The sequence below is a fragment of the Caulobacter sp. GW821-FHT10F06 genome (assembly GCF_058809215.1).
Genome location: NZ_JBXASK010000013.1, coordinates 57349 through 112836 on the forward strand (window position 1 = coordinate 57349; position 55488 = coordinate 112836).

Sequence of the window (55488 nt, forward strand, 5' to 3'; positions counted from 1 at the left end):
GTGGATTTGTTCCGCACGAAGACTAAACTGTCACAATAGAGCGCTAAGCGCGTGGCTTTGATCGGGAGACTCGCCGTGTCATCGCCCTGGTCCCGCCGAACCCTGATCCTCGCGGCCTCGGGCCTGGCCGCCAGTCGCGCGACGGCGGCGCTGGGCCTCGAAGCCGGCCGCGCGATCTCGGTCGATCCCTTCAGCCTGGGCGTGGCCAGCGGCGATCCCGGCCCGGACGGCTTCGTGCTGTGGACCCGCCTGTCGGCGGACGGCCAGCGCCTCGACGCGCCGGCCGTGCCGGTGACCTGGGAGATCGCGCTGGACGAGGCCTTCCGCCAGATCGTCCGCCGGGGCCGCGCTCCGGCCTCCCCCGCCCTCGCCCACGCCGTCCACATCGAGGTGTCGGGCCTGACGCCGGGCCGGCCGTACTGGTATCGCTTCCACGCCCTGGGCGCGACCAGCCCGATCGGTCGCGCGGTCACCGCCCCGCTCCGCGCGACCTCCGCCCGGCTAGCGGTCACCTCGTGCCAGCACTATGAGATCGGCTGGTTCTCGCCCTATCGCGACCTCGTCGCCGCCGAGCCGGATCTCGTCCTGCAGCTGGGCGACTACATCTACGAGAACAGCTACGCCAATCTGCCGAGGGTGCGGACCTTCGACGCGCCCGAGCCGACGGACCTGGATGCCTATCGCCGCCGCTACGCGCTCTACAAGTCCGATCCCGACCTGCGCGCCGCCCACCAGATCGCGCCGTGGGTGGTCACCTGGGACGACCACGAGGTCGAGAACGACTATGCCGATCTCGCCAATCTGAAGGCGCAGGACCCCGCCGTCTTCGCCCAGCGCCGCGCGGCCGCCTATCAGGCCTATTTCGAGCACATGCCATTGCGACCCAGCCTGTGGACCCGGCCGGACGGTCCGCGGCTCTATCGCCAGCTGGCTTGGGGCGATCTCTTCAGCCTGCCGGTGCTGGACGGACGGCAATACCGCTCGAACCAGGCCTGCAATCCGGCCCGCCAGAGCGGCAACAAGGACCGCGCCGCCTGCGCCGAGATCGACGCGCCCGACCGCACCATGCTGGGCGCGCCGCAGGAGGCTTGGCTGTCGTCGCAACTGGCCGCCGAGACCCGCCCCTGGACCATGCTGGCTCAGCAGACCGTGGTCGCGCGTCTGGAGACGTCAGAAGGCGTGATGACCGACCAGTGGGACGGTTATGGCCCGGCCCGCGACCGGCTGATCGCCGATCTACGCCTGCCGTCGGTGCGCAATCCGGTGGTGCTGAGCGGCGACATCCACTCGTTCTGGGTCAATGACCTGAAGAGTGACTTCAAGGACTCGGCCAGCGCCGTGGTCGGAACCGAGATCGTTACAGCGTGCCTTGCCGGCGTCCGCACGCCCAAGTCCCGGTTCGGCCAGACCCAGGCCCGCAGCGCCCATGTCCGCTATTCGGAACTGGACCACTCCGGCTACGCCCTGCTGGACGTGACGCCCGGCCAACTGCGCGTCGACCTGCGGGTCAGCGACGACCAGACGGTCAAGGACGCGCCGATCCGCTCGATGGCTCGCTTCGTGGTCGAGGCCGACCGGCCGGGCGCGAAAGAGGCTTGAAGCGGCTCGGGTTCGTCGCTCGCCTCAATCCTTCGGGCACAGCCCCTTGGGCGTCCAGTCCGAGGTCAGGGTCGTCGGCGGGCTGCCTTCGCCATGCAGGATCAAGGCGAAACCCTGCCGCGTTTCCGGGCCGATCGCCATGAGCAGCATCGGCGGGCCGCGTCGCACTATCAGCGAATGACCCTCGCCTCGCGCCACCTGAACGCCATCGGGCGTTTCCAGACAGCTCGCGCCGCTGATCGCGTAGAACGCTTCGGGTCCGGAATGAACATGCACGGGCGCGGTGGCGCCGGGCGCGAAGGTCGACTTCAGATATTCGACGCTGAAGTCGCCGGGCGACGCCTCGACGGGCAGCGGACCGACATCGGCCAGATGACGTCCGCCTGCAAGCTCGCGCCCCTTGCCGCCGACATCGAAGAGCCAGACGCGGCCAAACGCCTGGACGACGGCGCCATGCGGCGGCTTGGCGCGCTCGGCTGCCTGGGCGTCGGCGAAGGTGTAGATGTTCCAATAGAGCGGGCCTTGGGGCAACGCTCCGATATCCTGGTGGGCGACAAGGCAAGCCGGTCCGGGCGTCTCGCCAGCCTGCCCCGCGCAGGTCCGGGACGTCGCCTGGGCCCGCGCCGCCACCGGCGTCAGGGCCAGGAGCGCCAAGGAGCCGAGAAGGACCGTCAACGATCCCTGGGATGTGCTGGACACTGGCGGACCCTTTTCAAAGTGGCGCGCCAAGCCTGCACGAGGACAGGATCACATTCCACCCTCGCCCACCAAGTTTCGTGACTCGCGGACGGCGGCGCCGCGCTAATTCGCGAACGGGAACGGCGAGACGGCCTTGCTGGCCTCGTCGATCAGCAGGGTCTTGTTGATCGGCGCCGCGGCCCGCTGAGGACAGGCCGGACGCTCGCAGATCCGGCACGACGGACCGATCTCGACCGCCACGGGCGCGGCGATGTCCAGCCCCCGGGCGTAGGTCAGCTTGCTGGCGTACTTCAGCTCGCAGCCCAAGCCCACGACCAGTTCGTCCTCCTGGCCGGCCTGCAGGCCCGACACCCGGCGTACGGTGCGCGACAGGGTGAAGTAGCGCTCGCCGTCGGGGGTCTCGATCACCTGGGTGACGATCCGCCCCGGGGTCTTGAAGCTGTCGTGGACGTTCCAGCGCGGACAGGTGCCGCCGAAGCGCGAGAACGGGAAGGCCCCGGCCGCATAGCGCTTGGAGATGTTGCCCGCCGCGTCCAGGCGCATCATGAAGAACGGCACGCCCCGCGCGCCCGAGCGGCCCAGGGTGGTCAGGCGCTGGGCGGCTTGCTCATAGCTGATGCCGAAGCGCGAACGCACTCGCTCGATGTCGTATCCGCTGGCCTCCATCGCCGCCAGGAACGCGCCGTAGGGCATCATGATCGCCGCGGCCAGATAGCTGGCCAGGAACACCTTCAGCAACTGGCGGCTGGGGCGATCCGGGGCCTTGAACTTGTCGGCCAAGGCCGTCAGCTCGTCGCCGTATTCCAGAAGGCCCAGCTGGTAGCACATGGCGAAGATCCGGCTGGCCGGGGCCAGGGTCTCCGACACCATCAACCGCTTGCGGTGATGGTCGTAGCGGCGCAGCGAATGGGTCATCACCTCGGCCGGCATGACCCGGGTCTGAATGCCGTGCCTGGCCTGGAGCCGCTCGCGCACCGCCGGTCCCAGGTCCTGCGGGTCGGCCTTCAGCGCCGCGACCAGGGCCTCGGCGCAGGCCTCCAGCTCGGCGAAATAGTTGCGCTGCGAGCCGATCAGGTCGCGCACCCAGTCGGTGGGCTGAACGTTCATGCCCGACTCGCCGCCGCCCTCGCGATCGAAGGCGCCCAGGTCGATCAGCCGCCCGCGATCCAGATAGGCCCGATAGAGCCGCACCATCGCTTCGGTGACCGCCGGCGAGACCTCGGCGACCTCGGCGGCCTCGTGCCGGCCGATTCCCAGATCGGCGAACATCCGGTCGCCCAGCACCTCTTCCAGACCGGCGCCGCCGCCGGGATCGTCGGCGGCCAGGCTGCGGAAATCCAGGTCATAGGCGTCAGCCAGGCGCAGCAGCATCTGGGCCGTCACCGGCCGCTGGTTGCGCTCAAGCAGGTTCAGATAGCTGGCCGAGACCTCCAGGTCCTCGGCCATCCGCGTCTGGGTGATGCCCAGATCGCGCCGCAGCCGCTTCAGCCGGCCGCCCAGGAAGAGCTTTTTGTCAGACGTCGCCATGCGGTCAAGTTGTCATAGATTTACACATTTAACAAAGTCCGATTTTAACAAATCACCTTCAATAGGTTCGCCCTCGCCGCGTTCGGATGGCTAGCTCCCCTCAACAGACATCGGCCCCAGGGGACCTTCGACATGACACGCAAGACCTACGCCCAGCTCCGCGAAACCCTGCTGGCCCGCTATCCCCAGGGTGTGACCCCGGGCGGCGTCGCCGTCGACGACATCATCCAGCTGAAGCTGCAGAACACCTTCTCGACCCACTTGGACATCGCCCGCGAGATGGCCGGCGTCATGCGCGCCGACATGGCCGAGTACGACGCCGACAGCGCCAAGTTCACCCAGTCGCTGGGCTGCTGGTCGGGCTTCCACGCCCAGCAGATGATCAAGTCGGTCAAGCGCCTGCGCGGCACCACCAAGGGCGCCTATGTCTATCTGTCGGGTTGGATGGTCGCGGGCCTTCGCAACCGCTTCGGCCACCTGCCCGACCAGTCGATGCACGAGAAGACCTCGGTCGTCGACCTGATCGAGGAGATCTACGTCTCGCTGCGCCAGGCCGACGAAGTGGCGATCAACGACCTCTTCAAGACCCTGAAGACCGCCCGCGACGCCGGCGACCAGGTCGCTGAACAGGCCGCGATCAAGGCCATCGACGGCTTCGAGACCCACGTCGTTCCGATCATCGCCGACATCGACGCCGGCTTCGGCAACGAGAACGCCACCTACTTGCTGTCCAAGGAAATGATCAAGGCCGGAGCCTGCTGCCTGCAGATCGAGAACCAGGTCTCCGACGCCAAGCAGTGCGGCCACCAGGACGGCAAGGTCACCGTGCCGCGCGAGGACTTCATCGAGAAGCTGCGCGCCTGCCGCCTGGCCTTCGAGGAGCTGGGCGTCGACGAGGGCGTCATCGTCGCCCGCACCGACAGCCTGGGCGCAGGCCTGACCCAGAAGGTTCCCGTCAGCCAGGAGCCGGGCGACCTGGCTTCGGAATACATCAAGTGGCTGAAGACCGAGGCCATCACCCAGGACAACCCGATCCTGCCGGGCGAGCTGGCGCTGTATCGCGACGGCCAGTTCGAGAAGCCGGTGCGCATGCCCAACGGCCTGTTCGCCTTCCAGGACGGCACCGGCCGGGCCCGCGTCATCGAGGACTGCATCGCCTCGCTGACCAAGGGCGGCGCCGACCTGCTGTGGATCGAGACCGACACCCCCAATGTCGACGAAATCGCCGCCATGGTCTCGGAAATCCGCCAGGTCGTGCCGAACGCCAAGCTGACCTACAACAACTCGCCGTCGTTCAACTGGACCCTGAACCTGCGTCGCCAGGTGCGCGAACAGTGGATCGCCGAGGGCAAGATCCACGCGGACTCCTACCCCGACGGCGCCGCCCTGATGTCAGCCGAGTATGACGACGCCGACCTGGGTCGCGAGACCGACGCCCGCCTGGCCAACTTCCAGGCCGACATCGCCGCGCGCGCCGGGGTGTTCCACAACCTGATCACGCTGCCGACCTTCCACCTCACCGCCAAGAGCATGGACGAGCTGTCGCGCGGTTACTTCGGGCCCGAGCGGATGAAGGCTTACGTCAACACCGTCCAGCGCGAGGAAATCCGCCGCGGCGTCTCGGCCGTGAAGCACCAGCACGAGGTCGGCTCGGATCTGGGCGACACCTTCAAGGAAATGGTCGCCGGAGAGCGCGCCCTGAAGGCCGGCGGCCACGCCAACACCATGAACCAGTTCGCGGCCGAATAGGCCGCGACCAACCCCTCTCCCCGTCCCTTCCACCCGATCGAGGATTCAACCATGTCCGCCACGCAATTCGCTCCCGCCGCCATGCCGAACTCCACCGCCGAACAACGCGCGGTCGATCGGGTGGCCGAGGCCTCGCACCGCCTGAACGAAGCCGTCCGCCGCGCCATCGAGGCCGGCTATTCGGTGGAACTGGTGCGCACCTCGCGCCATCATGACGGCGCCGGCAACTGGGGCGACCAGATCGTCCCGACCGTCCGGGCCAACAGCGCCGACAAGAGCGCCTGAGACCGGCGTGGAAATCCTCGTCCTTCGACAAGCTCAGGATGAGGATTTCCAGAGAACCGCTACGATAGAGCCCTCATCCTGAGCTTGTCGAAGGACGAGGGCGAACAACACACCGACCTTGGCCACAAGACCACCTAGGATCCGTCATGCCCCTCGACATCGCCGCCCACGTCCAGATCACCGGCCCTGTCGAGGGTCGCGCCGTAGAGATCCTGACGCCTGAGGCCCTGGCTTTCGTGGCCGACCTGCACCGCCGATTCGACGCGCGTCGTCGTGAGCTGATGGCCGCCCGGGTCGCCCGCCAGGCCCGCTTCGACGCCGGCGAGGCGCCGGACTTCCTGGCGCAGACGGCCGATATCAGGGCCGGCGCATGGACCGTGGCCCCGATCCCGGCGGACCTGCAAGACCGCCGCGTTGAGATCACCGGCCCCGTCGATCGCAAGATGATCATCAACGCCCTCAACTGCGGGGCCAAGGTGTTCATGGCCGACTTCGAGGACGCCACCTCGCCGACCTGGGCCAACCTCATCGAGGGCCAGGTCAACCTGAAGGACCGCTGGGCCGGCGCGCTGACCCACACAGATCCCAAGTCCGGCAAGAGCTATGCGCTGGGAGCCAACCCGGCCGTCCTCGTCATCCGCCCGCGTGGCTGGCATCTGCCGGAACGCCACATGGAGGTCGATGGCCTGCCCGTCAGCGGGGCCTTGTTCGATTTCGGCTTGTACTTCTTCCACAACGCCAAGGCGTCGATCGCGCAAGGGTCAGGCCCCTATTTCTACCTGCCCAAGATGGAGAGCCATCTGGAGGCCCGCCTGTGGAACGAGGTCTTTGTCCACGCCCAGGCAGCGCTGGGCATCCCCAACGGCACGATCAAGGTCACGGCCCTGATCGAGACCATCCCGGCCGCCTTCGAGATGGACGAGATACTCTACGAACTGCGCGACCACATGGCCGGCCTCAACTGCGGCCGCTGGGACTACATCTTCTCGTTCATCAAGCGCCTGGGACGTCGTCCGGAATACCTGACGCCCAACCGCGCCACGATGGTGATGGGCCAGGCCTTCCTGGGCGCCTATTCGCTGAAGCTGATCCAGACCTGCCACCGTCGCGGCGCCTTCGCCATGGGTGGCATGGCGGCGCAAATCCCGATCAAGGGCGACGAGGCCGCCAACCAGGCCGCCTTCGCCAAGGTCCGGGCCGACAAGGAGCGCGAGGCCGGGGCCGGCCATGACGGCACATGGGTCGCCCACCCCGACCTGGTGCCGGTGGCCATGAAGGTCTTCGACCGCCTGATGCCCACGCCCAACCAGCTGGACCGCAAGCTGGCCGACCTGGAGATCACGCAAGGCCAGATGTTGGAACTGCACGAGGGCGTGCGCACCGAGGAAGGCCTGCGCGAGAACATCCGCGTCGGCGTGCGCTACACCCAGGCCTGGATCGAGGGCCGGGGCGCCGTGCCGCTCTACAATCTGATGGAAGACGCCGCGACGGCCGAGATCTGCCGCACCCAGCTGTGGCAATGGATCAAGCTGGGCGCCGAACTGGACGACGGCCGCGACATCACCACCCAGCTCTTCGTCAGCCTGCTGACCGACGAGATGGGCGGCCTGCGCCGCGATTTCCCATCGCCGCGCCTGGAGGAAGCCGCCCACCTGTTTTCGCGGATGGTGCTGGCCGACGACCTGGAAGAGTTCCTGACCCTGCCGGCCTATGAGCTGATCGACTGACCTTCAGGGCGGCGGCGCTTGGGCTTCCCCCCTCGCGCCGCCGGCTGGATCAGAAGAACGCCTGCAGACCGGTCTGGGCGCGACCCAGGATCAGGGCGTGGACGTCGTGGGTGCCCTCGTAGGTGTTGACGGTCTCCAAGTTGATCATGTGGCGCATGACCGGGAACTCGTCGGAAATGCCGTTGCCGCCGTGCATGTCGCGGGCCGCCCGGGCGATCTCCAGGGCTTTGCCGCAGTTGTTGCGCTTGACGATCGAGATCATCTCCGGCGCCAGCTTGCCCTCGTCCATCAGGCGGCCGACCCGCAAGCTGGCCTGTTGGGCCAGGGCGATCTCGGTCTGCATGTCGGCCAGCTTCTTCTGATAGAGCTGGGTCTGGGCCAGGGGGCGGCCGAACTGCTTGCGGTCCAGGCCGTAGCTGCGCGCGGCGTGCCAGCAGGCCTCGGCCGCGCCGGTGACGCCCCACGAGATGCCGTAGCGGGCGCGGTTGAGACAGCCGAACGGGCCCTTCAAGCCGCTGACATTGGGCAGCAGCGCGTCCTCGGAGACCTCGACACCGTCCATGACGATCTCGCCGGTGATCGAGGCGCGCAGGCTGAGCTTGCCGCCGATCTTGGGCGCGGTCAGGCCGGCCAGACCCTTGTCCAGCACGAAGCCGCGGATGGCGCCATCGTGGGCGTCGGACTTGGCCCAGATCACGAAGACGTCGGCGATCGGCGCGTTGGAGATCCAGATCTTCGAGCCGGTCAGCTTGTAGCCGCTGGCGGTCTCCTCCGCCCGGGTGCGCATGCCGCCAGGGTCGGAGCCGGCGTCCGGCTCGGTTAGACCGAAACAGCCGATCAGTTCGCCCGAGGCCAGGCCCGGCAGGTATTTGCGGCGCTGCTCTTCGCTGCCGTAGGCGTGGATCGGATGCATCACCAGCGACGACTGCACCGACATCATCGAGCGATAGCCCGAATCCACCCGCTCGATCTCGCGGGCGATCAGGCCGTAGGCAACGTAGGAGGCGTTCACACCGCCGTATTCCTCCGGCAGGGTCGGACCCAGCAGGCCCAGCGCGCCCATTTCGCGGAAGATCTCCGGATCGGTGCGTTCCTCGCGATAGGCGTCGCGGACGCGGGGCGCCAAGCGCTCCTGGGCGTAGCTCCGCGCCGTGTCGCGGATCATCCGCTCGTCTTCGGTCAGTTGATCTTCCAGTCGGAAGGGATCGGCCCAATCGAAGGGCGAAAGGTCAGCCATGGTCGGTCCTGTCGTGCAGCGTGTCGGCGATAGGACCATGCCGGCTTTGATGATATCCAATTCAGAGTTTTGACAATTTGATCGCGCAGCGAGATTAAACCTGATGCTCGACAGCCGGCAGCTCCGCTACTTCGCCGCCGTGGCCGAGGACCTGCACTTCGGCCGCGCCGCCGAGCGGCTGAACCTGGCCCAGTCGGCGCTCAGCCTGAGGATCAAGGCCCTGGAGGACCAGCTTGGCGTGCGCCTGCTCAGCCGCGGCAAGCGGATGGCCGTCAGCCTGACCGACGCCGGCCGCCTGTTTCTGCCTGAGGCCACGGCGGTGCTGCGCCAGCTGGAGCGCGCCGAGCGCGTAGGTCGGCTGGCCGCGCGCGGCGAGGCCGGCCAGATCGAGCTGGGCTATGTCGCCTCGGCCGTCACCAGCGGCCTGCTGCCCGCGTTGCTGAAGAGCTTCCGCCAGACCCACGCCCAGGTGCGGATGAACGTCTCGGCCATGGAGACGCCGCGCCAGCTTCAGGCCATCGCCGACGGCCTGCTCGACATCGGGCTGATCCGGCCCCGCTCGCGCTATCCCGACGGCGTCACCGCGCGGATCGTCCACAGCGAGCCCCTGATGATCGCCCTGGCGGCCGATCATCCGCTGGCCGCCCGCGCGTCGTTGGCAGTGGCCGACCTGGAGGCCCAGGCCTTCATCGTCCCGCAGTTCAACGAGGCCAGCGGTTTCGCCAACAACCTGGCCAAGCTGGGCGCCCTGGGCGGCTTCGAGATCGAGCCGGCCTATCGGGTCAACGACTTCATCACCGCCGTCAGCCTGGCGGCCGGCGGCTATGGCCTGGTGCTGGTTCCGCGCTCGGTCCAGACCCTGGCCAACGCCGGGGTGGCCTATCGCACCGTCGACGGCTTCGATGACGAGGTTCAACTGGCCCTCGCCTATCGTCGTCTCGAACACTCGTCCTGCGCCCGCGCCTTCGTCGAGACGGCGCAGGCCCTAAGCATCTAATGCGGCTCCTCGCCGCCCGAAACGTTCAGGCTCTCGGCGGTGATGTACTTGGCCTCGTCCGAGCACAGGAAGGCCACGGCGTCGGCGGTGTCGTCGGGCTGGCCGGGACGGCCCAGGGGGATGCGGGCGGCCATGGCGGCCAGATAGGCCTCGACCGAAGCCGCGCCGGTGACCTTGGCGAAATATTCGTTCTGCCAGGCGCCCAGGCCCGTGGTCACGTGGTTGGGACAGACATTGTTCAGCGTGATCTGGTGCGGGCCCAGCTCGATCGCCGCCGAGCGGGTCAGGCCCACCAGTCCGTGCTTGGACGCCGTATAGGCCTGGGCGTGCGGGAAGCCCGACTTGGCGGCCTGGCTGGCGATGTTGACGATCCGCCCGCCCCGCCCCTGGGCGATCATCACCTCGGCGGCCGCCTTGATGCCGAAGAACGCGCCCGTCAGGTTGACGTCGATGACCGCCGACCAGTCCTCGGGACGCACCTCCAGCATCGGCTTCATGATGTAGCCGATGCCGGCGTTGTTGATCCAGATGTCCAGAGAACCGTGGGTCTCGACCGCATGATCGGCCAGCCCCCGCACGTCCGCCCACTGGCGAACGTCGCAGATGCGGGTGCTGGCCGATCCGCCGATCTGGCGCAGGTCGGCGGCGATCGCCTCCATCTCGGCCGTGCCGCCGATCATCGCGTCGGGTGTCGACGCGTCGGCTGAACGGCCCAGATCGGAAACGACCACCGCCGCCCCCTCCCGCGCCAGGCGCCGGGCGATGGCCTCCCCGAGGCCTCCGCGCCGACCGGATCCGGTGACCACCGCCGTCTTGCCCGCGAAACGACCCGTCATGGTCAGCCGACCTTGTCGGTGACGATGAAGGTGGTGTCGGCCCAGGCCTGAAACTCGGCGGCGATCGCCTGCATCGTCTCGCTGGCCACGTCCGCCCCGAAGGCGTCCATGTCGGCGACGTCGATGATCTCGATATATTGATAAGGCAGCGCCGCCTCGGTCCCCAGCAGGGCTTCCGACCGGAACACCTCGAACTTGTCGATCGAGCCCAGGGCGTTGACCGTCGGCAGGTCCCGGGTCTTGGCCCAGGCCTCGTAGTCGGCGACCGACTTGCCGGGCTTGAGGTTGAACAGGGCGATAATCCGCGTGACGGCCATCGGGCGCTCCTCCGGTTGCGACCCCGGGGCCGCCGTGAAGATTGGGACGGACATGCTGGATCGGCGGCCCGCGCGGCGCGCGGTTCTCGCGCCGACTGTTCGCCTCATGGAGACTCTGATGACCGCTCCCGCCGATTTCCGCTGGCCGGACGGCTCGCGCCTGGCCCTGTCCATCGTCGTCAATGTCGAGGAGGGCGCCGAGCACAACATCCGCGACGGCGACAAGGGCCCCGAGCCGGTCGACGAGCTGGGCGCGGTTCCCAAGCGGCCGATGCGGATGCACGGCAGCGAGAGCAACTATCTGTACGGCATCAAGGAAGGCGCGCCGCGCGTGCTGCGCCTGCTGGACCAGTACGGCCTGGAAGCCACCTGGACCGCCGCCGCCCTGGCCCTGGAGCGCGCCCCGGACCTCGCCGCCGCGATCAAGGCGCGCGGCGACGAGGTGGCCGCCCACGGCTATCGCTGGACCCATCAGTTCTGGATGGACGAAGCCAAGGAGCGTGAGTTCATCGACAAGGCCCTGACCTCGATCGAGGCCTCGATCGGGCAAAGGCCCTCGGGCTGGCTGTCGCGCTACCTGCACACCGACAACACCCGCCGCCTGCTGGCCGAGGCCGGGATCGCCTATCACATGGATGACTATTCGGGCGACTTCCCGTTCTGGGAGCGGGTCGAGACCGCCGACGGAACCACTAAGCCGATGGTCATCCTGCCCTACGCCATGGACTCCAACGACATGAAGTTCTGGCTGGCCCCGGCCCTGACGGCCAAGGACTGGCTAGCCTACGCTATCGACACCTTCGAGGAACTGCACGCCGAGAGCCAGGAGATCGGCGCGCGGATGATGAGTCTGGGCGTCCACCTGAGGATCATCGGTCGCCCGGGACGCATCGGTGCGTTCCGCCAGTTCCTGGCCCACGTGGCGCAGAAGGACGGGGTTTGGATCGCCTGTCGGAGAAACATCGCCAAAGCCTTCGCCGAAGCGGTCCCTGCCCCGGTTGCCGATTGACGACTACAAAGTTGTCCGGACATTTAAGCGCATCATGATCTATCGCTCCCTGCTCTTCGTGCCCGGCTCGCGGCCGGACCGCTTCGCCAAGGCGCTGGACGCCGGCGCCGACGCCGTCTGCATCGACCTGGAAGACGCCGTGCCGCTGTCTGGCAAGGCCGAGGCGCGCGCCGCGACCCTGGCCTTCGTCGGCGCGGGACAACGCCCCATCGCCCTGGGCCTGCGCATCAACGCCGTGCGCTCGCTGGACGGCCTGCGCGACCTGGTGGCCCTGGCCGAAAGCGACGCGCGGCCCGACTTCCTGATGGTCCCCAAAGTCGCCGCCGCCGAGGACCTGGCGGTGATCGTCGAGGCCCTGGGCGCCGGCGCCCCGCCCTTGTGGCCCGTCGTGGAGTCGGCCGAGGGCCTGCGTCGCGCCTGGGACATCTGCGCCGCGCCGGGCGTGGCGGGCGCGCTGTTCGGCGGCGCCGACCTGTCGGCCGACCTCGGCAGCGACATGAGCTGGGACGCCCTGCTGCTGGCGCGCGGAACCCTGGTCGCCGCCGCCGGCCGCGCCGGGATCGCCACGCTGGACGTGCCGCACCTGGACCTGAAGGACCCTGTCGACCTGGCCGCCAGCACCGCCCGCGCCAAGACCCTGGGCTTCACCGGCCGTTCCTGCATCCACCCCGACCAGGTCGCCGCCGTCAATGCGGCCTTCTCGCCCACCCCCGCCCAGATCGAACGCGCACAGCGCGTGGTCGAGGCCTTCGACGCCGCCGGCGGGGCCGCCGCCCTGCTGGACGGCAAGCTGATCGAACTGCCGGTCATCCGCGCGGCCCGCCGCGTGCTGGCTCGCGCTTAGGAATTCAGGAGAACCCCTTGGTCCAGAACTGGAAAGAGGTCGGTCCGCAGCGCTATCGCGAGACCTTCGGCCGTTACTTCGAGGACTTTATCGTCGGCGACGTCTACGAGCATCGCCCCGGCAAGACGGTGACCGAATACGACAACCACCTCTTCACGCTGCTGACCCTGAACACCCATCCGATGCACTTCGACGCGGAGTTCGCGGCGGCGTCCGAGTTCAAGAAGAACCTCGTGGTCAGTCCCTACACGCTGGCCCTGCTGATCGGTATGAGCGTGACCGACACCAGCCAGAAGGCCATCGCCAACCTGGGCATGGACGAGGTCAAGTTCACCGCCCCCGTCTTCGCCGGCGACACGATCTATGGCGAGAGCGAGGTGCTGGGCAAGCGCGAGAGCAAGTCGCGACCTGGCCAGGGCATCGTCACCATCCGCACGATCGGCAAGAACCAGCGCGACGAGATGGTCTGCACCTTTGTGCGCAACATGCTGATCCCGGCCCGCGGTCACGCGGTCGAGGACAAGGTCGGAAACTACTGATGACCCAAGAGATTTCCGAAGCCGACGAACGGCAGATCCTGGACGCCATCGACAAGTGGATCGAGAAGAAGGTCGCGCCCGTCGCGATGCAGCTCGAGCACGACGACATCTATCCGCATGACCTCGTCGAGGACATGAAGGAACTGGGCCTGTTCGGGGCCCTGGTCGATCCCGAATACGGCGGCCTCGGCCTGTCGGCCACCACCTATTCCCGCATCGTCACCCGCATCAGCGAAGAGTGGATGAGCCTGACGGGCATCTTCAACTCGCACCTGATGATGTGCATGGTCGTGCAGAAATTCGGCACCGACCGGCAGAAGGAATACTGGCTGCCCCGCTTCGCCGCCGGCGAGATGCGCGGTTGCCTGGGTCTCACCGAGCCCGACGCCGGCACCGACCTGCAGGGCATCCGCACGGTGGCTCGCCGGGACGGCGACGACTATGTGGTCAACGGGACCAAGACCTGGATCTCCAACGCCATCGAGGGTCATGTCGCCGCTCTGCTGGTCAAGACCGATCCCGAAGCCCAGCCCCGCCACAAGGGAATGAGCATGCTGATCACGCCGAAGATCGATCCCGAGACCCGGGCGCCGATTGCGGGCGTCACCAACGGCCGCAAGCTGGAAAAGCTGGGCTACAAGGGCATCGACAGCGGCGAGTTCATCTTCGAGGACTATCGCTGCTCGGCCGAGCTGTCCCTCGTGGGCGGCGAGGAAGGCCAGGGCTTCCTGATGGCCACCGGCGGCCTGGAAATCGGCCGCATCAATGTCGCCGCCCGCTCGGTCGGCATCGCCCGCCGCGCCCTCAACGAAAGCGTCAAGTACGCGCAGGTCCGCAAGACCATGGGCAAGCCCATCGCCCAGCACCAGGCCATCCAGCTGAAGCTCGGCGAAATGGCCGCCAAGACCCGCGCTTCGGAGCTCTTGGTCGAGGACGCCGCCCGCCTCTACGACAAGGGCCAGCGCATCGACATGGAAGCGGGCATGGCCAAGTACTTCGCGTCGGAGACGGCGCTGGAGGTGGCCACCGAGGCCATGCGCATCCATGGCGCCTATGGCTATTCCAAGGAATATCCGATCGAGCGCCTGTATCGCGACGCGCCGCTGATGTGCATCGGCGAAGGCACCAACGAGATGCAGCGGATTATCATCGCCCGCCAGCTCGTGGCCCGGAACCCGGCCTGATGAGACGCCCCCTAGAAGGCGTGAAGGTGCTGGCCGTCGAGCAATACGGCGCTGGCCCCTACGCCACGCAGCTGATGGCCGAGCTGGGTGCCCAGGTCGTCAAGATCGAGGCCCCCTCGATGGGCGGCGACGTCAGCCGCGCCACGGGACCGTTCTTCCTGGGCAAGGACGACAGCCAGTTCTTCCAGACCTTTTCGCGGTCCAAGCAGTCGCTCGCCATCGAGATCAAGACGCCCGAGGGCCGCGCCGCCTTCGAACGCCTGGTCGCCCAGGCCGACATGGTGGTCGACAACCTGCGCGGCGACCAGCCGGCCAAGATGAAGCTGACCTATGACGACCTGAAGGGCGTCAACCCGGCCATCGTCTGCGGCCACCTGTCGGCCTATGGCCGGGGCAACAGCCGCGAGGGCTGGCCCGGCTACGACTACCTAATGCAGGCCGAGGCCGGACTGATGAGCCTGACCGGCGAGCCCGGCGCGCCGCCGGCCCGGCTGGGCGTGTCGATCATCGACTTCATGACCGGGACCATGCTGGCCTTCGGCGTGGTCAGCGCCCTGCTGTCCGCCCGCACCACCGGCCAGGGCTGCGACGTCGACGTCTCGCTGTTCGACGTGGCTCTGCACCAGCTGTCCTATCCGGCCGTCTGGGCGATGAACCAGGACTACCAGGTCCAGCGCCTGCCCCGCGGCGCCCACCCGTCGATCGCGCCCTCGCAACTGGTGCGCACCGCCAATGGCTGGGGCCTGGTGATGTGTCAGACGCCCAAGTTCTGGGAGGCCCTGTGCGATCTCGCCGACGCCCAGGACCTGAAGCTGGATCCGCGCTTCAAGGACATCCCGACCCGACACGGCAACCTGACGGCGCTGAGCGACGAGATGGACACGCTGTTCTCGACCCGCTCGACGGCCGACTGGACCGCCCTGCTGGGCGGCAAGGTCCCGTTCGCGCCGGTGCTGGACCTGAAGTCGGCGCTGGACAATCCCTTCGTGGCCGAGGTCGCCATGCGCGACCGGGTCGAGCATCCCGACAAGCCCGAGGGTCTGGCCATGCTGGCCTGTCCCGTGCAAATCGATGGCCGGCGGATGCCCGGCGTCCGCGCGCCGAAGCTGGGCGAACATACGACCGCGATCCTGGGAGCCGAATAGATGAAGCTGGAAGGCGTTCGCGTCCTCGACCTGTCGTTCTTTCTGCCCGGGCCGATGCTCAGCCTGATGATGGCCGATCACGGCGCCGACGTGCTGAAGATCGAGCCGCCCGGCGACGGCGAACCTTCCCGTCACATCGGCTATCGCAAGGGCGGGACCACGGTGTGGTTCCGCAACACCAGCCGCGGCAAGCGCAGCCTGCAGGTCGACATGAAGTCGGAGGCGGGCCGGGCCCTGCTCCTGGAACTGGCCGCCGAGGCCGACGTCATCGTCGAGGCCTTCCGCCCAGGCGTCATTGACCGCCTGGGCTTCGGCTACGAGACCATCAAGGCGATCAATCCAGGCGTGGTCTACGTGGCCATCTCGGCCTTCGGCCAGACCGGACCCTATCGCGACAAGCCGGCCCACGACATCGCCGTGCAGGCCCTGGCCGGGGTGATCGCCCTGAACGAAGGCCATGACGGCAAGCCCGTCGCGCCGCACATGCCGGTGGCCGACGCCCTGGCCTCGCTGACCGCCCTGTCGGGCGTGCTGATGGCGCTGCTGCGCAAGCGCGACACCGGCGTCGGCGATTACGTTGATGTTGCGATGTACGACAGCGTCCTGGCCTGGACGCCCAACGTCACCGGCAAGATCTTCGCCACCGGCGAGCCGCACGTCCCCAAGGACGAGCGCAGCTGGGGCGGCAACGCCATGTACCATATCTATGAGACCGCCGACGCCCAGTGGGTGTGCCTTGGCGGCTCGGAGGTGAAGTTCGCCCGCAACCTGCTGGACGGGCTGGGTCGCCTGGACCTCCTGCCCTATGCGGAACTTCAGCCCGGGCCGGGTCAGGAGCCGCTGCGGGCGTTCCTGCGCGAGACCTTCAAGACCCGCACCCGCGCCGCGTGGGAAAGCTGGTTCGACGGTCGCGACGTCTGCTTCGCGCCGGTGCGGAACCTCAAGGACGCCTTCGACGATCCTGGCCTGGCCGTGCGCGGCATGCTGAGCCGCGACGCGGACGGCAACGAGACCGTCGGCACGCCGATCCTGTTCTCCAACGAACCGGCGCGGATCGATCCCGTCCCGCCCGAACTGGGCGCGGGTCCGTCGGGCTGGAAGGCGCGCTAGCCTACCGGTCTTCGCGCGCGATCAGCTCGACCAAGGCCGGGCTCGCTTCCATCAACAGGAAGGCGCTGGTCATCAAGAGCAGCAGACGCAGCAGCATGACTGTTCCCCTCCAATCGGACGCCCAAGGCGATCCGCAAGAAGGAGGCTGGACCCGGTCGCAAAACCGTCACCTGCGATTTCGCGGTTATCCGACGCGCGGATAGCCGCTGTCAGCCAAGCTCACCCGGCGCCGCGCGATAGCTCATCGCGTAGACGAAACGCGACGCCGGATGCACGCTGTCGGACACCAGAACCAGCACGTCGTCCTGGGCGTGGTAGCGGCGCACGGTGCGCAGGGCCGGCTCGCCGCGCGCGGTGCGCAGGATCCTGGCGCCGGCGGCGTCCAGCAGTTCGGCGCGGATTTCCTGCTCGATGCGCGCCACGCGCACGCCGTGGATTTCGGCGATCAGTTCCTGTACCGCGCCATCCCAGTCGGCGATCCGTCCCTCGACGTCGGCGAAGGCGGCCGGCACGAAGATGGTCGACAGCGCCATGGGCAGACCCTCGGCGACGCGGAAGCCTTCGGCCACCAGCCAGATCGCGCCGTCGGCCGGAACGTGCAGGCGCTCGGCCTCCAGCACGGTCAGCGGCCGGCGGACCAGCGAACGCACCCGCAGACGCGCGTCGCGGGCGTATTGCAAGAGCTCCTGTACCCCGCCCAGCGGCTGGACGAAAGCGGCCGGACGAGGCGCGTTGACGGTGGTGCCCGAACCACGCCGGCGCTCGACCAGGCCCGCCTCGCGCAACAGCCGGATCGCCTCGCGCATCGTGTGGCGTGACACGCCGTGCACAGCGCACAGCTCCAGCTCCGGCGGCAGCAGCCCACCGGCGGGATAGCGGCCCGAGGCGATCTCGGCGCGCAGGTCCTCGGCCAGCTGGCGGTAACGCGGAACGGTTGTCATCGCTCGACCCTAGCGCCTCGCGCGCGGCGATGCACGGCGCGGCCGGCCGCATTGATCGCTGTGCGCGAAAATCCGAGGACGCGGCCGGGCCCCTGGACGGTCGCTGCTAGCGTCACCCCCATGACCGCCGCCGAACGCCTTGTCGATCACGCCCTGTCGCTGCGCTGGGACGCCGTGCCGTCCGCCGTGCAGGAAGCCGCTCGCGCCCTGCTGCACGACGCCGTCGTGGTGGGCGCGGCCGGCGCCGGGGCCAACTACAGCGACGCCGTGCTGAAGGCCGCCGCCGGCTGGGGCGAGGTCTGCGCCGGTCCGTCCGGACGCGTGCTGGGCCGCCCCGGCGTGCGCCTGCCGCCGGCCCAGGCCGCCTTCGTCAACGCCTTCCAGCTTCACGGACAGGAGTTTGACTCCGTTCACGAAAAGGCCGTGCTGCATCCCCTGCCGACCATCGTGCCGGCGGTGATGGCCGAGCTGGATCGCAGCGGCCCCTACAGCGGCGAAGAGGTGCTGGCCGCCGTCGTCGCAGGGGTCGACGTCGCCATCGCCTTGGGCGTCGCGGCGACCACGGCCCTGCGCTTCTTCCGTCCCGCCACCGCCGGCGTGTTCGGCGCCACGGCCGCCGTCGCCCGGCTGAAGCGCCTGCCGCGCGAGACGGCCCTGGACGCCTTCGGTTACGCCCTGGCGTTCGCCTCGGGCACCATGCAGGCCCACACCGAGGGCAAGCCGGCCTTGCCGGTGCAGATCGCCGCCGCCGCCCGCTCGGCCCTGCAGGCCATCGACATCGCCCAGGCCGGCCTGCCCGGTCCGCGCGACTGGCTGGAAGGCCCGTTCGGCTACCTGCCCCTCTTCGAAGCCGGCTTCGACCTCGGCCCCGTGCTGGCCGACCTCGACAGTCGCTTCCGGATCGCCGAGGTCAGCTACAAGCCCTTCCCCACCGGCCGGGCCTGCCACGGCGGTCTGGTGGCCGTCCGCACCCTGGCCAACGACCACAGGGTCTCGCCGCAAGATCTTGAAAGCCTGATCTATTCCGCGCCGCCGTTGATCCGCCATCTGGTCGGTCGGCCGTCCAGGCCCGCGATGGACACCGCCTATGCCCGCCTGTGCTTGCCGTACCTTGCGGCGGTGATGCTGCAGCGGGGAACGGTGGGCCTGGACGACTACACGCCCGAGCGCCTGAACGATCCCGACACCCTGGCCCTGGCCGCCCGCATCGTGGTCGAGAGCGATGGCGCCGCCGATTCCGCCGCCTTCGTCCCGGCTCGCGCCATCGCCCGTCTGAAGGACGGCCGCGAGATCGCGATCGACGTCACCGCCCAACTCGGCTCGCCCGACTTCCCGATGAGCCGCGACGAGCGCCTGGCCAAGGCCCGCGCCTGCCTGGCCTTCGTTGGGCTGGAGCATGTCCACGACCCGCTCACCAACCTCTTCGACCGTTTCGACACCCTGCCCGACGCGGCCGAGGCCTTCGCCCTCGCCTGCGGCGGCTGATCCCTTCCAAGGTTCCCATGCCCCACCAGACCTACTGGCAATCCGTCGACTATCCAGCCCTGGTCGCCGACCACCCGATCGGCGACAACTTCACGCGCTTCGCCACCACCATCAGCCGCGACGCCCTGCGCGAGCACCAGAACCGCTTGTTCCTGCGCTGCGTCGACCGCGCCTGGAAGACGCCCTTCTACCAGCGCCTCTGGGGCGCGGCCGGGATCGAGCCGGGCGACATCCGCTCGCTGAGCGATCTGCCCAAGCTCCCCAGCTTCGACAAGTCCGACATCATGGCCTCGCTGGCCGCCAAGCCGCCGTTCGGCGACTTCGCCGGGGTCGAGGGCTATCCGGAGGGCCATCGGCCGCCGGTGATCCTGCACACCACCTCGGGCACCACCGGCGATCCGCAGGTGCTGCTGTTCGGACCCAAGAGCCGCGAGGTCCAGAACCTGCTGCTGGCCCGCAACTACCAGTTCCAGGGCCTGCGCCCCGACGATGTGGTCCACTCGGTCTATGGCCACGGCATGATCAACGGCGGCCACTATGTGCGCGAGGCCGTCACCCGCTGGACCAGCGCCGTCTTCCTGTCGGCCGGCACCGGGGTCGAGACCCGCTCGGCCCAACAGGTCGAGGTGATGAAGCGGTTCGGCGCCACCGTGCTGGTCGGCTTCGGCGACTATCTGAAGAAGCTGGCCGACACGGCGCTGGAAATGGGCATCGAGCCGGGCCGCGACATTCCCGTGCGGATGATCTCGGCCCACCTGGGCCGCGAGGACCGCGCGACCATGAGCAAGTCCTGGGGCGGGGCCGAGTGCTTCGACTGGTACGGCGTGGGCGACACCGGCCTGATCGCAGGCGAAGGCCCCGACCGTGACGGCCTGTATGTCCACGAGGACGCCCACTACCTGGAAGTTTGCGACATCGACAGCGGCCTGGCCGTCGCGCCCGGCGAACTGGGCGACATGATCGTCACCTGCCTCTTTAAGGACGACCTCTATCCGCTGATCCGCTTCAACACCCACGACGTCACGCGGGCCATTCCGGGCAAGTCGAAGATCGACATGACCTTCCAGCGGATCGAGGGCTTCCTGGGTCGCTCGGACAACATGGTCAAGATCCGCGGGATCAACATCTTCCCGCAGGGCATCGGCGCGATGCTGGAGCACGCGCCGCAGTTCGCAGGCGAGTTCATCTGCCGCGCGCGCCGCGACACGACCGGCCGCGACAGTTTCGCGGTCACGGCCGAAACCACGGCGCCGTCGACCGAATGGTCAGATATCGCAAGCTTCTATGGCGATATCCTGAAGCGCAAGATCGGCATTGAAGTCGAGGTCGAACTGGCGCCCAAGGGGGCAACGGCGCCGTTGACCCAGATCGACGTGCGTCAGAAGCCGATCCGCCTCATCGACGAGCGCTACTGAGATGACCGGCTTTTCCGATCCGATCGTCGCGGCCGGCGTCGCGGGCCTTTCGGCGCTCTATGCCGAAGGTCGGGTCACGCCGACCCAGACGGTCGAGACCTATCTGGCGCGGATCGATCGCCATGATCCGGCGCTGAACGCCTTCATCCAGCTGGACGCCGACGGCGCGCGCCGCGAGGCTGCCGCCAGCGCCGCACGCTGGGCCAGGGGCGAACCCCTGTCGCCGCTGGACGGCGCGCCGATCGCAGTGAAGGCGAACATCGCCGTCGCGGGCCTGGCCTGGAGTGCCGGCATCGGCGCCTATCGCCACCAGCTGGCCGTGGAAGACGCCGCCTGCGTCGCCGCCCTGCGCGAGGCCGGGGCGGTGATCCTGGGCACGCTGAACATGCACGAGGCCGCGCTGGGCGCGACCAACGACAATCCCTGGTTCGGGCGCTGTCAGAACCCGCACCGCTCCGGCTTCACGCCCGGCGGCTCGTCGGGCGGGTCCGCGGCGGCGGTCGCGGCGGGCCTGTGCGCTGCGGCCCTGGGCACCGACACCATGGGTAGCGTGCGACTGCCATCCAGCTACTGCGGCGTGGTCGGCTACAAGCCGGCCTTGGGCGCGATCTCGACCGAGGGCGTCATCGCCCTGTCCTGGACCTTGGACCATGTCGGCATCCACGCCCGCTCGGTGGCCGACGCGACCCTGGTGTCGCGGTATGCCGGGGTGAAGGTCGAAGCATCAGGTTTCAGCGACAAACCTCTATCGTTCCTGGATTTCGATGACCTGATCTCCACTGACGTCAATGTCGTCGACGGCTTCAACCAGGCGCTGGCCACGCTTTCGAACGCCGGGATCGAGACCCGCACCGTCCGGCTCGACGACCTCGACCCGAGCGTCCTGAGACGCCAGGGCCTGCTGATCAGCGAGGTCGAGGGGGCGGTCGAGCACGCCAGCGCCCTGGCCCTGAAGCCCGAGGGTTTTTCAGACGAGCTGCGCCGCCTGCTGGTCTGGGGCACCAACCAGCCCTCCACCAAGCTGGCGCGCGCCTATCATGAACTGGAGCGCGGAGCCGAGCGTCTGCGCCGCCAACTGTCGGACCATGCCGGCCTGCTGACCCCGACCACGCCTCAGACGGCCTTCGCCTTCGGCGCGGACACGCCAGCCAACCAGGCCGACTTCACGGTGTTGGGCAATGTCCTGGGCGCGCCGGCCTTCGCCCTGCCCGCCGGCCTGTCGCAGGACGGCCTGCCGCTGTCGCTGCAGCTGATCGCCCTTGATGAGGGCCAGGCCCAGGCGCTGGCGGCGCGACTGGAATCGGCGCTGCCTGGGACCCCGGTTCCGGAGGCCTACAGATGACCGACTTCGCCGAGGGCGGCCTGCGCCTGACGATCGAGGGCGACCGTGCCGTTCTGCTGATCAACCGGCCGGCCAAGCGCAACGCCGTCACCCTGGCGATGTGGCTGGCCCTGCCCGACGTCGCCGCCGCATTCGCCGCATCACCGGCCAAAGTGCTGGTGGTGCGCGGCGCGGAAGGCCATTTCGCGGCCGGCGCGGACATCAGCGAGTTCGAGGCCGTGTACGCCACCCGCGAGTCCGCCGCCGCCTACGGCGCGGCCGTCGCCGGCGGGGTGTCGGCTCTAGCCAAACTGGCCAAGCCGACTGTGGCCCTGATCGAAGGCGCCTGCGTGGGCGGGGGCCTGGCCATTGCGCTCGCCTGCGACCTGCGGCTGGCGGCCTCGACCGCGCGCCTGGCCATCACGCCGGCCAAGCTCGGCCTTGCCTACAGTCTGGAAGACACCAAGCGCCTGGTCGACGCAGTCGGCCCCTCGGCGGCCAAGGACATCCTGTTCACCGGCCGGCTGCTGGCGGCGGACGAGGCGCTGAGCCTGCGCCTGCTCGACGCCGTCCACGCGCCAGAGACCATCCAGGCCGAGGCCTTCGCCAAGGCCGCTCAGATCGCCGCGGCCTCGCAACACTCGGTGCGGGTGATCAAGGCGACCGTGGCGATGATCCTGGCCGGCGTCGCCGCCGACACCAACGTCACCCGCGACTGGTTCGCCGAGGCCACCGAGGGTCCGGACTTCATCGAGGGGCGCGACGCGTTTCTCGCCAAACGCCCCCCGGTGTTCCCGGTCCGCTAGCGCTCCAACTCCACCAGTTCGTACCAGGTCTGCATGTAGCCGCCGACCCCGCCCTTGACGAACAGGGCGTCCTCGTCGGCCGTGACCCACATGTCGTAGGTCGGGTGCTCGCCGTCCTTGCTGACCATGCCGCCGTCCTCGCCCAGGAAGCGGAAGTGGCGACAGGCGAAGGTCCCAGCGGCCGTGGTGGCCTCTTCCTCGCCGACATATTCCAGGGTGATGCCGCTCTCGACGATCTGCGGTGGCGTGGCCCCGCGATGGTCGACCGACGGCAGGAACACCCGGAGCTTGCGCTTGTGCGGCCCCTTCGAAAGATCCATGCAGCGGGTCATGTAGGCGTCGCCCTGGATCGGGTGGGTGCCGAAGCCGTCGTAATGACCGTTGGTCGGCATCTTCTGCGACAGTCGGCCGATCGACGGGCCGTGGCTCTCGCATTCGATGAAGTCCTCGGTGAAGCGGAACCAGCCCGAGCCCATGAAGACGTCGCCGACCGTCAGGCGGACCAGGAAGTCGATGGGCCGTTCGTTCTCGTCCAGCGAATAGATCACGTCGCGAAGCACCGTAGGATCAGGCTCCTCGATCTCGCACTGGGCGCGGATGGTGACCTTTCCGTCGCTGTGGCGGGTCATCGTGAAGGTCTCGCGCCCGCGTTCCTGCCGTTCGCGACCGGGCTTGCGCGAGGTGTAGAGGATGCGGCCCCGGATGGTCTGGTGCTTCATGGACTTGGCCCTCGGCTGCGGAAATGACCGCACAGCAATTGATCTGAACTTCCGCCTTTCTAGACCCCGCCCCCGCGCCTACCCCCGGCGTCGCGAGATTTGACCGGGAGGCGATTAGCGATGGGCGGCAGGACCCTGGTGGAAAAGGTGGCGGCGAGAGCGGCGGGTCTCCCCGTCGTGCGGGCCGGCGACCTGATCACCGCCGAGGTCGACCTGGCCTTCGCTCATGACAGCTCGGGCCCGCGCCGCTGGCGGCCGCTGCTGGAACGTCTGGGCGTGGGCCTGTGGGACCCGTCCAAGGTGGCCGTCATCTCCGACCACTACGTGCCGGCGGTCGACGCGGATTCGGCGGCGATCCTGAAGGACACCCGCGACTTCGCCCGCGACTACGGCGTGAAGTACTTCTTCGACATGGTCGGCATCTGCCACCTGGTTTTGCCCGAGCACGGCCTGATCCGGCCTGGCGCCTTCATCGCCGGAGGGGACAGCCACACGCCGATGGCTGGGGCCTTCGGGGCCTATGCGGCAGGCTATGGCGCCACCGACATGGCCGCCATCGCCGCCACCGGCGAGACCTGGCTGGCCGTACCCGAGACGATCCGCGTCGAGTGGACCGGGGCCTTCGGTCTTGGCGTCACGGCCAAGGACGTCATGCTGTTGCTGTGCCGCGAGCTGGGCATGGACAACGCCTTCAAGGCCGTCGAATACGCCGGCCCGCTGGTCGAGGCCCTGTCGATGCCCGAGCGGATGGTGCTGGCCAACATGGCCGCCGAGCTGGGAGCCGAGACCGGCGTCGTGGCGCCCGATGCGACCACCTTCGCCTATCTCGCCGCGCGCGGCGCGCCGGTCGAGGACGAGGCGGCGGCCTTGGCTCTGGCCTCCGATCCCGACGCGACTTACGTCGACATCCGCCGCTTCGACGCCGGCGACCTTGCTCCGCAGATCGCCGCCCCGCACTCGCCGGAGAACACTCGGGCCGTGGGCGACTACGCCGGCATCCGCGTGAACCAAGCCTATATCGGCGCCTGCGTAGGAGCCAAGATCGAGGACCTGCGCATGGCCGCCGAGGTGCTGAAGGGCCGGCGGATTGCGGCGGGTACCCGCCTGCTGATCGCCCCGGCTTCCAGCCGCACCACCCAACTGGCCGCCAGCGAGGGCGTGCTGGAGATCCTGCTCGGCGCCGGCGCCACCCTGCTGCCGTCCGGCTGCGGGGCCTGCGCCGGCATGGGCGCCGGCATCCTGGCCGAGGGCGAGGTCTGCATCTCGTCGACCAACCGCAACTTCAAGGGCCGGATGGGCCATGCCGGCGCCGACGTCTATCTGGGCTCGCCCTATAGCGTCGCGGCCGCCGCCGTGGCCGGCCGCATCGCCGATCCCCGCCCCTATCTGACGGGAGCGCTCTAATGGCCCGCGCCTTCGTGTTTGGCGACGCGATCGACACTGATCTGCTGGCCCCCGGCCACCTGATGAAGCTGTCGCCCCAGGACCTGGCCAGCCACTGCCTGGAGGCCATCGCCCCGGACTTTTCCAAGACCGTCCAGCCCGGCGACATCGTCGTGGCGGGCGCCAATTTCGGGCTCGGCTCGTCACGCGAGCAGGCGGCGGTGTCGCTGCGCCTGCTGGGCGTCTCGGCGGTCTTGGCCACCTCTTTCGCGCGGATCTTCTACCGCAATGCGATCAATCTCGGCTTGCCGGCCATAGTGTTTCCCCAGGCCGGCGAGGTGACGGACGGCGATCGGCTCGAATTCGATCCGGTCGCCGGACGCCTCAACAATCTGACCCAGGATCGGCAGTACGCCCTGACGCCGATCCCCACCCACCTGATGGCGATGATCGCCGACGGCGGACTGATCCCCCATCTCGAACGCCGCCTCAAGGGAGACGCCGCATGACCCTGCGCGACCGCCTGGCCCAAGACACGCCGCTGCTGGCTCCTGGCGCCTTTGACGCCCTGTCGGCCCTGTTGATCGAGCAGGCCGGGTTCGAGGCGATCTATCTGTCGGGTGCCTCCATCGCCTACACCCAGCTGGGCCGGCCCGATATCGGCCTGGTGTCGTTCGATCAGGTCGCCGACGTGGTCGGCCGCGTGCGCGAGCGGGTGAACCTGCCCCTGATCGTCGACGGCGACACGGGCTTCGGCAACGCCGTCAACACCCAGCGCACCGTGCGGATCTTCGAGAAGATGGGAGCAAGCGCCATCCAGCTGGAAGACCAGACCTTCCCCAAGCGCTGCGGGCACCTGTCGGACAAGTCGCTGGTGCCGACCGCCGAGATGGCCGGCAAGATTCGCGCGGCGCTAGACGCCCGGGCCAGCGACCAGACCCTGATCATCGCCCGCACCGACGCCATCGGCGTAGAGGGCTTCGAGGCCGCCCTCGACCGCGCCCACGCCTATGTCGAAGCCGGCGCCGACGTGCTGTTTGTAGAGGCCCCGCGCTCGATCGCCGAGATGACCGCCATCGCCACGGCCTTCGCCGGCAAGGTTCCGCTGCTGGCCAACATGGTCGAGGGCGGCAAGACGCCTCTGCTGGACGCCGAAGAGCTGGGCCGCATCGGCTTTCGACTGGTGATCTCGCCCGGCGCCCTGGTGCGGGCCCTGATCCCCCAGGCCGAGGCCTTCCTCGCCAGCCTCAAGCAGCATGGCGCGACCAAGCCGTTCGCGGATCGGATGATCGACATGGGCGGCGTCAACGCTCGCATCGGCCTGGACGACCTGATCGCCACGGGCGCGACCTACGAAGCTCACTGATCGGAGACGGACATGCAGGCCGATCCCAATCTCTACGACCACTGGCCCTATCGCGACCGGCCCAGGATCGTCTGGCCGGAAGGCAAGACGCTCGCCTTCTGGATCGCGCCCAACATCGAATATTACGAGTTCGATCCGCCGAAGAACCCCTCGCGGCCCGGCTGGCCGAAACCCTCGCCGGACGTGGTGGGCTACTCGCAGCGCGACTGGGGCAACCGCGTCGGCCACTGGCGGCTGATGGAGCTGTTGGACAAGTACGGCCTGCGCGGCTCGATCTCGTTGTCGGTCGGGCTGATCGACCACCATCCCGAGATCATCGAGGCCTGCGTGGCCCGCGACTGGGAGTTCTTCAGCCACGGCATCTACAACACCCGCTTCTCCTACAACATGACCGAGGCTCAAGAGCGCGCGGTCATCGAGGACTCGATCCGCTCGGTCGAGGCCGCCACCGGCCAACGCATCCGCGGCTATCTGGCGCCGGCCCTGACCCACACCGAGCGGACCTTCGACCTGATCGCCGAAAACGACTTCTGGTACACCTGCGACCTCTTCCAGGACGACCAGCCCCAGCCGATCAAGACCAGGACCGGCAAGCTGATTTCCATGCCCTATTCGCTCGAGGTCAACGACGTCATCACCTATGGCGCCTTGTCCATGTCGCCATGGCGTTACGCCGATGTCCTCAAGCGCCATTTCGACCAGCTGCTGGAAGAGAGTCAGGACAGCGGAACGGTGATGTGCATCCCGCTGCACGCCTACCTCGTCAGCCAACCGCATCGTATCCGCCCGTTCGAAGAGGCGCTGCGCCACATCGTCGGCCATGACGAAGTCTGGCTGACCACCGCCCGCGAGATCGCCGGCCACTATCGCGAAAACTACTGGGACCAGACCGTGGCCGACGTCGCCGCGCGCGGTCTTTCCACGCCGGGCACGGGGTTCTCCAATGTCTCTGCCTGAGGACTATCTGACCTATCCGCACCGGTCCTACGGCATGGACCAGGACCGCTATGGCTGGCGGCCCGCGCAGGATCGGGCGGCGATCGCCTGGCCAAAAGGCGCGGGCGTCGCCGCGATGATCGTCGTACCGATCGAGCACCACGGCCTGACACCGCCCGGCAAGCCGTTCAAGCATCCCGGCGCGATGGTCACCCCCTATCCGGACCTGCGCCACTACACGACCCGCGACTACGGCAATCGCGTGGGCGTCTATCGCGTCCTCAAGGCGCTGAAGACCGAAGGCCTGAAGGCCACCTTCCCGATCAACGCCGATCAGCTGGTGCGCCTGTGCCCCTTGGTCGACGCCATCCTTGAGGACGGCCACGAGATCGCCGCCTATGGCCTGTCGACCGAGCACATCCACTTCGGCGACCTGGATCGTGAGACCGAGGCCGCCTGGGTCGCTGAGGTCCGCGAGCGGTTCGACGCAGCCGGCCTGAAGCCCCGCGCCTGGCTGAGCCCGGCCCGCCAGCAGTCCTTCGCCACCCTGGACCTGATCGCCGCCGCCGGCTTCGACCTGTGCCTGGACTGGGAGCAGGACGAGACCCCTGTCGCCATGCGCACGGCTGCGGGAACAGTCACCGCCCTGCCCTTGTCCAACGAGCTGGACGACCGCTCGCTGATGATCGACCGCCGCCAGACCGAGGAGGAATGGGCCGACCAGGTTCTGGAGGCCGCCGCCTATCTGGGAACCGACGTCGAGCGTTTCGGCGGGCGGATGCTGGGCTTCACGCTGACGCCATACGTGAGCGGCCAGCCATTCAGGATCGCGGCGCTGCGGCGGTTGCTGACGGGGCTTACGGCGCGGGGCGTCTGGGCGGCGACGGCGAGCGAGATCGCTGAAGCGGCCAATCCGTAGATCCTCCCCCTTTGGGGGAGGTGGCCCGAAGGGTCGGAGGGGGTCCTCTCCGGCATATTCAGTTGAGGACCCCCTCAGTCGCTCCGCGACAGCTCCCCCAAAGGGGGAGCATCTTGTTGCCTACAGCCCCTCGAACCAGGCCGCCGCCTCATCCGTCGTCACCACGTCCGCATACTTCAGCTGCAAATCCGTCAGGTTGGCGAAGTGGTAGCTCTCGTGCTTATCGGCCACGCACTCCTCCGGAACGATCGTGCGATAGCCACGCGACAGGCTCTCCACCGCCGTGGCGCGCACGCAGCCGCTGGTCGAGCCGCCGGTGAGGATCACCGTGTCGATCTTGTGCCAGATCAGATAGCTCTGCAGCGGGCTCTCGAAGAAGGCCGACGGCATCCGCTTGGTGAAGACCAGGTCGACCGCCTCGGCGATCTCGACGCGGGGATCGAATGCGTGGCGCTCGCTGTCGACCTTGATGTTCTGCAGGCTGTCGGGCGTATCGGTGCGCGTGCCCCAGACACCGGCGTCGCCGCCGTCGGCCTTGTAGGCCACCCGCGTCCAGATCACCGGCAGGCCCTTTGACCGGGCCAGAGCCGAGAGCCTGTTCACATGGGCGATCTGGTCGGGATCGGTGACGTAGGCGCTCCTGGGGAACAGGTCGGGCCGCGTATAGGCCTGCTGGAAGTCGATATTGACCACCGCCGCACGGCTGCCGAAGCCGAAGCGCGCCCGGGCCGGATTGGCCTTTACGGCCTCATAGAGCTGGCGGGCGGTCTTGTCCTCGCGGACCATGGTGGGTTCGAAGCGCAGAGTCATGGCGAGGTCCTAGACGGGAGTCCAAAGGCCGAGGAAGGCGGCGACCAACAGCAGCCCCCACAGGAACAGCACCACCGGACGCGTGCCGGCCAGCACGGCCGCGATGGCGGCGTCGGTCTCCGGCGTCGGGCCGGTGGTCAGCATGGTCTGCAGCGGCGGGCCCAGCGGGGCCAGTTGCTTGCGGATCAGGAGGCCCGAAGCGACGGCTGTCGCCAGCAGCAGGAACTTGATCGAGATGAACAGCGGGGCCTTGGTCAGGCCCGCAAGGCCCGCCACGCCGAAGCCGATCAGGGCGACCAGCACCAGCCAGCGGATGAAAAGATCGATGCGGCGCACGCCGGCGCCAGGCGGGCTGTGATGAATGTGAATGCTCCAGGCCATCACCAGCCAGAACAGGCACAGCACCCAGACCGCGCCCACGGCCTCGGGTGGGATGTCCCACCAGCTTTTCAGCTTGGCCAGGGTCAGGCCGGTAGGCAGGGCGAGGATCAGGCAGGTGCGCGGGGCCATGTCGACATCGCCCAACACCTTCAGCGCCAGGGTCCGCTCGGCCGTCGAGCGCTTCGTATCAACCACGTAGCGCGAGACATAGAAGGCTCCCAGATCCCCGCCCAGCCAGTAGACGAACATCAACACGTGCAGCAGCGTCAGGGCGGGAAGCAGCATGGTCACCTCGAAATCGAGGCTCCTTGATGCCTGGGTCCGCGCCCCGCTGAAGGCCTCGCGCGCGAAAGTCTCGCCTCGCGGATAGGCGTCAGATCACCCCGTCGCGCTTCAGCGCCGCGATCTCGTCGGCGTCCTTGCCCAGCAGGCCGGCCAGCACCTCGTCGGTGTGGGCGCCCAGCCTGGGCGGCGGCAGGCGGTCGACCACCGGCGTGCGCGAGGCGCGGATCGGCGAGGCCACGGTGCGGACGGGTCCGGCGATGTCGTCGCGGGTCTGCTCGACCACGAGGCCGCGCGCCTTGGCCTGCGGTTCCTCGAACACCTGGTCGATCGTGTTGATCGGGCCGCACGGCACCCCGCCGGCTTCGAGAATGGCGATCCACTCGCCGGTGGTCTTGCCCGCGAAGATCGGAGCCATGGCCTGGATCAGGGCGGCGCGGTTGGCCACCCGCAGGGCATTGGTGACGAAACGCGGATCCGCGCCCAGCTCCGGCGCGTCGGCCGCCTTGGCCCAGGTGCGGAACTGGCCGTCATTGCCCACCGCCAGCACCGCCGCGCCGTCGGCCGTGGCGAACACCTGGTACGGAGCGAGATTGGGATGGGCGTTGCCCAGCCGCCCCGGCGCCTGGCCGCTGACAAACCAGTTGCTGGCCTGGTTGGCCAGCATGGCCGCCTGGACATCGAACAGGGCGATGTCCAGATGCTGGCCCTCGCCGGTCGCGCGGGCGTGCAGCAGCGCCGCCAGGATGGCGTTGGAGGCGTAGAGGCCGGTGAAGAGGTCAGTCACCGCCACGCCCACCTTCATCGGCTCGGCGCCGGGCTCGCCGTCCGGCTGGCCGGTGATCGACATCAGCCCGCCCATGGCCTGGATCATGTAGTCGTAGCCGGCCCGAGGGGCGTAGGGCCCCGTCTGGCCAAAGCCGGTGATCGAGCAATAGACCAGCCGGGGATTGATCGCCGCCAGGCTGGCATAGTCGAGGCCGTACTTGGCCAGGCCCCCGAGCTTGAAGTTCTCGACCAAGACGTCGGCCGTCAGGGCGATCTCGCGGATCAGAGCGGCTCCACGCGGATCGGCGATGTCGATGGCGGCCGAGCGCTTGTTACGGTTGGCGCACAGGAAATAGGCCGCGTCGCCTGGCTCGCCGTCGTTGGTGGTGACGAAGGGAGGACCCCAGGCGCGGGTGTCGTCGCCGGCGCCCGGTCGCTCGATCTTGATGACCTCGGCGCCCAGGTCGGCCAGCAGCTGTGTCGCCCACGGACCGGCCAGCACCCGCGACAGATCGAGCACGCGCACCCCCTCCAGGGCGGCTCCGGGGCGGATTTCTGATCGCACGGCGAGGGCTCCGATTATTCCGGTTGCGGCGATTACAGAGCCGCGAAAACGCTGTGCCTAGTGAGTGACGCCGGGCGGGGCAAACGGCATGCGAGAAGTATCCGAATTTCGAAAAGGCTGGCCGCTGCTGCTCAGCGTCATGTTGGGCGTCGGCCTTGGGCTGTCGCCCCTGCCCTTCTACACCATCGGCATGCTGGCGCCCGAACTGCACCAGGCGTTCGGCTGGAGCTTCGGGGCGATCATGCTTGGCCTGCCGGTCTCGACGGCCGGGGTGATCGTGGCTGGACCGCTGGTCGGCTGGCTGGGCGACAAGATCGGCGTGCGGCGCGTGGCCCTGGTATCGGTGGTGCTGTTCGCCCTGGCCTTCATGGCCTTTTCGCTGACCAACGGCTCGCTGCCGCTCTACTACGCCAACTGGGCGCTGATGGCCGTATTCGGCACCGGCACCCTGCCCACCACCTGGACCCGCGCCATCAACAACGGCTTCGAGGCCAACAAGGGCTTCGCCCTGGGCATCGCCCTGATGGGCACGGGTCTGTTCGGCTTCGGCATCAAGCCGTTCCTGACCTGGATCATCGCCGATCACGGCTGGCGCGCGGCCTATGTCGCCACGGGCCTGCTGCCGCTGCTGATCGCCCTGCCCGTGGCGCTGCTGGCCTTCCGCGACCCCGGCGCCAAGGCCGACAGGACCGCCGCGCCGGTCAACCTGCCAGGCTCGACCTTGCCCCAGGCCCTGCGCGACCATCGTTTCTGGCTGATCGGCGGCGGCTTCCTGCTGTTCTCGTTCGCCATCGCCGGGCCGCTGCCCAACATGGAGAACCTGCTGAAGCTGAAGGGCTTCACTCGCGCCGAGATCGGCGGACTGGTGCCGGCCATCGGCCTGTCGGTGATCGTCGGACGCGTGGCCGGAGGCTGGTTAGTCGACCGCTTCTGGGCGCCGGGCGTGGCGCTGGGCCTGCTTTGCCTGCCGGCCATCGCCTGCCTGATCCTGGGCCAGCCCACGGTCAGCCATGGCGCGGCCCTGCTGGCCATCAGCCTCATCGGGGCCGCGGCCGGCATGGAGTTCGACCTGCTGGCCTTCCTGATCGCCCGCTATTTCGGACCCCGCAGCTATTCGACCCTGTATGGCTGCCTCTACATCGCCTATGCGGCCGGCTCGGGTCTGGGCCCCGTCGCCTTCGGAGCCGACTTCGATCGGACGGGCGGCTACGCCCTGTCGCTGGCGGTCTCGGCGGGCCTGCTGATCCTGGGCGGCGCGGTCCTTTTGCCGCTGGGCCGCTATCGCTACGCCGCCACGGCGGAGGTCGAGGCCGACCGGATCGAGGCCGCGGCCGGCGAAGGCGCGACCGTCCCCGGCGCCTGACAGGCGGATTTTCGGCGCGCGACGGACCACGCTCCGGGCGGCGGGGTCCATGCTGGCCGTTAGTCCTTACCGGAGAAGGCCATGACCGGATCCAGCCCCCGACCCAACCAGGGTCCCGCCCAGATCTATGACGGCCCGCCCGACTACCGCCTGGTCGGCCGCCACGATCTCTTCCCGCAGATGTCGCACGACGAGGTCGAGCGCCTGAACTGGCTGGCCCAGATGAACCGCCACCTGGGCGCGCGGGTCATCCCGGCGGTGAAGACCGCCTACGAAACCCGCGTCGAGCCGGCCTTCGTCGCCGACAAGGGCCGCCTCCCCGCCAACCGCCACGAGGTTCGCAAGGCCCTGCTGGACGATCCGATGTTCCAGACCTGGTCGGCCCTGCGCCGCCTGACCATGGAGCAGCGCCAGCAGGCCGGCCGCTGGACCACCATCCGCCAGGCCGAGCAACTGGCCGACAAGGCCGCCGCCTTCAACGACACCTCCGGCCAACTGGAGCTGGACCCAAAGCTCGCCGTGCCGCGCTACGTCTCGGCGGTGGACCACCATTGCATGCCGGGCAGCTACCACAAGGAGCTGTTCCCCGGCGACGTCTCGGGCGGCGCCAACTATGACCACGGCGGCTTCGCCACCACCGGCGGCATGCTGGGCCGCTATTCCGACGGCGGCGGCCATGCCGTTGTGCGCTGGGTCAAGCGCAACCTGCCTGGCTTTCAGCCCAAGCGGATTCTCGATATCGGCGCCACGGTCGGCCACAGCGTCCTGCCGATCGCCCAGGCCTTCCCGGACGCCGAGGTCGTCGCCATCGACGTCGGCGCGCCGATGCTGCGCTACGCGGCGGCGCGGGCCGCTTCGCTGGGCGTGACCAACACCCGCTTCGTCCAAGCCGACGGCGCGGACCTGTCGCGCTTCGCCGACGACAGCTTCGACTGGGTGCAGACCACCATGTTCCTGCACGAGCTGTCGCTGACCTCGATGAACGCCATCTTCCGCGAGAGCCGCCGCGTGCTGGCGCCCGGCGGCGTGGTGCTGCACGTCGAGCAGCCGCAATACACGCCGGCCATGCCGCTGTTCGAACAGGCCCTGCGCGACTGGGACGCCTTCTACAACAACGAGCCGTTCTGGAGCACGCTGCACGAGATCGACCTCGACGCTCGCATGGCCGAAGCCGGCTTCCCGGCCGACAGCCTGATCCATGACGGCGTCACCGCCGTGGTCGACCGCGAGGTCTTCCCCGACGCCGCCGACGACGACAGCGAGGACTACGGGCGCAAGGCCGCCTGGCGCGTGATCGGAGCCCGCAAGACCGCATGAGTATCGAACAAGCCCTGGCCCAGGCGTCGGCCAAGCCGGCCGGCAAGCGTCCCTATTTCCTCGAGCCGCAGGTCGAGCGCGTCCTGGCCATCACCATGGCTGTCGTCCAGGAACTGGCCGTCACCCGCCAGCGCCTCGACACCGTCGAGCGGCTGCTGACGGCGCAAGGCGCGCTGAGCCGCGAGGCCATCGACGCCTTCGCGCCGACGCCGGACGAGGCCGCCGAGCGCGCCCTGTGGAGCCAGGAATATCTCGCGCGCGTGCTGCGCATCGTTCAGCAGGAAGCCGAGGCCGCCCAGGCCCAGGGCGACGTGGCGTCCGAGGACGTGGCCGTCGAACTGCGCGACTGACGCGCCCTTCCCTCCAATTTCGAGAGACATCGATGAACCTTCTGCGCGCCGCCACTCTGGTCACGCCCGACGCGGAGGCCGCCGCCGCCCGCTATGTCGAATGGATGGACTACAGCGTCGTCGAGCGCGGCCCGGTCTCGTCCGACCTCGCCGCCAGCTGGGGAACGCCCGCCAGCGCCGGTCGTCACGCCGTGACCATCCAGCCGGCCAGCGGCGCCGACGTCTTCATCCGCTTCGTCGAGGGCGACGCGGTGCCAGAGTACCGGCCGCTGCTCACCTATGGCTGGGCGGCGCTGGAGATCTGCAACCAGGACGTCCTGGGCGTGAACGAACGGATGAAAGCCTCGCCGTTCGAGATCATCGGTCCCCCCAAGCGCATCGACGGCCTGCCCACGATCCACCCGATGCAGGTCAAGGGCCCCGACGGCGAGATCGTCTACCTGACCGAGATCGTCTCGCCCGGGAACGGCCTGCCGCATCCGGGCGCGTTCATCGACAAGCTGTTCATCCTGGTGCTGGCCTGCAGCGACATGAACGCCAGCGCCGACTGGTTCAAGGCGACCTTCAGCCTCGACGTGGGCGCGCCGATGACGATCATCTACAACATGATCAACGACGCCTTCGGGCTTGCGGCAGACGCCCGCCACACTCTGGCGACGGCGACCTGGGAAAAGGACGTCTTCCTGGAGTTTGACCAGTATCCCGCCGAGGCCACGCCTCGTCCGGGCCACGCGGACGCCCTGCCGCCGGGGATCGCGATGACGACGATCAAGCACCCGGGGTTCGATACGATCAGCGGCGACTGGATCGTTCCGCCGGCGGTGCGCAAAGGCCCGGTCTATGGCAGCAAGCGCGCTGGGACCTTGCGGGGGCCGGATGGGGTGCTGATCGAGGTGGTGGAGGCCTAGCGGCAAACGCCGCTGACGCCCCCTCCGTCACGTCGCCTATCGGCGCCGCGCCACCTCCCCCGCTTCGCATGGGAGGAGATCAGCGGCATTCCTCCTCACCCGTGCAACGGGGGAGGTGGCGCGATGCGAATACGCATCGTGACGGAGGGGGCGTCGGGCGTGGGCCGTCCTACAACTTCACCACCACCTTGCCGAACCCGCCGTCGCCGGCCCGCGCATAGGCGGCCTCGATCTGGTCGAGGCTGAACACGCTGTCGATCACCGGCTTGATCCCATGCTCGGCGACGAAAGCGCTCAGCGCTAGTTGGTCGGCGCGCGAACCGACGGCCAGGGCCGAGACGCGCTGAGCGCCCATCACCAGGCCCGCGCCCGAGATGTCGCCGCCGAAACCGTCCAGGGCGCCGATCAGGGCCAGGTGACCGCCAGGCGCCAGGCAAGCCTGCGACTTGGCCAGGGTCCCGGCCCCGCCCAGCTCGACGGCATGTTGCACGCCGCCGGTGGCGTCCAGGATGGCCTTCTCCCAATCGGGCGTCGTCTCGTAATTGACCGTGACGGCCGCGCCCATCGTCTTGGCGATGGCCAGCTTGTCGTCGCTGGAGCTGATGATCGCGACCTTGGCGCCCGCCGCCACGGCGATCTGCAGCGCATACAGCGACACCCCGCCGGTGCCCAGGGTCAGCACCCAGTCGCCGGCCTGCAGACCGCCATGGGTCACGAGCGCCGCCCAGGCGGTGACGCCCGAGCAGGTCAGGGTGGCGGCGGCCTCGAAGTCCAGGTCGTCGGGGATCAGGGTCACGCCACCGGCCGACAGCACCACGTGCTGCGCCAGGACGCCCCGTCCGCCCGCGCCGAGCGACGACATCAAGGCGCTCAGGTCAGGCCGGCCGCCGGCCCAGGCCTGGAAGAAGGTCGAGGCCACGCGGTCGCCGACCTTGAAGTCGGTCACGCCCTCACCGACCGCCGCGATCTCGCCGGCGGCGTCCGACAGCGGGGTGAAGCCGTCGGCCTCGCCCACCGGATACCAGCCCTGGCGGATCATCACGTCGCGGCGATTGAGGGCCACGGCCCGCACGCGCACCAGCACCTCGCCCGGACCGGGCGTCGGAACCGGGACGATGGACTCGGCCAGCTCGAAGCCTTGGGCGGCGCGGACGAGGGAGAAGCGGCGATCGGTCATGGGCGGGGTCCACTGAAGGGGCGTATTGGGAGGCGTGGCTTCAACGCCGGCCGCGAAGGCCAGCACGGTTTCGGCGAAGATCTCGGGTTCCAGCTCGGGCGCGGCGACGCCGGTCTTGCCTTGGGGGGTGACGACGATCCCGGGCCGGGCCCTGCGGATGCGGCTGGCGAAACTGGCCAGCGGATCGTCGACCGCCTGCAGAACCGTCACCGGACAGGTTACGCGCTCGAACACCGCCGGGAAATCCTGGTCAAAGATCGCGCCGAAGGCCTGGTTTCGGCCCTCCGGCGCGCCGATCGCGCCCAGGAACTCGGTCTGCACCAGATCGGCCCGGAAGCCGGGGAACATGGTCTTCATCAAGCCCCAGGACTGGATCAGATAGGCGCCGGCCGAGTCGATCGGCGCGGCCGAGCCGACCTGGGTGCGGAACATCTCGCGCTCTTCCGCCCTGGCGAACAGCACGCCGTTCAGCAGCAGGGACCGCACGCGCTCGGGCGCGGCGACGGCGATTTCGCCGGCCAGGTGCGTGCCGGTATGGTGGCCGACAAGGTGAAAACGCTCGACGCCCAGCGCGTCGATCGCTTTCAGCAGCCAGGCGCCGTAGTCGACGGTCGAGGGCCGCGCTTTGGGCTTGAACGACTGGCCAAAGCCCGGCGTGTCCAAGGCGATCGCCGCCCGGCGGCCGGCGAGGCGTTGCAGCACCCCGTCGAAACTGGCCGAGCTGACCGGCGTGCGGTGCAGCAGGATGACGGGATCGCCGGGTCCGTCCACGCGGCGCAGGTGGATCTGGCCGGCGGCGGTGTCGGCATAGGCCTTGCGGATCGCGCTCACGACGCCTCGCTATCGGGAAGACTAGGCGTCCGTCCTAGCGACTGCCGCGCGCCGCTCCCCGCGTCCCAAGGCGTCTATCCGCAGAGCGGCGAAGATCGCGGCGCATGCGCCGACCGCCGCGCGACGGCGCCAACTCAGCGGAAATCCTGGAGGAGTTCTGCGACATGACCACGGTTCTGATCACCGGCGCCAACCGGGGCATCGGCCTCGAACACGCGCGCCAGTACGCGGCGGCGGGCGTTGAGGTCATCGCGACCTGCCGCGACCCGGCTTCGGCCGCTGATCTGCAGGCGATCGCCGCGGCCCATCCCGGCAAGGTCCGGATCGAGGCGCTGTCGGTGAACGACCCGACCTCGGTCGCCGCCATGGCCGAGCGCTTGAAGGGCGTGGCCATCGACGTGCTGATCAACAACGCCGGCACGTACGGCCCAATCCCCCTGCCCGACGGCATGGCCCACCAGACCCTGACCGGCATGGACTACGACATCTGGCAGGACATCCTGACCACCAACGTCGTCTCACCGTTCCGGATCACGGCGGCGCTGATCGACAACGTCAAGGCCAGCGATCGCAAGGTCGTGGTGATGATGTCCAGCGGCCTGGGCTCGATCGCCGCCAACGGCTTTGGCGGCTCGCACGCCTACCGCACCTCGAAGGCGGCCCTGAACATGCTGGCCAAGGGTCTGAGCGTGGAGTTGAAGCCGGACGGCGTCACGGTGATCGCGCTGGCTCCGGGCTGGACCCGCACCGCGCTGGGCGGCGACGACGCGCCCTGGTCGGTCGAGGACAGCGTGGCGGGTCAGCAGACCGTGATCGCGGGGCTGGGCCTGGAACAGAGCGGCAAGTTCATCGACCTGCAGGGCGTCGAGCAGCCCTGGTGAAATCCCTTAGGCCGTCATCCCCCGCTTTATGCGGGGAACCCAAGCCGAGCTATCGATAGGCCACCGGAAACACCGCTTGGGTCCCACGACCAAGTCGGGGGATGACAGCTTTGGTGCGGATTAGTACTCGACCGACATCCCCCGCTGCACGCCTGCCCGCGCGCCGATGAAGGCCGCGTAGCGCGCGAGGTTCGGGTACGGCGTCAGCCCGCCTTCCAGCCGCTTGGCCGAATTGCCCACCACGGGGAAGAACAGGGCGTCCAGGATCGTGAAGCGGCCGCCTAGCATGTAGTCGCGATCGGCCAGCCGCGCGTCGAACGCCGCCAGCTGCTCATGGCAGTCGGCGATGGCGCGCTCGATGACCCAGGGGGTCTTTTCGGGCGCCAGGAAGTTGGCGACGAACTGGTTGGTGAAGGCGCCGGCCACCGAGGACGACACCGCCGAGGCCCACATCATGAACTCGGCGGTCTCGGCCGCGCCCTTGGGCAGCAGCTCACCGCCGGCCTTGTCGGCCAGGTACCAGGCGATGGCCAGGGTCTCGGAGACCACGATCTCCTCGCCGCCCGGGCCTTCCTGATCGACGATGGCCGGGGCCTTGCCGAACGGGCTCAGCGCCTTGTAGGGCGGCTGCTTGTGCTCGCCCTTCAAAAGGTCGACGAGCTGGGCGCGATACGGCAGGCCCGTCTCCTCCAGCACGATGCGCGCCTTCTGGCCGTTGGCGGTCTGGACGGTGTGGAACTGGATCATGGCGTGAGCCCCTTCAGGCGGTGGCGGCCTCGAGCTCGAGGGTCTTGTACATCGACTGCACCAGCAGGTAGTCGCGGCGCGCCTCGGGGTTGGCCAGTATGCCGCGCATCTTGGCCTCACGGTCGGCGTAGGCCTGGGCCGAACCGGCCTCGAGCGCCGCCTTGTTGGCGATGGTCTGGGTCTGGATGAAGCCGTGCATCACCGCCCGCCGCTGGCGGTCGTAGCGGCTGAGCAGGGCGTCGGCGTCGCCGTCGTTGAGGATGATCTCGGCCAGCTTCTCGGTCAGGTTCCAGACATCGTGGATGCCCGAGTTCATCCCGAAGCCGCCCAGCGGATTGTTCAGATGGGCCGCGTCGCCGGCCAGCAGCACCCGGCCGACATGGTAGGTCTTGGCCACGCGCTGGTGGACCTTGTAGAGCGTGCGGTGGACGGTCTTGACCGCCTCGCCGTCGCCGATCAGGCCGTTGAAGACCGAGGCCTTCTTCTCGTCCGACAGCAGGCTCTCATCGCTCTCGTCGCCATTGGCCGGCACCAGGATCCGCCACAGCGACGGTACGCGCAGCAGCACGCACCACTCTTTCGGGTCGGCCACGTAGTTGACGTTGGCCAGCTGGTCGAAGTGATCCTCCAGCGGCCAGTCGGTGGACAGGGTCAGGAACTTCTCAGGGTAGGTGAAGCCGTCGAACTCGACGTCCAGCCACTTGCGGACGATCGAATTGGCGCCGTCGGCCCCGATCAGATAGTCGGCCTTGACCTGCTCGATGCCGAACGGCGCCTCGATCGAGATCGTCACGCCCTTGTCGTCCTGGACGAAGTGCGCCAGCCGGTGGGAAAAGCGCACCTCGCCGTTGGGGTGATCGGCCACCAGGCCGGTCATCAGGCGGGCCAGCTTGAATTGCTCGCACTGCAGCCGGTACGGATGGGCGCTGACATCGGCCAGCTCGCCCATGTCGAAGGCCATCACCTCGCCCGTCGAGCGGTTGCGATAGTGATAGATCGGCGCCCGCAGCCCTTGAGCCTCAAGCGCGTCCAGCACGCCCAGCTCCTTCATCATGTCCAGGGTCGGCGGGTGCATGGTCGAGGCGCGCAGGTCCTCGGCGCAGCGTGACCCGGACTCGAGCAGCAGTACATTGATGCCCAGCTGGGCCAGTCGATAGGCGGCGACAGACCCGACCGGGCCGGCGCCCGCGACGACGACTTGGAATCTTTCCACGGAACCTCGCTTGTCTCTTCGGTCGGTCCGGCGGCGCGATCGCGCGCGGCCGGACAGGCGATCAGGAGACGTCAGTCAACGACGATGAGGCGAACGGTGACCTCGCCGGCCCCCGCGCGCAGGGCTTTGCCGGCCTGGTATTCCGGCGAGGCGATATAGGCCTTGGCGTCGGCCGCGGTCGGGTAGCGCGAGATGACAACGCGCTCGCCCGGCGTGGCTTCGCCTTCCAGGAGCTCGCTGACGGGCCCCTTGACGACGGTCTCGCCGCCGAACGTCTCGGACAGGCCGGCGATGGCCTTCACATATTCCCCAAAGCGAGCCGGGTCGGTGATGATGGTGGTGGCGACGATATAGGCGGCCATGGGATTTCCCGTTGTGGTTCAACGGTGACCCTAAACGCGTCGCATACCCGCGCTTCGACGGGCCCCAATCCTATCCGCCAAACGGATAAGGCGTCCTGGACGGCGGCGCGAGCGCCAAGCCTGCGCCATTCCTCGCCTCGTCGCTGCAACGCACGCCGAGGAACGTCATGACGGATTCACTGGGTCATCGCCTGAAATACGCGGTCATCGCGCCCTCGACCAACACCAGCGTACAGCCCGAATATGACGACATGCGCCCGCGCGGCGTGACCAACCACTTCTGCCGCATCGCCATCCCGGACACCAAGGTCACCGATGACGAGTCGTTCATGGTGATGCTGCGGAACATCCGGGACGCCACGATGGACGCCGTCGACGTGTCGATGAGCATGGAGCCCGGCTGCGTGGTCATGGGCATGTCGGCCGAGACCTTCTGGGACGGCGCCGACGGGGCCGAGCTACTCTATCGCCGGATGCTGGAGCGCACCAAGGGCGTGCCCGTAGTGATGGGCTCCACCGCCGTCGACGCGGCGCTGAAGGCCCATGGCGGCATCAAGAAGATCGGCATCATCACACCCTACATGCCGGTCGGCGACACCCAGGTGCGCAAGTTCTTCGAGGACCAGGGTTACGAAGTGACCCAGGTGCTGGGCCTGAAGTCGCCCTCCCCGATGCTGATCGCCCACGAGACGCCCCGCACCCTAAAGCGCGCCGCCGAAGAAGTGGCCGAGGGCGCCGACGCCGTGGTCCAGTGCGGCACGAATCTCGCCTTCGCCAAGGTCGCCGCCATCGCCGAGTTCTGGCTGGAAAAGCCGGTGGTCGCGATCAACACCGCCACCTACTGGCATGCTTTGCGCAGCATGGGCATCGAAGACAAGATCGACGGCTTCGGCTCGCTTCTCCTCGAACACTAAAGGTCAGAGTACCGGCATGGACTACGATTACGTTCCGCTTCCGCAGCGCAAGCCTCTGGTCTGGCCGAACGGCGCCCGGGTCGCGCTGATCATGACCTTCAACCTTGAGACCTGGGACCTGACCAAGGACACCAAGGAGAAGTACTATGCCGGCGGGCCGCCGATCCTGCCCGACGTGCTGGCCGGCGATACGCCCGACTTCCCAAACTACACCTGGCGCGAATACGGCCAGCGCGTAGGTATCTGGCGGCTGTTCGACCTGTTCGACGAGACCGGGATCAAGGCCTCCTGCACCACCAACGCGGTGACCTTCGAGCGCCGCAAGGCCATGACCGACGCCTGCCTGGAACGCGGCTGGGAACTGCTGGCCCACAACTGGGAACAGGGCGAGCTGCTGACCGACTTCGCCCACGATCCGGCCAAGGAACGCGACATCGTCCTGCGCTCGCTGGACCAGTACGAGAAGTACGTGGGCAAGAAGGCCAAGGGCTGGCTGTCGTCGTCCCTGCGCAGCACGCTGCAGACCGCCGACATCCTGGCCGAGCAGGGCTGCACCTTCTATTGCGATCTGCTCAACGACGATCAGCCCTACCTTCTCAGGACGCCGAACGGCCCGATCGTCTCGACGCCCTATTCGAACGAGATCAACGACTTCACCCTGCTGACCCGTCGCGGGCACACCACCGACGAGTACCGCGACGTGCTGATCGAGGAACTGAACGTCCTCTACAAGGAAGGCGCGACCTCGGGCCGGCTCATGAACGTGGGCATCCACCCGCACGTCTCGGGCCGAGCCTATCGCATCCGGGCGCTGCGCGAGTTCATCCAGCACGCCAAGAGCCTGCCCGGCGTGTGGTTCGCCACCCGCGAGGAGATCGCCGCGTGGTACCTGGAAAACCACGAGAGCCACATTCCGACGGGCGGCCAATAGCATGAGCCAGGGCCCGGACGTCCTGCGTCGCCGCCTCGCCCTCGACGGCGGAAAGCGTCGGCTGCTGGCCGCTCCGGGTTGCTGGGACGGCTTCTCGGCCTTGCTGGTCGAACAGGCCGGCTTCGAGGCCGCGTTCCTGTCGGGCGCGGCGCTGTCGCTGGCCCGGCTGGGCCGGCCCGACGTCGGGCTGGTCACGGTCGGCGAATTGGCGGACGCGGTGCGGGCCATCTGCGACCGCGTCGCCCTGCCCCTGATCGTCGACATCGATACCGGCTTCGGCAACGCCCTGAACACCCAGCGTACCGTCAAGCTGCTGGAGCGCGCGGGCGCCTCGGCCTTGCAACTGGAAGACCAGACCTTCCCCAAACGCTGCGGTCACCTGCGCGGCAAGTCGGTGATCCCCAAGGCCGAGATGGTCGGCAAGGTCCGCGCCGCGCTAGACGCGCGCGACAAGACCCTGATCATCGCCCGCACGGATGCGCTCGGCGTCGAGGGCGTCGACGCCGCCATCGACCGCGCCGAGGCCTATCTGGAGGCCGGCGCCGACATCATCTTCGTGGAAGGTCCGCCTACCCTGGACCAGACCCGGGCCATCGCCGACCGCTTCGCCGCGCGCGTCCCGCTGGTCCACAACCTGGTCGAGGGCGGCATCACCGCCGTGCGTACAGGCGCGGAGTTGCAGGACCTGGGCTTCGCCATCGCGCTGCATCCGATGCTGCTGCTGCATGGCCTGGCCAAGGCTGGGCCCGAATGGCTGGCCCACCTGCGGGCCAACAGAACCACCGACGGTCTCGAAGACCAGATCCTCGACCTTTCGCGCCTCAACGCCATCGCCGGCGTCGACGCCCTGCTGGCCGACGCGGCCGCCTATGCCTGAGTCCGGAGAATAGCGTCCATGCGCCCTCAACGTCTGATCATCGCCGGCGCCGGTATCGGCGGCCTGACCGCCGCCATCGCCCTGGCGCGCGCCGGCCACGACGTCGAGGTGCTGGAGCAGGCCCCAGCCCTGGGCGAGATCGGCGCCGGCGTCACGCTGGCCCCTAACGCCATGCGGGTCTATCACCACCTGGGCCTGGCCGAGGCGATCACCGCCGCCGGGGTCGAGCCGGCCCGCCAGCGCGTGCAGCACTGGGCCGACGGTCGCGATCTGGTCGCCTTCGAGCGCGGCCAGAAGGTGCGCGACCTTTATGGCGCGCCTTACGTCTACATCCACCGCGCCGACCTGCACGCCATCCTGATCCAGGCGCTGGAAGCTACCGGCCGCGGGACCATCCACCTGTCGGCCGCCTGCGTCGGCGCCTCGATCGACGATGACAAGGCCCTGGCCCACCTGGCCGACGGCCGCACCATCGTCGGCGACGCGGTGATCGGCGCCGACGGCGTCAAGTCGGCGGTGCGCAAGGGCTTCGATCCCGGCGAGCCGCACTTCACCGGCCACGTGGTCTGGCGCGCGATCGTGCCCGTGCAGGGTCCGGTGCTGCAGGGGCTGACCGATTTCCCTGGCATCCACATCGGCCCCGGTCGGATGGCGGTGCGCTATCCGCTGCGCAACTCCACCCTGCTCAACCTCGTCTTCTTCGCCCGCCAGGAGGGCTGGGCCGAGGAAGGCTGGACCATCCCGGCCGATCTCGGCGCGCTGCGCGAAATCTTCGACGGCTGGTGCCCCGAGGTGCAGACCATGCTCGACGCGGTCGATCCAGCCGCGCTCTACAAGTGGGCCGTCTTTGCCCGCAAGCCGCTGCCGGCCTGGGTCCGCGACGGCCGCATCGCCCTGCTCGGCGACGCCGCCCACGCCATGACCCCGTTCCTGGGCCAGGGCGCCGCCGCGGCCATCGAGGACGCGCTGATCCTGGCCCGCGCCTTCGAGGCCGCCGCCGACGCGCCCGAGGCCCTGGCCCGCTACGAGGCGGCCCGCAAGGACCGCTGCGGCTTCATCCAGACCGAGTCGAACCTCAACGCCGACAGGCTGGAAGGCGACGAGGCCCACCTCTACGGCATGACCCAGATCAAGAACGAAGAAACCCTGGGCCTCTTCGCCTATGACGCGGGCGCCGTGCCGGTTTAGGCGGCTATCCGTCTGGCGGAGGATTGGTTGAATGTAAAATTTTGACTGATCGGTCCCCTTAGGACTAGGCTTCAGAAGAGCCCGGTTTTGTGGAGTCCGACATGTCCGCCGAAATGCTCAATACCTTCCAGCAGATCACCCATCCGATCCTGCCGATCGCGACTCACGACGAGGCTTCGCGCCAGGAATTCACCAAGAGCTTCAAGCAGTTCATCCAGCAGGGCCTGCTGCCGGGCCTGGGCCCGGTGTTCGGCTCGCGGGCCGGCAAGGCCTTCGAGCGCGAGCATGGCCGCGCGCCGGCCGACCGTCGCGACATCCGCGCGGCCATGGTCAAGGACCTCTACTTCCAGCACTACGCGGCGGCCAATCGCATCGCCCAGGAGCTGCTGTGGGAGGCGACCAACGTCACCATCGACCGCGAACTTCCCGAGCTGATCGAACGCGCCCAGGCGCTGTCGTCCAAGGCCACCGCCAAGCTGGACGTGCCCGAGGAGTTCGAGACCCCGCGCTACGTCACCGCCATCGATATCCACTGCATGCCGGGCGGTTATGCGGGCGAAGTGGCGCCGAACGACATCTCGACCGGCGCGCTCTATGACCGCGGCGTCTATCTGTACGCCATGGGCTATATGGGCCCGTTCAACGACGACATGGGCCGCTCGGTCTGCAACTACGTCAACCGTCGCCTGGACGGCTTCAAGCCCAAGCGGATCCTCGACCTGGGCTGCACCGTCGGCCACTCCACCCTGCCCTACAAGGAACTGTTCCCCGAGGCCGAGGTCTGGGGCGTCGACGTGGCCGCGCCGCAGGTGCGCTATGCTCACGCTCGCGCCGCCGGCCTGGGCCTGGACGTCAACTTCGCCCAGATGAACGCCGAGAAGACCCGCTTCGAAGACGGCAGCTTCGATCTGATCGTCAGCCACATCCTGCTGCACGAGACCAGCGGCAAGGCGATGCCGAAGATCTTCCAGGAGTGCCACCGCCTGCTGGCGCCCGGCGGCTACATGATCCACGCCGATCTGCCGCCGTTCGACAACATGGACGCCTTCACACAGTTCATTCTCGACAACGAGACCTGGTACAACAACGAGCCGTTCTGGGGCGCGATGCGCGAGACCGACCAGATCGCCCTGGCCAAGGCCGCCGGCTTCCCGCCCGAGACCATCAAGTTCGACACCGCGCCCATGGCCATCATGGAGTTCGTGGCCCAGCAGGCCGCCGGCTACAGCGAGGACGCCAGCGCGGCCGTCTCCGACCGTGAGTTCGCCGCCGGCGAATATGCCCCCGGCGGCGGCTGGGAAGTCCTGATCGCGCGCAAAGCCTGAGGACCTAAATCATGAACGCCTACGCCCCCCAGGCCGAGCGCCCGCACGTCATCCGTGACGCCAAGGGCAAGCGCCCGCAGTTCTACGAGACCCCGGGTCTGGACGACGCCATGTCGATGATCATGGTGCTGGCCAACGAGCTGTCGGTGCTGCGCGACCGCCTCGATTCCGCCGAACGCGTCCACGCCGCAAAGGGTCTGGACCTGGCCGCCGAGATCGAGGCTCTTCAGCTCGACCAGGCCGCCCTTGAAGAACGCGAAGCGCGTCGCCAGGATTTCCTGGGCCGCCTGTTCTACATGGCCCGCAAGGACGCCGCCGAGGCCGCCCAGGCCGACACCGCCGAGCGCTTCCGCTCGGTGATCGAAGACATCGCCAAGACCTGAGTCCAGTCCATGCCCGTCAAGTCGCGTCTCGCCCCGGCCGCCGACCTCATCTCGCGTCTGGAGACGATCGTCGGCGCGGCCAACCTGCTCGTCGGCGACGCCGTCGCGCCCTTCGCCAGCGACGTCTATCGCTCGCTGGAAACGCCGCTGGCGGTCGTTCGGCCGACCAGCGTCGAGGCGCTGCAGGCCGTGATCCGCGAGACCGTCGCGGCCGGCGTGGCGGTCGTGCCGCGCGGCGGCGGCGCGTCCTATACCGACGGCTATCTGCCGACCCGGGCCGACAGCATCCTGATCGACACCGGCGGCCTCACCAAGATCGTCGAGATCAACGAGACGGACGCCTATGTCACCGTCGAAGCCGGGGTCACCTGGGCGGCGCTAAAGGCGGCTCTCGATCCGCTCGGCCTGCGCACACCGTTCTTCGGTCCGTTCTCGGGCCTGGCCGCCACGGTCGGTGGGTCGATGTCGCAGAACGCCATCAGCCACGGCTCGGGCGCCCACGGGTCCAGCGCGGAGTCGGCGGTGTCGCTGGACGTGGTGATCGCCAATGGCGACCTGGTCCGCACCGGATCGGCCGCGCGCGGCGCCCAGCCCTTCGCTCGCTGGTACGGCCCCGATCTCTGCGGCCTATTCCTGGGTGACTGCGGTGCCCTGGGCGTCAAGGCGCGGATCACCCTGCCCCTGCTGCGCGTCAAGCCAGCGTTCCAGGCCGGCTCGTTCGCCTTCCCCGACCTGCCCAGTCTGGCCCGCGCCATGCGGGAGGCGGGTCTCGAAGGCCTCGACGACGAGCACTTCGCGATCGACGCACCTCTGGCCCAAGGCCAGATCGCCCGCCAGGACAAGGCCGCCGTCGTGCAGATGGCGCTCTCGGTGATGCGCACCTCGCCGTCGTTGGTCAGCGGCGTGAAGCAGCTCGTGAAGATGGCTGTGGCCGGCGACCGCGCCCTGCGAGCGGCCGAGTACATGGTGCACTACATCCTCGAAGGGACCGACGATCGCGAGGCCAAGGCCAAGCTCGATCGCCTGCGCACCCTGATGACCCGCGAGGGCGTCGAGATCCCCAACACCATGCCGACCATCGTGCGCGGCATGCCGTTCGCGCCGCTGTTCAACGTGCTGGGCCCCAAGGGCGAGCGCTGGGCGCCGATGCACGGCATCCTGGCCCACAGCCAGGTCGCGCCGTTCCACGAAGCGCTGGAAGCCCTCTATGCCAGCTACGCCGAGGAGATGACCCGTCGCGGCGTCTGGCGCGGCGGCATGTTCGAGGTCCTGCGGCCGTCGGGCTTCCTCTACGAGGTCGCCCTCTACTGGCCCGGCAAGCGCAGCGCCTATCACGAAAGCGTCCTGCCGGCCGACTATCTGGCGGGCCTGGCCACCTTCGAGGACGCCGACGGCACGGCCGAGTTCGTGCATGCGCTGAAGGCGCAGATCATCGATCTCTACAGCCGCTTCGGCGCCACGCACTTCCAGCTGGGCAAGCTGTTTCCGTATGCCGATGTGTTGGAGCAGCCGGCGCTGGATCTGGTGCGCGCGGTCAAGGCGGCGGTCGATCCCAAAGGTCTGATGAACCCTGGGGCGCTGGGGCTCTAACACTGAACGATCCTCCCCCTCTGGGGGAGGTGGCCCAGAGGGCCGGAGGGGGTCCTCTCCGGCCTATTCCGTTGAGGACCCCCTCAGTCGCTCCGCGACAGCTCCCCCAGAGGGGGAGCATCTTCCAACCGCCAAACAAAAAGGGCGCGAACCTCTCGGTTCGCACCCTCTCGTTCGCCCCTGCGCGGGGAGATCGTCAGCTCTTGGCTTCGGGCGCGGCCCGCAGCGATCGCAGGATATTCTGGACCATCACGTCGCGCTTGGCATTCAGTTGGCCCTGCAGCTCCGGGCTCGGCTGGAAGTCGTCGACCTCGGCGGCGGCCAGCACGCCGTGCTTTTCCAGCACAGCCTCCAGCACGTGGACGCGGTCGGTCAGAACCCAGACTTCGCGGGTCAGGGACAGCAGGGCCTCGCCCAGGTCGTCCAGCTGGTCGACGGTCAGCATCCGGCGGTTCACCGGCTCGGAGATCGGGCGTTCGAAGATCTTGGGAGTCATGGCGTTCATGGTGTTCCGAACTCAGGCGGGCTTGTGGGCGCGCAGCACATAGTAGGCGTGGGTCGGGGCCTGGGTGGCGCCCTCGACGTCGACGAAGCCGATGTCCTTGCAGATCTGGATCAGATCCATGCTGGCCGAGGCGCGCCAGTAGGGCTCTCCGCCCCACTTGGCCAGGTAGTCGTAGCGCCAGGAACTTAGCTTATCGATCTCAGCGTAGCGCGGCACGTCGGCCATGATGATGTCACCGCCCGGCTTCAGCATTCGGAAGGCCTCTTCCAGGATCGACTTGATGATCCGCGGCGGAGCTTCGTGGAACAGGATGAAGGTGGTGACCAGGTCGAAGCTCTCATCGGCGAAACCGGAGTTCTCGCCGCCCTTGACCATCAGCTTCCAGTTCCAGCCCTTCTCGTTGGCCACGCGGCGGGCCTGTTCGAGCATGCGGGCCGACAGGTCGATGCCGGTGATCTGGGCTTCCGGGAAGGTCTCCTGCAGGGCCTGGGTGAAGTGGCCCGAGCCGCAGCCGATATCGAGGATTTCCTTGTAGTCGCGGCGCGGGGCCTGCTGGGCGGCGGCCCGGCGTTGGCCAAAGATGTCGCCGCCGTAGCCGCGCGCCACCAGTTGCTTGTGCACCAGCTCGCCGTGGACATAGCCGGTGTGGTCGATGTGATCCCAGCCGCCGGTGGTGCGGTGGAACCACACCTTGCTCCAGTAGCTGGGGGCCGGCTCGCCGTCGCCGTAGTCCAGCGTGGCGGGACCTTCGTCGAGGCTCTTCAGATAGGGCTCGATGGCGGCGCGACGCTCCTCGAAGGCTTCGTCGCAGTGCGCGCCGTGGGTGCGCGAGGCCCACTCGCCGAACAGCTCGCGGATCTTGAAGATCTTGGAGTCGGCCAGGGTCTCGACGACCAGCGCGTGCCGCTCGTCCATGTCGTCGGGCATTGTCTGAGCGTTGACGCCCTTCATGGCCAGTTCGGCCTCAGCCGCGAAGTGCAGGCCGAAGGTCGCCTTCGATATCCCCGCCTGGAAATCGAGCGACGCCCGACCGCGTTGAGCCAGAGCCGGAGCTTCCATGGGACACCTCGAAAACTGTTTGATGACAGAAACTTAGACCCGAAAGTCCAATCTGAAAGGTCCCGCAACCCGCTTATCCGCTGTTCGGTCAGCGCAGGGCCAGATTTTCGCTCGCGACACGATTGGAGAGGCTTTTCAGGGCTTGCGCGTCGCCCGCGGCGTAGGCCAGCATGAGCTCGGCCGACACGGCGACAGCCTGCGCAAAACCGGCGTCCTGGGTCGGTCCCGGCAATTCGGCCCGGCAGATCAGGCCGCCGAAATAGTGGTCGACGCCCTCCAGCACGAGGCTGTGCTTGTCGCCCGGCGCGGCGGCTTCCCAGGCGATCAGGCGCATGCGCCAGTCGTCGACGAAGCCTGGCAGAACGTCGGCGTCGCCGGTCTGGATCAGGGCGGGCGCGGTGAGGCCGGCGAAGCCTTCGGCGGCGATCAGGCCCGGCGTCACCGGCGGCGGCGACAGGGCGACCACGGCCTTCACCCGCGCATCGAACGGCGAGACCGGCGCGGCGACGACCGCTCCACCGGCGGCCAGAGCCAACAGAGCGCCGAACGAGTGCCCCGCGGCGGCGAGACCGCCCTCCCCGTCGGCCGCCAGCCAATTCAGCGTTGCCCGCTGGTCTTCCAGCCGCGTGCGCCAGACGGCGCCCTGGTCGAAGCTGGCGCGGTCGGGATGGTCGGCGCTGTCGACATGCAGCGGCGCGGCGACCAGCAGGCCCCGCTCCGCCCAGCCTTCCAATAGCGGCTGGTACTTGGCCGGCGACGAGAACGCCCCGTGCGAGAAAGCGACCCGCGCCCGCACCGGTCCGGCCGGACGCACGACGGTCAGCTGCAGCGCGCGCTCGCCAATGTCGAGCGCGATGATGTCGGTCTGGACGGCCATGCTCAAACGACCGCGCAGACGGTCTTCCATTCCAGGTAGCTGTCCAGCGCCACCTGGCCGCTGTCGCGCCCCCAGCCCGAGGCCTTCACCCCGCCGATGGGCAGGCTGTTGTCGTACATCGAGTGGCAGTTGATCCACACGGTGCCAGCCCGCAGGCGGCGCGAGATGCGGTGGGCGTGCGATAGGGACTCCGTCCACAGGCTGGCGGCCAGGCCGTATTCGCTGTCGTTGGCGGCGGCGATAACCTCGTCGACGTCATCGAAAGCCTGGGCGACGACGACCGGGCCGAACACCTCTTCTCGAACGATAGCCATGTCGGCGGTGACCCCGGCGACGACGGCGGGCGAGACGAAGGTCCCGGCCTCGCCCAGCAGCGCGCCGCCCGTGACGATCTCCGCGCCGGCCGCCTTGGCGGCAGAGACGAAGCCGGCCACGCGTTCGGCCTGCTTGCCCGAGACCAGCGGACCCATGTGCGTCGACGGATCCAGGCCATGGCCAAGCACCGTGCCGCGGGCCTGGGCGGCGACGCCCTCGACCACGCGGTCATAGATCGAGCGGTGCGCATAGAGCCGCGAACCAGCCACGCAGACCTGGCCGGCGTTGAAGAAGATGGCGTTGGCCGCGCCGGGGATGGCCAGGTCGAGATCGGCGTCCGGCAGGATCACCACCGGCGACTTGCCGCCCAACTCCAGGGTCACCTTCTTGAGGTTGCCCTTGGCGGCGTCGAGGATGGCCCGGCCCGTCTGGGTCGAGCCCGTGAAGGCCACCTTGTCGACGTCCTTGTGGGCGGCCAGCGCCGCGCCGGCATCCGCGCCCAGGCCCGTGATGACGTTCAGAACGCCCGGCGGGAAGCCGGCCTGATCGAACAGTTGCCCCAGGCGAATAGCGGTCAGAGAGGTGTCCTCGGCGGGCTTCAGCACCACGGTGCAGCCGGCGGCCAGGGCCGGCGCCAGCTTCATGGCGGTCAGCACCAGCGGCGAGTTCCACGGCACGATAGCCCCGACCACCCCGACCGGCTCGCGCAGCGTCCAGGCGGCGACCTGCTTGCCGGCCGGCTGGTAGTTGATCGAGGTGTCGATGGTCCGCCCCTCGATGGCGTTGGCCAGGCCCGCGAAATAGCGGAACTGGTTCACCGCGCCGGGGATCTCGGCCCAGCGGCCGACATAGAGCGGCTTGCCCTGATCCAGGGTCTCCAGCTCGGCCAACTCGTCGATATTGGCTTCGATCAGGTCGGCCACGGCCCACAGCAGGCGCGAGCGCTGCATCGGGGTGAAGGAGGGCCAGTCGCCGCCATCGAAGGCCTTGCGGGCGGCGGCCACGGCGGCGTCGACATCGGCGGCGCCGGCCTTGGCCATGTCAGCCAGCACCTTGCCGGTGGCCGGATCGCGGGTCTCGAAGGTGTCACCGCTGGCCGCGTCCACCCACTGGCCGCCGATGAACAGCTGCTTGCGGCGGACGGCCAGGAAGGCGCGAGCGCCTTCGGTCTGGGGCTCAACGGCCCGGACGATGAAGGTCATCTCATACTCCCCGACGCGACAGTGTCAGCCTGGACGTTAGCCCTTGAGGGGCCTGCGCAAAGGCCCGCCGAAGCCGCTATCCGCAGCGCGGTCAGCCTCGCGCGCGCGCCGTCGAAAACATCGCTACAGCCTAGTCTCAAGTCAGGTTTTTGGAGTTGAGACGCATGGCGCCGAACGGACGCGGAGTGGACGTGATCGAGGGCTACGCGCCCCTGCGGACGGCGGCGGGCGCGAGCGCGCCGGCGGTGTTCGAGGTGGTCGCCGGCGGCGTCTCCACCGAAGCCTTGGCGGCCGCGCAGGCCTGGTCCGACGCCCATGACGGCCTGGCCCTGCTGGTCTGGCAGGGCGGCGCGCTGCGCTACGAACAATACGCCCCGCACCTGACGGCGGCCAACCGCTTCGAGACCTTCTCGATGCACAAGACGGTGCTGGGCCTGCTCTACGGCGCGGCGATCCGCGACGGCGCGATCGCCAGCATCGACGATCCGGTCGGGACCTATATCGCTGAATGGGCGGACAATCCGCGCGGCGCCATCCCGCTGCGCCATCTGCTGGGCATGAGCTCGGGCCTGACGTTCCACAGCCTCGACAAGGGCGATCCGCAGGCTCTGAAGCTGATGCTGGGCGACCGGATCAGCCACACGGCTCTAGAGACTAAGATTGACCAGCCGTTCGGCGCCAAGTTCGACTACTACAATGTCGATGCCCAGATCGCCGGGATCGCGCTGGACCGCGCGCTGAAGGCCAAGGGCCTGGGCGACTACGCTAGCTATCTGTCCAAGGCCCTGCTGGCGCCGATCGGCGCGGGCGACGTTGTGCTGTGGGTCGAGCGCGAGGACGGCGATCCCCGCTTCTTCGCCGGCCTGCAGGCCACCGCCCGCGATTGGCTGCAGGTGGGTCGCCTGATCGCCGGCGGCGGCGCGATCGATGGCCGGCAAATCATCCCAGCCGACTGGATCGCGACGATGTCGGCGGCCAATCCGCTGAACCCGGCCTATGGCCTGCTGATCTGGCGCGGCGCGGCCTGGAGCGAGAAGCGGTCTTACGGCCCCTCGACGATGTACGCCGCGCCGCACAGCGCGCCGTTCGCGATCGAGGATCTGGTCTATCTCGACGGCTTCGGCGGCCAGCGGGTCTATGTCTCGCCGTCGCGAGACCTGGTGATCGTGCGGACCGGCCGGCCAAGGCTGGACTTCGACGACGCGGCGCTGCCGAATTTGCTGGCTTGACGCCGTACGTCCTTCGAGGCTCGGCTACGCCTCGCACCTCAGGATGAGGAATTCAGAGCAACCATGCTCCTCATCCTGAGGCGCCCGCGCAGCGGGCCTCGAAGGACGCACGCGCGAGAATCTCTAGGCAATCGGCCCCAGATTGACGCTGATCGCCTTCGTCTTGAGATAGGCGTCGATCCCCTCGCGGCCGAACTCGCGACCCCAGCCCGATTGGCGGTTGCCGCCGAACGGGGTCTCGGGGCTCAGGGCGGCGTGGACATTGACCCCGACCTGGCCGCTGTCGATGGCGCGGGCCATGCGGTGGGCGCGGGTCAGGTCCTTGGTCCAGACCGAGCCCGACAGGCCAAAGGTGGTGTCGTTGACCGCCGCCAGCAGGCCGGCGTCATCGCCGTCCTTGAACACCTGCACGCCCAGCACCGGACCGAACACCTCCTCGCGCGCCAGCTTCATCGACGGCTCCACGTCGCGGAACACGGTCGGGGCGACATAGTGGCCAGGGCCGTCCGGCACCTGGCCAGCATGGGCCAGGGTCGCGCCCTCGGCCTTGGCGGCGGCGACATGCTCCAGCACCCGCGCCTTTTGGCGAGCCGAGACCAGCGGACCGATCATGGTGGTCGGGTCCAGGCCCGGGCCGACCTTCAGATAGTTGGCGGTCTGGGCGATCCCCTCGATCACCGCGTCGGCGACGGCCTCGTGTACGAACAGGCGCGTGCCGGCCATGCAGTTCTGGCCCGACAGGAAGAAGCAGGCCATGGCCGCCGACGGAATGGCGTCGGCCAGATCGGCGTCGGGGAAGATCACGAACGGCGACTTGCCGCCCAACTCCAGGGTCACGCGCTTGAGGTCATGGCTGACGGCGCGGACGATCTCTTTGCCCACGGCGGTCGAGCCGGTGAACGAGATCTTGTTGACGCCCGGATGGGCCACCAAAGCCGCGCCGATGTCGTGGCCGTGGCCGTGGATCAGGTTGAAGGTCCCCTCGGGACCACCGGCTTCCAGCCAGAGCTTGGCCACGAAGGTCGAGGTCAGCGGTGTCAGTTCGGCGCTCTTCAGAACCAGCGTGCAGCCCGACGCCAGGGTCGGGGCCAGCTTCAGGATGATCATCGAGACCGGCACGTTCCACGGCACGATCGCACCGACCACGCCGACCGGCTCGCGCACGGTGTAGACCAGCAGGTCCAGCGCCTCGCGGCCATTGGCCCGGGCCGGAATGGTCGAACCCTCGAGCTTGGTGGCCAGCCCGGCATAGTAGCGGACATAGTCTGCGCAGAAGCCGGCGATGGTCGCGCCCGAAAGGCTGATGGGCATGCCGTTCTCGATGCTCTCGATCTCGGCCAGCTTGGCGGAGTCGCGCTCCAGCAGGTCGGCGAAGCGCAGCATGATCCGCGCGCGGTCTGCCCCCGAGGTCCCGCTCCAGCTCGGCAAGGCCTTGCGCGCGGCGGCCACGGCGGCGTCGACATCCTCGAGCGACGCGGCGCGGACCTTGGCGACGATGCTCTCCGTCGACGGATCCTCGACCTCGATCACCGTCTCGGACCGCCCCTCGACGAAGGCGCCGCCGATCAACAGGGCATGCGGCTGGGCCAGGAAGGCCTGGGCCTCGGCGGACGGACCGAACGGGGTCGCTTCACTCACGGGTATGCTCCTTGGGGAACGCTAGACGGACAAAACCTAGGCCGCGACCGCCGCGTCGGCGGGCTCGCGCCCCGCCCTCCCCGCCTGTCGGTCAGGCCGCGCGAAGCGGTGGCGACGCGCGACCGGCCTGCCCGACTGTGAGCCTGGGGCATTGGGGGATGACGACGATGAGCGACGTTCGCGACGAATTCCGCAGAGGCTGGCGCGTGGTGCTGTCGGCCGGCGTGGGCGTGGGCTGCGGCATCAGCCTGCAGCAATATGTCGGCTCGTTGTTCGTAAAGGCCTTGCAACAGGACCTGGGCTGGACCCGGGGCCAGATCGCCCAGGCGCAAGGCGCGGCCCTGACGGCCCTGATCGTGGCGCCGGTGCTGGGCTGGCTGATGGATCGCATCGGCGTGCGGCCGGTCGCCATCGTCTCGGCGGTGCTGCTGGCCCTGGTCTATGGCGCCTTCGCGGCGATGCCGCCGGTGCTGGGCGTGTTCTACGGCCTCTTCGCCCTGCTGGTGATGCTGGGCTCGGGCACCGGCCCGATCGGCCACACCCGAGCGGTCAACACTTGGTTCGACAAGGGCCGCGGCCTGTCGCTGGGCCTGACCCTGACCGGCGTCTCGCTGGTGGCGGCGCTGATGGCGCCCGCCTTGAGCTTCGTGATCGAACATTTCGGCTGGCGCGCCGGCTATCTGGCCCTGGGCGCCCTGTCGCTGGTGGTGGCCCTGCCGACGATCGTCACCGGCCTGTGGGAGCGTCAGCGCTGGCTGGCCCGCAACGGCGGCGGCGAGGCCGAGACGGCGGCCGCCCAGCGCGCCGCCCAGGTGGGCCTGACCGCGCGCCAGGCGCTGAAGACCCCACGCTTCTACGTGCTGTCCCTGGCCATCCTGCTGGCCACCGCCGGCCTGACCGGCGTGATCAGCCAGCTGCAGCCGATCCTGACCGACCAGGGCATGAAGGCCGGTGCGGCGGGCTGGCTGATCTCGCTGCTGGCGCTGTCGGTGATGCTGGGCCGGGTCGTGGTCGGCTGGGCCGTCGACCGGTTCTGGGCTCCGATTCCCGCCGCCATCGCCCTGGCCATGCCCGCCTTGGGCGTGCTGCTGCTGATGGTCAGCGGAGGCCACGTGGCCGCCGCCGTGCTGGCCGTGCTGCTGATCGGCGCGGCGCAGGGCGGCGAGGTCGATGTCGCGGCCTTCTTCGTGGCGCGCTATTTCGGCATGCGTTCGTACGGCGCGATCTACGCCCTGATCGGCATCGCCATCTCGATCGGCGTGCCGATCGGCGCCATCGGAGTCGGCCAGCTCTACGATCACGACGGCAATTATCAGCGGGCGCTGATCTTCGCCGCGGTGGGCTTCGTGCTCAGCGCCGTCCTGATCCTGCTGATGGGACGCTATCCGCAACTGCAGGACCAGGA

Annotated in this window: 53 protein-coding genes and 3 pseudogenes (1 of these 56 only partly in view); 36 read left to right on the forward strand and 20 right to left on the reverse strand. The window is 68.6% G+C overall.

All coding sequences use genetic code 11. From position 1 onward, the window contains the following. The first annotated feature begins 75 nt into the window (after window positions 1-75). Window positions 76-1599, forward strand: a complete 1524-nt coding sequence (locus AC1RUS_RS22835) for an alkaline phosphatase D family protein (RefSeq protein ID WP_492918913.1) — start codon at window positions 76-78, stop codon at window positions 1597-1599. Window positions 1600-1623: 24 nt separating this feature from the next. Here the strand turns inward: AC1RUS_RS22835 and AC1RUS_RS22840 are convergent, their stop codons facing one another. Together AC1RUS_RS22840 and AC1RUS_RS22845 are read right to left on the reverse strand one after the other, a co-directional pair. After that, on the reverse strand, window positions 1624-2274 hold the full coding sequence (locus tag AC1RUS_RS22840; RefSeq protein WP_492918914.1) for a cupin domain-containing protein: 651 nt from the start codon (window positions 2272-2274) through the stop codon (window positions 1624-1626). Window positions 2275-2400: 126 nt separating this feature from the next. Then, entirely contained in the window at window positions 2401-3825 is a 1425-nt protein-coding gene (locus AC1RUS_RS22845) for a helix-turn-helix domain-containing protein (protein WP_492918915.1), read from the reverse strand. Between the two features lie 132 nt (window positions 3826-3957). On the opposite strand from AC1RUS_RS22845, the gene AC1RUS_RS22850 reads away from it, so the two are divergent. The 4 genes and pseudogenes from AC1RUS_RS22850 (at window position 3958) to aceB (ending at window position 7586) form a co-directional block, all read left to right on the forward strand. After that, the gene (locus AC1RUS_RS22850) at window positions 3958-5574 is read left to right on the forward strand and encodes an isocitrate lyase (RefSeq protein ID WP_492918916.1); all 1617 of its coding nucleotides are present in this window, start codon (window positions 3958-3960) and stop codon (window positions 5572-5574) included. Window positions 5575-5625: 51 nt separating this feature from the next. Further along, complete coding sequence (locus AC1RUS_RS22855) at window positions 5626-5859, forward strand: hypothetical protein (protein WP_492918917.1); 234 nt, start codon at window positions 5626-5628, stop codon at window positions 5857-5859. A 7-nt stretch (window positions 5860-5866) separates the two neighbouring features. Further along, window positions 5867-5963, forward strand: a pseudogene (locus AC1RUS_RS22860) (hypothetical protein); the annotation flags it as partial. A 42-nt stretch (window positions 5964-6005) separates the two neighbouring features. Next, entirely contained in the window at window positions 6006-7586 is a 1581-nt protein-coding gene (gene aceB, locus AC1RUS_RS22865) for a malate synthase A (protein ID WP_492918970.1), read from the forward strand. A gap of 49 nt (window positions 7587-7635) precedes the next feature. Here the strand turns inward: aceB and AC1RUS_RS22870 are convergent, their stop codons facing one another. After that, window positions 7636-8823, reverse strand: a complete 1188-nt coding sequence (locus AC1RUS_RS22870) for an acyl-CoA dehydrogenase (RefSeq protein ID WP_492918918.1) — start codon at window positions 8821-8823, stop codon at window positions 7636-7638. Window positions 8824-8926: 103 nt separating this feature from the next. Between AC1RUS_RS22870 and AC1RUS_RS22875 the strand changes: the two genes are divergently transcribed. Beyond that, entirely contained in the window at window positions 8927-9820 is an 894-nt protein-coding gene (locus tag AC1RUS_RS22875; RefSeq protein WP_492918919.1) for a LysR substrate-binding domain-containing protein, read from the forward strand. On the opposite strand, the gene AC1RUS_RS22880 is transcribed toward AC1RUS_RS22875, so the two are convergent. Further along, window positions 9817-10656, reverse strand: a complete 840-nt coding sequence (locus AC1RUS_RS22880; RefSeq protein WP_492918920.1) for an SDR family NAD(P)-dependent oxidoreductase — start codon at window positions 10654-10656, stop codon at window positions 9817-9819. The two genes, AC1RUS_RS22875 and AC1RUS_RS22880, sit on opposite strands and share 4 nt — an antisense overlap. A 2-nt stretch (window positions 10657-10658) precedes the next feature. Beyond that, entirely contained in the window at window positions 10659-10973 is a 315-nt protein-coding gene (locus AC1RUS_RS22885; protein ID WP_492918921.1) for a hypothetical protein, read from the reverse strand. A gap of 118 nt (window positions 10974-11091) precedes the next feature. Between AC1RUS_RS22885 and AC1RUS_RS22890 the strand changes: the two genes are divergently transcribed. The 6 genes from AC1RUS_RS22890 to AC1RUS_RS22915 are packed head-to-tail and all read left to right on the forward strand — an operon-like array spanning window position 11092 to window position 16804. Next, window positions 11092-11982, forward strand: a complete 891-nt coding sequence (locus AC1RUS_RS22890) for a polysaccharide deacetylase family protein (RefSeq protein ID WP_492918922.1) — start codon at window positions 11092-11094, stop codon at window positions 11980-11982. A 34-nt stretch (window positions 11983-12016) separates the two neighbouring features. Beyond that, entirely contained in the window at window positions 12017-12826 is an 810-nt protein-coding gene (locus tag AC1RUS_RS22895) for an HpcH/HpaI aldolase/citrate lyase family protein (RefSeq protein ID WP_492918923.1), read from the forward strand. A 17-nt stretch (window positions 12827-12843) separates the two neighbouring features. Beyond that, window positions 12844-13365 carry a MaoC family dehydratase gene (locus AC1RUS_RS22900; protein ID WP_492918924.1) on the forward strand — a complete coding sequence of 174 codons (522 nt, stop codon included), beginning with the start codon at window positions 12844-12846 and terminating at the stop codon, window positions 13363-13365. Beyond that, on the forward strand, window positions 13365-14549 hold the full coding sequence (locus AC1RUS_RS22905) for an acyl-CoA dehydrogenase family protein (RefSeq protein WP_492918925.1): 1185 nt from the start codon (window positions 13365-13367) through the stop codon (window positions 14547-14549). The genes AC1RUS_RS22900 and AC1RUS_RS22905 overlap by 1 nt, the downstream gene beginning before the upstream one ends. Next, complete coding sequence (locus AC1RUS_RS22910) at window positions 14549-15694, forward strand: CaiB/BaiF CoA transferase family protein (protein ID WP_492918926.1); 1146 nt, start codon at window positions 14549-14551, stop codon at window positions 15692-15694. The genes AC1RUS_RS22905 and AC1RUS_RS22910 overlap by 1 nt, the downstream gene beginning before the upstream one ends. Further along, complete coding sequence (locus AC1RUS_RS22915) at window positions 15695-16804, forward strand: CaiB/BaiF CoA transferase family protein (RefSeq protein WP_492918927.1); 1110 nt, start codon at window positions 15695-15697, stop codon at window positions 16802-16804. 209 nt (window positions 16805-17013) lie between these two features. Here AC1RUS_RS22915 and AC1RUS_RS22920 read toward each other — a convergent pair whose 3' ends face one another. Beyond that, complete coding sequence (locus AC1RUS_RS22920; protein ID WP_492918928.1) at window positions 17014-17745, reverse strand: GntR family transcriptional regulator; 732 nt, start codon at window positions 17743-17745, stop codon at window positions 17014-17016. Between the two features lie 120 nt (window positions 17746-17865). On the opposite strand from AC1RUS_RS22920, the gene AC1RUS_RS22925 reads away from it, so the two are divergent. Genes AC1RUS_RS22925 through AC1RUS_RS22940 form a run of 4 tightly spaced genes read left to right on the forward strand, consistent with a single transcriptional unit; the run spans window position 17866 to window position 22772 of the window. Further along, window positions 17866-19230 carry an MmgE/PrpD family protein gene (locus AC1RUS_RS22925; protein WP_492918929.1) on the forward strand — a complete coding sequence of 455 codons (1365 nt, stop codon included), beginning with the start codon at window positions 17866-17868 and terminating at the stop codon, window positions 19228-19230. 17 nt (window positions 19231-19247) lie between these two features. Next, on the forward strand, window positions 19248-20645 hold the full coding sequence (locus tag AC1RUS_RS22930; protein ID WP_492918930.1) for a phenylacetate--CoA ligase family protein: 1398 nt from the start codon (window positions 19248-19250) through the stop codon (window positions 20643-20645). Window position 20646: 1 nt separating this feature from the next. Beyond that, window positions 20647-21987, forward strand: coding sequence for an amidase (locus AC1RUS_RS22935; protein WP_492918931.1), 1341 nt, complete (start codon window positions 20647-20649; stop codon window positions 21985-21987). Next, window positions 21984-22772, forward strand: a complete 789-nt coding sequence (locus tag AC1RUS_RS22940; RefSeq protein ID WP_492918932.1) for an enoyl-CoA hydratase-related protein — start codon at window positions 21984-21986, stop codon at window positions 22770-22772. The genes AC1RUS_RS22935 and AC1RUS_RS22940 overlap by 4 nt, the downstream gene beginning before the upstream one ends. Here AC1RUS_RS22940 and AC1RUS_RS22945 read toward each other — a convergent pair. After that, a complete protein-coding gene (locus tag AC1RUS_RS22945) occupies window positions 22769-23491 on the reverse strand; it encodes a hypothetical protein (RefSeq protein WP_492918933.1) in 723 nt (240 codons plus the stop codon). The two genes, AC1RUS_RS22940 and AC1RUS_RS22945, sit on opposite strands and share 4 nt — an antisense overlap. Window positions 23492-23611: 120 nt before the next feature. Between AC1RUS_RS22945 and AC1RUS_RS22950 the strand changes: the two genes are divergently transcribed. From AC1RUS_RS22950 to AC1RUS_RS22970, 5 genes are read left to right on the forward strand one after another with little or no spacing between them, the layout of a single operon-like run. Continuing rightward, complete coding sequence (locus AC1RUS_RS22950) at window positions 23612-24895, forward strand: aconitase/3-isopropylmalate dehydratase large subunit family protein (RefSeq protein ID WP_492918934.1); 1284 nt, start codon at window positions 23612-23614, stop codon at window positions 24893-24895. Further along, on the forward strand, window positions 24895-25383 hold the full coding sequence (locus tag AC1RUS_RS22955; protein ID WP_492918935.1) for a LeuD/DmdB family oxidoreductase small subunit: 489 nt from the start codon (window positions 24895-24897) through the stop codon (window positions 25381-25383). Before AC1RUS_RS22950 ends, AC1RUS_RS22955 begins: the two co-directional genes overlap by 1 nt. Further along, the gene (locus tag AC1RUS_RS22960) at window positions 25380-26240 is read left to right on the forward strand and encodes an isocitrate lyase/PEP mutase family protein (protein WP_492918936.1); all 861 of its coding nucleotides are present in this window, start codon (window positions 25380-25382) and stop codon (window positions 26238-26240) included. Before AC1RUS_RS22955 ends, AC1RUS_RS22960 begins: the two co-directional genes overlap by 4 nt. Before the next feature lie 12 nt (window positions 26241-26252). Further along, window positions 26253-27197, forward strand: a complete 945-nt coding sequence (locus AC1RUS_RS22965) for a polysaccharide deacetylase family protein (protein WP_492918937.1) — start codon at window positions 26253-26255, stop codon at window positions 27195-27197. Then, window positions 27184-28095 (forward strand): polysaccharide deacetylase family protein, encoded by a 912-nt coding sequence (locus AC1RUS_RS22970; RefSeq protein WP_492918938.1) that lies wholly within the window; start codon window positions 27184-27186, stop codon window positions 28093-28095. The genes AC1RUS_RS22965 and AC1RUS_RS22970 overlap by 14 nt, the downstream gene beginning before the upstream one ends. Before the next feature lie 120 nt (window positions 28096-28215). Here AC1RUS_RS22970 and AC1RUS_RS22975 read toward each other — a convergent pair whose 3' ends face one another. From AC1RUS_RS22975 to AC1RUS_RS22985, 3 genes are all read right to left on the reverse strand, one after another. Then, the gene (locus tag AC1RUS_RS22975) at window positions 28216-28905 is read right to left on the reverse strand and encodes an isochorismatase family protein (RefSeq protein ID WP_492918939.1); all 690 of its coding nucleotides are present in this window, start codon (window positions 28903-28905) and stop codon (window positions 28216-28218) included. Window positions 28906-28914: 9 nt separating this feature from the next. After that, window positions 28915-29571: a hypothetical protein gene (locus AC1RUS_RS22980; protein WP_492918940.1), complete on the reverse strand. Its 657-nt coding sequence runs from the start codon at window positions 29569-29571 to the stop codon at window positions 28915-28917. A gap of 88 nt (window positions 29572-29659) precedes the next feature. Next, window positions 29660-30901, reverse strand: coding sequence for a CaiB/BaiF CoA transferase family protein (locus AC1RUS_RS22985; protein ID WP_492918941.1), 1242 nt, complete (start codon window positions 30899-30901; stop codon window positions 29660-29662). Between the two features lie 88 nt (window positions 30902-30989). Between AC1RUS_RS22985 and AC1RUS_RS22990 the strand changes: the two genes are divergently transcribed. The 4 genes from AC1RUS_RS22990 to AC1RUS_RS23005 all read left to right on the forward strand — a co-directional run bounded on the left by AC1RUS_RS22990 (window position 30990) and on the right by AC1RUS_RS23005 (window position 34839). Then, window positions 30990-32264, forward strand: coding sequence for an MFS transporter (locus tag AC1RUS_RS22990; RefSeq protein ID WP_492918942.1), 1275 nt, complete (start codon window positions 30990-30992; stop codon window positions 32262-32264). An 81-nt stretch (window positions 32265-32345) separates the two neighbouring features. Beyond that, a complete protein-coding gene (locus AC1RUS_RS22995; protein ID WP_492918943.1) occupies window positions 32346-33581 on the forward strand; it encodes a class I SAM-dependent methyltransferase in 1236 nt (411 codons plus the stop codon). Then, window positions 33578-33931 carry a hypothetical protein gene (locus AC1RUS_RS23000; RefSeq protein ID WP_492918944.1) on the forward strand — a complete coding sequence of 118 codons (354 nt, stop codon included), beginning with the start codon at window positions 33578-33580 and terminating at the stop codon, window positions 33929-33931. The genes AC1RUS_RS22995 and AC1RUS_RS23000 overlap by 4 nt, the downstream gene beginning before the upstream one ends. A gap of 32 nt (window positions 33932-33963) precedes the next feature. Further along, the gene (locus AC1RUS_RS23005; RefSeq protein ID WP_492918945.1) at window positions 33964-34839 is read left to right on the forward strand and encodes a hypothetical protein; all 876 of its coding nucleotides are present in this window, start codon (window positions 33964-33966) and stop codon (window positions 34837-34839) included. A 36-nt stretch (window positions 34840-34875) separates the two neighbouring features. On the opposite strand, the pseudogene AC1RUS_RS23010 reads toward AC1RUS_RS23005, so the two are convergent. Both AC1RUS_RS23010 and AC1RUS_RS23015 read right to left on the reverse strand, forming a co-directional pair. Continuing rightward, window positions 34876-34992 (reverse strand): annotated as a pseudogene (locus AC1RUS_RS23010) (hypothetical protein); the annotation flags it as partial. Window positions 34993-35008: 16 nt separating this feature from the next. Continuing rightward, window positions 35009-36847 (reverse strand): alpha/beta fold hydrolase, encoded by a 1839-nt coding sequence (locus AC1RUS_RS23015; protein ID WP_492918946.1) that lies wholly within the window; start codon window positions 36845-36847, stop codon window positions 35009-35011. Between the two features lie 104 nt (window positions 36848-36951). Between AC1RUS_RS23015 and AC1RUS_RS23020 the strand changes: the two genes are divergently transcribed. Continuing rightward, window positions 36952-37728, forward strand: coding sequence for an SDR family oxidoreductase (locus AC1RUS_RS23020; protein WP_492918947.1), 777 nt, complete (start codon window positions 36952-36954; stop codon window positions 37726-37728). A gap of 120 nt (window positions 37729-37848) precedes the next feature. Here AC1RUS_RS23020 and AC1RUS_RS23025 read toward each other — a convergent pair whose 3' ends face one another. From AC1RUS_RS23025 to AC1RUS_RS23035, 3 genes are all read right to left on the reverse strand, one after another. Then, on the reverse strand, window positions 37849-38475 hold the full coding sequence (locus AC1RUS_RS23025; protein WP_492918948.1) for a glutathione S-transferase family protein: 627 nt from the start codon (window positions 38473-38475) through the stop codon (window positions 37849-37851). 13 nt (window positions 38476-38488) lie between these two features. Next, window positions 38489-39688, reverse strand: coding sequence for an FAD-dependent oxidoreductase (locus tag AC1RUS_RS23030; RefSeq protein WP_492918949.1), 1200 nt, complete (start codon window positions 39686-39688; stop codon window positions 38489-38491). A gap of 71 nt (window positions 39689-39759) precedes the next feature. Then, window positions 39760-40050, reverse strand: coding sequence for a DUF1330 domain-containing protein (locus AC1RUS_RS23035; protein WP_492918950.1), 291 nt, complete (start codon window positions 40048-40050; stop codon window positions 39760-39762). 167 nt (window positions 40051-40217) lie between these two features. On the opposite strand from AC1RUS_RS23035, the gene AC1RUS_RS23040 reads away from it, so the two are divergent. The 7 genes from AC1RUS_RS23040 to AC1RUS_RS23070 all read left to right on the forward strand — a co-directional run bounded on the left by AC1RUS_RS23040 (window position 40218) and on the right by AC1RUS_RS23070 (window position 47258). Next, on the forward strand, window positions 40218-40964 hold the full coding sequence (locus AC1RUS_RS23040) for a maleate cis-trans isomerase family protein (RefSeq protein ID WP_492918951.1): 747 nt from the start codon (window positions 40218-40220) through the stop codon (window positions 40962-40964). A 16-nt stretch (window positions 40965-40980) separates the two neighbouring features. Further along, window positions 40981-41895 (forward strand): polysaccharide deacetylase family protein, encoded by a 915-nt coding sequence (locus tag AC1RUS_RS23045; protein WP_492918952.1) that lies wholly within the window; start codon window positions 40981-40983, stop codon window positions 41893-41895. Between the two features lies 1 nt (window position 41896). Next, window positions 41897-42772, forward strand: a complete 876-nt coding sequence (locus AC1RUS_RS23050; RefSeq protein WP_492918953.1) for an isocitrate lyase/PEP mutase family protein — start codon at window positions 41897-41899, stop codon at window positions 42770-42772. Between the two features lie 18 nt (window positions 42773-42790). Beyond that, complete coding sequence (locus AC1RUS_RS23055) at window positions 42791-43960, forward strand: FAD-dependent monooxygenase (protein WP_492918954.1); 1170 nt, start codon at window positions 42791-42793, stop codon at window positions 43958-43960. A gap of 101 nt (window positions 43961-44061) precedes the next feature. Further along, window positions 44062-45285, forward strand: a complete 1224-nt coding sequence (locus AC1RUS_RS23060; RefSeq protein ID WP_492918955.1) for a class I SAM-dependent methyltransferase — start codon at window positions 44062-44064, stop codon at window positions 45283-45285. Between the two features lie 11 nt (window positions 45286-45296). After that, window positions 45297-45668: a hypothetical protein gene (locus tag AC1RUS_RS23065; protein ID WP_492918956.1), complete on the forward strand. Its 372-nt coding sequence runs from the start codon at window positions 45297-45299 to the stop codon at window positions 45666-45668. Window positions 45669-45677: 9 nt separating this feature from the next. After that, window positions 45678-47258 carry an FAD-binding oxidoreductase gene (locus AC1RUS_RS23070; RefSeq protein ID WP_492918957.1) on the forward strand — a complete coding sequence of 527 codons (1581 nt, stop codon included), beginning with the start codon at window positions 45678-45680 and terminating at the stop codon, window positions 47256-47258. Window positions 47259-47454: 196 nt separating this feature from the next. Here the strand turns inward: AC1RUS_RS23070 and AC1RUS_RS23075 are convergent, their stop codons facing one another. From AC1RUS_RS23075 to AC1RUS_RS23090, 4 genes are all read right to left on the reverse strand, one after another. Then, window positions 47455-47763, reverse strand: a complete 309-nt coding sequence (locus AC1RUS_RS23075; RefSeq protein WP_492918958.1) for a hypothetical protein — start codon at window positions 47761-47763, stop codon at window positions 47455-47457. Between the two features lie 12 nt (window positions 47764-47775). Continuing rightward, window positions 47776-48822, reverse strand: coding sequence for a class I SAM-dependent methyltransferase (locus tag AC1RUS_RS23080; RefSeq protein WP_492918959.1), 1047 nt, complete (start codon window positions 48820-48822; stop codon window positions 47776-47778). Between the two features lie 88 nt (window positions 48823-48910). After that, window positions 48911-49729 (reverse strand): alpha/beta hydrolase family protein, encoded by an 819-nt coding sequence (locus tag AC1RUS_RS23085; protein ID WP_492918960.1) that lies wholly within the window; start codon window positions 49727-49729, stop codon window positions 48911-48913. Then, window positions 49702-51216 carry an aldehyde dehydrogenase family protein gene (locus AC1RUS_RS23090; protein ID WP_492918961.1) on the reverse strand — a complete coding sequence of 505 codons (1515 nt, stop codon included), beginning with the start codon at window positions 51214-51216 and terminating at the stop codon, window positions 49702-49704. Before AC1RUS_RS23090 ends, AC1RUS_RS23085 begins: the two co-directional genes overlap by 28 nt. A gap of 164 nt (window positions 51217-51380) precedes the next feature. Here AC1RUS_RS23090 and AC1RUS_RS23095 point away from each other — a divergent pair, with 164 nt between their 5' ends. Together AC1RUS_RS23095 and AC1RUS_RS23100 are read left to right on the forward strand one after the other, a co-directional pair. Further along, window positions 51381-52445 (forward strand): serine hydrolase domain-containing protein, encoded by a 1065-nt coding sequence (locus AC1RUS_RS23095; protein WP_492918962.1) that lies wholly within the window; start codon window positions 51381-51383, stop codon window positions 52443-52445. Further along, a pseudogene (locus AC1RUS_RS23100) lies at window positions 52446-52591 on the forward strand (hypothetical protein); the annotation flags it as partial. Here the strand turns inward: AC1RUS_RS23100 and AC1RUS_RS23105 are convergent. Then, the gene (locus AC1RUS_RS23105) at window positions 52569-54083 is read right to left on the reverse strand and encodes an aldehyde dehydrogenase family protein (RefSeq protein WP_492918963.1); all 1515 of its coding nucleotides are present in this window, start codon (window positions 54081-54083) and stop codon (window positions 52569-52571) included. The pseudogene AC1RUS_RS23100 and the gene AC1RUS_RS23105 sit on opposite strands and share 23 nt — an antisense overlap. A 167-nt stretch (window positions 54084-54250) precedes the next feature. Here AC1RUS_RS23105 and AC1RUS_RS23110 point away from each other — a divergent pair, with 167 nt between their 5' ends. Continuing rightward, window positions 54251-55488 carry the 5' portion of an MFS transporter gene (locus tag AC1RUS_RS23110; protein WP_492918964.1) on the forward strand. It continues 70 nt past the right edge of the window, so 1238 of the gene's 1308 nt are visible here — the first part of the coding sequence; the start codon lies at window positions 54251-54253; its stop codon lies off the right edge, out of view.

Bases quoted from the DNA above. Each gene is read 5' to 3' on its own strand.
- AC1RUS_RS22965 (WP_492918937.1), top strand. From the start codon at position 26,253: ATGCAGGCCGATCCCAATCTCTACGACCACTGGCCCTATCGCGACCGG.
- AC1RUS_RS23000 (WP_492918944.1), top strand. From the start codon at position 33,578: ATGAGTATCGAACAAGCCCTGGCCCAGGCGTCGGCCAAGCCGGCCGGC.
- AC1RUS_RS23005 (WP_492918945.1), top strand. From the start codon at position 33,964: ATGAACCTTCTGCGCGCCGCCACTCTGGTCACGCCCGACGCGGAGGCC.
- AC1RUS_RS22855 (WP_492918917.1), top strand. From the start codon at position 5,626: ATGTCCGCCACGCAATTCGCTCCCGCCGCCATGCCGAACTCCACCGCC.
- AC1RUS_RS22905 (WP_492918925.1), top strand. From the start codon at position 13,365: ATGACCCAAGAGATTTCCGAAGCCGACGAACGGCAGATCCTGGACGCC.
- AC1RUS_RS22875 (WP_492918919.1), top strand. From the start codon at position 8,927: ATGCTCGACAGCCGGCAGCTCCGCTACTTCGCCGCCGTGGCCGAGGAC.
- AC1RUS_RS22890 (WP_492918922.1), top strand. From the start codon at position 11,092: ATGACCGCTCCCGCCGATTTCCGCTGGCCGGACGGCTCGCGCCTGGCC.
- AC1RUS_RS22910 (WP_492918926.1), top strand. From the start codon at position 14,549: ATGAGACGCCCCCTAGAAGGCGTGAAGGTGCTGGCCGTCGAGCAATAC.
- AC1RUS_RS22955 (WP_492918935.1), top strand. From the start codon at position 24,895: ATGGCCCGCGCCTTCGTGTTTGGCGACGCGATCGACACTGATCTGCTG.
- AC1RUS_RS23035 (WP_492918950.1), bottom strand. From the start codon at position 40,050: ATGGCCGCCTATATCGTCGCCACCACCATCATCACCGACCCGGCTCGC.
- AC1RUS_RS22980 (WP_492918940.1), bottom strand. From the start codon at position 29,571: ATGCTGCTTCCCGCCCTGACGCTGCTGCACGTGTTGATGTTCGTCTAC.
- AC1RUS_RS23040 (WP_492918951.1), top strand. From the start codon at position 40,218: ATGACGGATTCACTGGGTCATCGCCTGAAATACGCGGTCATCGCGCCC.
- AC1RUS_RS23025 (WP_492918948.1), bottom strand. From the start codon at position 38,475: ATGATCCAGTTCCACACCGTCCAGACCGCCAACGGCCAGAAGGCGCGC.
- AC1RUS_RS22995 (WP_492918943.1), top strand. From the start codon at position 32,346: ATGACCGGATCCAGCCCCCGACCCAACCAGGGTCCCGCCCAGATCTAT.
- AC1RUS_RS23090 (WP_492918961.1), bottom strand. From the start codon at position 51,216: ATGACCTTCATCGTCCGGGCCGTTGAGCCCCAGACCGAAGGCGCTCGC.
- AC1RUS_RS23095 (WP_492918962.1), top strand. From the start codon at position 51,381: ATGGCGCCGAACGGACGCGGAGTGGACGTGATCGAGGGCTACGCGCCC.
- AC1RUS_RS23055 (WP_492918954.1), top strand. From the start codon at position 42,791: ATGCGCCCTCAACGTCTGATCATCGCCGGCGCCGGTATCGGCGGCCTG.
- AC1RUS_RS23075 (WP_492918958.1), bottom strand. From the start codon at position 47,763: ATGAACGCCATGACTCCCAAGATCTTCGAACGCCCGATCTCCGAGCCG.
- AC1RUS_RS22925 (WP_492918929.1), top strand. From the start codon at position 17,866: ATGACCGCCGCCGAACGCCTTGTCGATCACGCCCTGTCGCTGCGCTGG.
- AC1RUS_RS23045 (WP_492918952.1), top strand. From the start codon at position 40,981: ATGGACTACGATTACGTTCCGCTTCCGCAGCGCAAGCCTCTGGTCTGG.
- AC1RUS_RS22850 (WP_492918916.1), top strand. From the start codon at position 3,958: ATGACACGCAAGACCTACGCCCAGCTCCGCGAAACCCTGCTGGCCCGC.
- AC1RUS_RS22970 (WP_492918938.1), top strand. From the start codon at position 27,184: ATGTCTCTGCCTGAGGACTATCTGACCTATCCGCACCGGTCCTACGGC.
- AC1RUS_RS22975 (WP_492918939.1), bottom strand. From the start codon at position 28,905: ATGACTCTGCGCTTCGAACCCACCATGGTCCGCGAGGACAAGACCGCC.
- AC1RUS_RS22950 (WP_492918934.1), top strand. From the start codon at position 23,612: ATGGGCGGCAGGACCCTGGTGGAAAAGGTGGCGGCGAGAGCGGCGGGT.
- AC1RUS_RS22920 (WP_492918928.1), bottom strand. From the start codon at position 17,745: ATGACAACCGTTCCGCGTTACCGCCAGCTGGCCGAGGACCTGCGCGCC.
- AC1RUS_RS23065 (WP_492918956.1), top strand. From the start codon at position 45,297: ATGAACGCCTACGCCCCCCAGGCCGAGCGCCCGCACGTCATCCGTGAC.
- AC1RUS_RS22940 (WP_492918932.1), top strand. From the start codon at position 21,984: ATGACCGACTTCGCCGAGGGCGGCCTGCGCCTGACGATCGAGGGCGAC.
- AC1RUS_RS23085 (WP_492918960.1), bottom strand. From the start codon at position 49,729: ATGGAAGACCGTCTGCGCGGTCGTTTGAGCATGGCCGTCCAGACCGAC.
- AC1RUS_RS22915 (WP_492918927.1), top strand. From the start codon at position 15,695: ATGAAGCTGGAAGGCGTTCGCGTCCTCGACCTGTCGTTCTTTCTGCCC.
- AC1RUS_RS23060 (WP_492918955.1), top strand. From the start codon at position 44,062: ATGTCCGCCGAAATGCTCAATACCTTCCAGCAGATCACCCATCCGATC.
- AC1RUS_RS22895 (WP_492918923.1), top strand. From the start codon at position 12,017: ATGATCTATCGCTCCCTGCTCTTCGTGCCCGGCTCGCGGCCGGACCGC.
- AC1RUS_RS22870 (WP_492918918.1), bottom strand. From the start codon at position 8,823: ATGGCTGACCTTTCGCCCTTCGATTGGGCCGATCCCTTCCGACTGGAA.
- AC1RUS_RS23020 (WP_492918947.1), top strand. From the start codon at position 36,952: ATGCGCCGACCGCCGCGCGACGGCGCCAACTCAGCGGAAATCCTGGAG.
- AC1RUS_RS22885 (WP_492918921.1), bottom strand. From the start codon at position 10,973: ATGGCCGTCACGCGGATTATCGCCCTGTTCAACCTCAAGCCCGGCAAG.
- AC1RUS_RS22930 (WP_492918930.1), top strand. From the start codon at position 19,248: ATGCCCCACCAGACCTACTGGCAATCCGTCGACTATCCAGCCCTGGTC.
- AC1RUS_RS23080 (WP_492918959.1), bottom strand. From the start codon at position 48,822: ATGGAAGCTCCGGCTCTGGCTCAACGCGGTCGGGCGTCGCTCGATTTC.
- AC1RUS_RS22990 (WP_492918942.1), top strand. From the start codon at position 30,990: ATGCGAGAAGTATCCGAATTTCGAAAAGGCTGGCCGCTGCTGCTCAGC.
- AC1RUS_RS23050 (WP_492918953.1), top strand. From the start codon at position 41,897: ATGAGCCAGGGCCCGGACGTCCTGCGTCGCCGCCTCGCCCTCGACGGC.
- AC1RUS_RS22880 (WP_492918920.1), bottom strand. From the start codon at position 10,656: ATGACGGGTCGTTTCGCGGGCAAGACGGCGGTGGTCACCGGATCCGGT.
- AC1RUS_RS23070 (WP_492918957.1), top strand. From the start codon at position 45,678: ATGCCCGTCAAGTCGCGTCTCGCCCCGGCCGCCGACCTCATCTCGCGT.
- AC1RUS_RS22935 (WP_492918931.1), top strand. From the start codon at position 20,647: ATGACCGGCTTTTCCGATCCGATCGTCGCGGCCGGCGTCGCGGGCCTT.
- aceB (WP_492918970.1), top strand. From the start codon at position 6,006: ATGCCCCTCGACATCGCCGCCCACGTCCAGATCACCGGCCCTGTCGAG.
- AC1RUS_RS22960 (WP_492918936.1), top strand. From the start codon at position 25,380: ATGACCCTGCGCGACCGCCTGGCCCAAGACACGCCGCTGCTGGCTCCT.
- AC1RUS_RS22845 (WP_492918915.1), bottom strand. From the start codon at position 3,825: ATGGCGACGTCTGACAAAAAGCTCTTCCTGGGCGGCCGGCTGAAGCGG.
- AC1RUS_RS22945 (WP_492918933.1), bottom strand. From the start codon at position 23,491: ATGAAGCACCAGACCATCCGGGGCCGCATCCTCTACACCTCGCGCAAG.